Here is a 56,922-nt window from a genome sequence, read left to right as displayed (position 1 = left end):
GATGCTGATCGCCCTCCAGATTATCGTGCTGCGCATGGCGGCGCGCCGCCGCCAGGTGCGCGACCAGGCCATGACGCAGGCCTGGCGTCCGGTGCTCAATGCCGCCATGCTGGGCGAACTGCCCGCCAGCCTGCCGCGCCTTGCCGCGCGCGACATGATGTCCTTTCTCACCCTGTGGCTGCACCTGCAGCAGTCCGTGCGCGGCGCCGCCGGCCAGGAACTCAATACCATCGCCTACACACTGCATTGCGATGCGCTGTCGCGGCGGCTGCTCCAGCGCGGCAACCGCGCGGAGCGCGTGGTGGCCACGCTCGTGCTGGGACACATGCGGGACCGCAGCGCCTGGGACGCGCTGCTGCGCGAAGCGCGGCAGCTGGACAGCGCCGCCTCCATTCTCGCCCTGTGGGCGCTGGTGCAGATCGATGCCGCGCAGGCCGCCGAGACGCTGGCGCTGCCCCTGCTGCGGCGCACCGACTGGCCGCTGGCGCAACTGGCCACGATCCTGCAGGAGCAGCGCAGTACCTGGGAGCCTGCGCTGGCCCGGGCTTTAGGCACGGTGGAACCGGCCCGCCTGCCCGATGCGCTGCGCCTGCTGGCCGCCTTGCGGCTGGACCTGCCCCAGGCCGTGCTGCAGCAGATGCTGGCCCACGACGATCCCGATGTAGTGGCCGCCGCGCTGCGCCTGGCCACATCGCCGGAAGCGCTGCCCCAGGTGCGCGCCCACATCGCGCACGCCGACTGGCGCGTGCGCGTCCAGGCCGCACGCGCGCTCGGCCCGCTGGGCAACCGGGAAGACGTGCCACGCCTGCAGGAACTGCTGGCCGACCGCCAATGGTGGGTACGCTACCGGGCCGCGCAGGCACTGGCCAGCCTGCCCTTCCTGCGGCCGGCCGAACTGGAATCGCTGGCCGCGGGCGACCGCTTCGCGGCCGACATCATGCGCCAGGTGCTGGCTGAACAGGCGGCGGCATGAGCGGCATGGCGCTCTACCTGCTGATGGTGCACACGCTGACCCCGGTCATCGTGGTCTATTTCATCCTGCTCAACGGCGCCTACCTGGCGCTCAACGTGCTGTCGATCGTGGCCCTGCAGCGCCGCAGCCGCGAAGCCATCCTGGACAGCCTGCCGCAGGTGTATTCCGGCCTGGAGCCGCCTATCAGCCTGCTGGTGCCGGCATATAACGAGGAAGCCACCATCGCGGCCTCGGTGCGCTCGATGCTGCAGCTATCGTATGCGGAGCTGGAAATCATCGTCATCAACGACGGCTCGAAGGACGGCACGCTGGCCGTGCTGATCGAGGAATTCGGCCTGCGGCCCTTCCCGGAAGCCTACCGCGTGCAGATTGCGACCAAGCCTGTCAAAACGGTGTACCGCTCGCTGCGCTATCCTAACCTGCGCGTGATCGACAAGGACAACGGCGGCAAGGCGGACTCGCTGAACGCCGGCATCAATGCTTCGCGCTACCCGCTGTTCTGCGGCGTGGACGCGGATTCCATCCTGCAGCGCGACAGCCTGCAGAAACTGGTGCGCCCCTTCCTCACCGACGTCACCATGGTGGCCACCGGCGGCACGGTGCGCGTGGCCAATGGCTGCACGGTCTCCGGCGGCTTCCTTACCAGGGTGGGGCTGCCATCCAATCCCTGGGCGCTGTTCCAGGTGGTGGAATACCTGCGCGCCTTCCTGTTCGGCCGCCTGGGCTGGTCCGTGGTGAACGGCATGCTGATCATCTCCGGCGCCTTCGGCCTGTTCCGCAAGCAGACCGTGATCGATGTCGGCGGCTACCGGCCCAACACCATCGGCGAAGACATGGAACTGGTGGTCCGCATGCACCGTGTTCTGCGCCAGCGCGGACAGCGCTACCGCATCGAGTTCGTGCCCGATCCGGTTTGCTGGACCGAAGCGCCCGAGGACCGGGCCACGCTGCGCAACCAGCGCATCCGCTGGCAGCGCGGCCTGGCCGAAAGCCTGGCGTCGAACTGGGGCCTGATGTTCAGCCGGCGCGGCGGCGTCCCGGGCTGGCTGGCTTTCCCCTTCATGATGCTGTTCGAATGGCTGGGCCCCATTGTGGAACTGGGCGGCTACTTCTTCATGGCGTTTGCCTGGGTGCTGGGCGCCATTTCGTGGGAAGCCTTCGGCACCTTCCTGTTCCTTGCGGTGGGGCTGGGCATCCTGTTGTCCGCTTCCGGCCTGCTGCTGGAAGAAATGTCCTTCCACATCTACCCGCGCCGCCGCCAGCTGCTGATGCTGGGCCTCGTTGTCGTGGTCGAGAACTTCGGCTACCGCCAGCTGAACAGCTGGTGGCGCCTCGTCGGCCTGTGGCGCTGGCTGCGCCAGAAAGAATCGACCTGGGGCGCGATGACGCGCAAGGGCAACTGGCAGCGCAAGGTGTAGCCCATGCGGCCGGCACTGCTGTTCTTCCTGACGATACTGACCATGACCAGCAGCCCCGCGGCGACGCTGCATATTTGCCCCGGCGAGGGCGGGCCGCAGGTACGGCTGGCCGAAGGCGCGCCGAAGCCCGGATGCAGCGCGGCCACGCTGCCGGTGCCGCCGCAGGAGGTGTTGTCGGTGTATCCGCTGGCGGATGCAAGCGCCGCCAGCGCTGCCACCCTGCTGCTGTACGGCCGCGGCGCGGAAGGGCCATTCGGCATCAGCTCCGTTGAAGCGCATGGCGCGGACGGCGGCACGCCGGGCCGCAGCGTGTTTCCCGACGGCCGCGAACTGCTGCCCCAGCTCGCGGCGCGGCCCTTCGGCGTGGAAGGCCGGACCGAAGTGTCGCGCGACGGCGATGCACTGGTGCTGCGCTGCGCGCCCGGCAACCGTGCGGCGGGGGTGCTGCTCTCCGCACCGTGGTTCATGACGCGGGCGCAGGCCCGCCTGCAGTGGCAGGCGGCAGGCCAGGGTGTTTTTTCGCTGGCCCTCGCCGATGCGGCCCAGTCCCGGCGCGAAGCCAGCGTGGCGCTGGGCGATGTGGGCGCAGGCGAAGGCCAGTTCGCGCTGCCGCATGGCGCCTTCGATCCCGCTGCCTGGCGCCATTTCGTGCTGGCCTGCCCGCCGCAGGGCGGCGCATTGCGGCTCAACAGCCTGCAGCTGCTGATGGAGCCGGCTACGGCGCCGCCCCGTTCCACCTGGGTGTGGTCCTCCGCCGCGTGGCGCTCGGGCGCGCAGCAGGTCCTGCAGCATGCGCAGGCGCACGCCATCCGCACCCTGTTTATCTCGGTGCCCGTGCAGCGCGGCGCGGTGAAGGCGCCGCAGGAGCTGGCGTCCTTTATCCGGCGTGCGGGCGCGGCCGGCATTGCCGTCTGGGCGGTGGATGGCGATCCGCGCATGGTGCTGCCCGGCGAACAGCAGGAGGCGGCCGCCGCGCTGGTGAAGGCTTATGCAGCCTACAACAGCGCCATGCCGGCGGGCAGCCGGCTGGCCGGCGCCCAGTTCGATGTGGAGCACTACCTGCTGCCCGGCTACCGTGCGGCGGCCGCGCAGATGGACCGGCACTACGGCGAGCTGGCCGGTGCGCTGCGCGCAGCCGCGGGCACGCTGCCGCTGGATTTCGTGGTGCCGTTCTGGTGGGACGACAAGCTGCCCCTGCTGGAAGCGCTGGCGCGGTCGGCCACGTCGGTAACGGTGATGGACTACCGCACCGATCCCGAACAGATTGCCGGCTTCGCCCAGCCTTTCCTTGACTGGGGCGTCCGGCACGGCAAGCAGGTGCGGATTGCGCTGGAAGCGGGAACCATTGGCGCGGAACGCCAGCGGCGCTATACGCGCGCCGCCGAAGGCGAACTATGGCAGGTGGATGCCGGCGGCACGCCGGTGCTGGTGCTGCTGCGCTCCGCGCGGGCCAACCCGGCGGGTGCAGCCTACCGCCTGCAGTACGAGCGCCTGCTGGACGGCAGCGCCACCACCTTCCACGGCCGCGAGGCGGCGCTGCTGCAGCTGCTGCCCACGCTGGAACGCCGTTTCTCGGCATGGCCTTCCTTCGGCGGCATGGCGCTGCACGAGTTGCGCTAAGCCGCTTCCGGCGGCATCGGGAGCTCGACGAAGAACCGGGTGCCCGCGCCCGGCTGCGAGGTGAAGAAGATGGCGCCGCCATGCTGCTCCACAATGCCCTTGCAGATGCTCAGCCCCAGTCCCGTGCCCTCGCGGCTGCGCGAGTCCGAACTGTCGGCCTGGGCGAATTTCTGGAAGATGCGGTCATGGAAGGCCGGCGGAATACCGCTGCCCTGGTCGCATACGGCGATGGACACCCGCTGCGCCTTGCGCTCGACGCGCATCGTCACCACGCCTTCGGGCAGGGAGAACTTGATGGCATTCGACAGCAGGTTGATGAACACCTGGATGATGCGGTCATGGTCGGCCAGCACCAGCACATCCGGCGCCTGGTCGTCCAGCACGGTACGCACCCGGCGCGCCGCCGCGTTGCCGGCTACCGCATCCAGCGCCTGGCGCAGCAGGGGAGCCAGCGGCTGCGCACGCAGATCGTAATCCATCTTGCCGGACTCGATCTTCTCCATGTCGAGAATGTCGTTGACCAGGCGGACCATGCGTTCGCTGCTCTGGCTGGCGATATCGATCAGCATGCGCACATCCGGCGCCAGTTCCCCTGCCATGCCCTGCGACAGCATCGACAGCGATGCATTAATCGACGTCATCGGCGTGCGCAGTTCATGCGAGACCGTGGAAATGAACTCGGCCTTCATCCGCTCCACCCGCTTGCGCTCGGAGATGTCCTGCACGAAGGCGCCCAGGAAATTGCCGTCCACCGTTTCGGCCACGCCCACCGTCACTTCCACCGGGATCTCGGCGCCGCGCCGGTCCAGCACCTGCCATTCGAAGCGCCGGCGCGGCAGCGTGGCGGCATCGCCGTCCAGCGCGCGCAGCAGGCTGGCGTGCCCGTCCCGGAAGCGCGGCGGTATCAGCAGCTCCACATAATTGCGGCCCGCCACCTCTTCGTGGCGCCAGCCGAAGGTGCGCTGGGCCGCCGGATTCCAGTCGCGGATGCGGCCTTCGAGATCGACCGAGATGAATGCATCCGGCGCGCTGTCGATAATGGTCTGCACCCGCAGCTCGTCGGCATGGGCGCGCGCCATGACGCGCGCCAGCTCGCTGGAACGTTCGGCAACGCGCTGTTCCAGCGTCTGGTTCAGTTCATCGAGTTCACCAGTCCGCTGCAGCAAGCCGGACACCAGCCCATTCAGCGCCAGGGCCAGCGCCTGTACCTCGGCATAGGCGCGCTTCGGCAGCGGGATGGAGCGCGCCTCCGCATTGTTGATGCGCTGCGCCGACGCCGCCAGCTCGCGCAGCGGCTGCGCCAGGCGCCGCGCGAGGAAATAGCCCAGCAGGGAGGACAGCACGGCCGCGGCGATCCCGGCCAGCATCACACGCTGCTGGAGGCTGCGCACGCGTTCATACGCTTCCTGCACGTCCTGCCGCACCACGATGCTCCAGCCCAGTCCGGGATAATCGCCTCGGCCGCGGGTGCGCGCATAGCCGACGAGGAACCCACCGTCCGGCCCATCTTCGACAAGGTAGCCTCCGGCTTGCCGGCGCAGGGCCTGCACGGTGCCCGGCGCCAGCGCGGCGAGGCCCGGCGGCCCGAGCTTGATCTCGCCCTGCGCGTCGGCAATCATCGCGTGCAGGGAGCGGCTGCCGGCGGCCGGCTGGATGACCGAATCGCGCACCTCGCGCGCCCACTCCCACGACAGGTGCACGCCCAGCACCCCCGCTGCCTCGCCGTTTCCGCCTTTGTAGGGGAAAGCGATGTCCACGAAGCGCTTGGGCTCCCCGTTCACCGAAGGCAGCAGTTTCGCCAGCAGCTTGGCCTCGTGCACATCGCCCACGTGGACTCCGGCCAGCGCATTGCGGAACCAGGGGCGGCCCGAGACGTCGGCGCCTTCCAGCATGCCCTGGGTGGAGGCCACTACACGCCCGTCAAGCCCGGCCATGCCGATCCAGGCGTAATGGGGGAAAGTGGCCTGGCGCTCGTCCAGCACGGCGCGCCGTACCGCGCCGCTGCTGCCCGGCGCCGTCAGGTCAGGCCGGCGCGCCATCAGTTCTACCTCACGGTAGCGCTCCTGCATGCCGCGATCCAGGTTATCGGCCGTTTGCCGCGCCAGGTTGGCCAGCGCGCTGCCGATATCGTTCTTGGCCTGGGCGGCAGCCAGGTTCCCGATAATCACGGCAAGAATGATGCTCAGCGCCGTAGCCAGCCCGCAGAAGCCGAGGGCCAGATATGTGCCGATACCGGCCCTGTAGCGTAGACGACCCATGGTGCGGCACCTGTTGGAGTCAATGAAATTGAGTACTGCAGCGCTGAGAATTGTAGTGGGATACGCCAACAATGTCACACAATTGCCGACCCGGGAATTACGGTATCATGCCCGCATGCGCATCGTTCTCATCACAGGTATTTCAGGCTCCGGCAAGTCGGTAGCGCTGAACGTTCTCGAAGACACCGGCTACTATTGCGTCGACAACCTGCCGCCCGCCCTGCTGGCGAACCTGGTTGCCACGCTGGCCGAGCAAGGCACGGAAGCGCTGGCGGTGGCGGTCGATGCGCGCAGCGCAGCCTCGCTGGCAGGCCTGCCGGCCGATATCCTCAAGCTCAAGGAACTGGGGCATGACGTGAAGGTCATGTTCCTGACCGCGAACACGCACTCGCTGGTGGCGCGCTTTTCGGAAACGCGGCGCAGCCATCCGCTGTCGCACGAACTGCGTCCCGGCGCCAATCCCGCCGCGCGCCGCACCCTGATCGAGTGCATCCAGGAAGAGCGCGAGCGCCTGTCGGCCATCGAACAGCTGGGCCATGTGATCGATACTTCGGAGCTGAGCGCGAACAAGCTGCGCGGCTGGATCAAGGACCTGGTGCAGAGCGAGAACGCGCCGCTCACGCTGTTCTTCGAGTCCTTCGCCTTCAAGCTGGGCGTGCCGCTGGATGCGGACTTCGTGTTCGACGTGCGCGCGATCCCCAACCCCTATTACGACCTGGACCTGCGCCCCCTCACGGGCCGCGATGCGCCGGTGATCGCCTTCCTCGATGCGCAGCCGACGGCGGAAGAGATGTTCAGGGACATCAGAGGCTTCGTGGAGAAGTGGCTGCCTTCATTCAAAACCGATAACCGCAGCTACCTGACCGTAGCCATCGGCTGCACGGGCGGGCAGCACCGCTCGGTGTATATGGCCGAGCGCCTGGCGAAATACTTCCACGCCAATGAGCGCGTGGTGCTGCGCCACCGCGAGCAGTCCTAGCGCATCCAGTGCACGACCTCGATCACGTGCTGGTCGGGGTCCTTGATCATCGTTCCGAAATATTCGTCATTGATATCCGGCCGCAGGCCCGGCGCGCGCAACGTTGCGGCGCCGCGCTCAAGCGCCGCGCCATGGAAGGCGCGCGTCGCCTCCTGCGATGGCGAAGCAAAGGCCACGTGGGTACGGTGGCCGTTCAGGGGGTCATCGTTCTGCGAAGGGTAGATGGCGAAGCGCCATGCGCCGTCCGCGCCGAAAATCACCTGTCCCGCGTCCTGGTGCTGGACCGAGTAGCCGAGCGGTTCGAGGCAGGCTTTGTAGAATTCCAGCGCGCGCGGCAGGTCGCTGGTGCCTAGTGAGACGTGATCGATCATGATGCTCCTTTCAATGGGAGGACCATCTTAATCGGCGCGTCCGGAACGATTTCCCGAAATGCGGGAGCGGGGCGGGAAGTTTTATCAGAGCGTGAGCTTGGTCTCGAACTTGGAGCAGTTCATGGCGAACAGGCTCTTGACGTTGATGACGTTGTTATTCGAAGTGAATACGCGGCGCGTGAACTCGTGGTAGGCCTCCATCGACGGCGCCGTGACGATCAGCATGAAGTCGAATTCGCCCGCCACTTCGTAGCAGGACATCACCAGCGGCTCCTCCCGCATGCGCGCTTCGAACAGCTTGAGGATGGCGCTGTTCTGGTGCTCCAGTTCCACCGACACGAACACGGTCAGCGGCATGCCCGCCAGCACGCGGTCCACCAGCGCCACGTCCTTCAGCAGAACGCCGCCGGCGCGCAGCTGCGCGATGCGGCGCTGGCAGGTGGCCACCGAGGAATGCACCTTCTCGGCGATTTCGCGCAGGGGCGTGGCCGCGTCCTCCTGCAGGATGTTCAGGATTTCGCGGTCGATGCGGTCCAGCTCTTTCATGCCAGATGGCGCAGCGGATGCGCCCAGGCGGGCCATGCCGGTTCGAAGAAGCGTTCCACCATGGCGGGGCTGACCTCGGCCAGCGTGGGCGGGTTCCATTTCGGCTGGTTGTCCTTGTCGATCACCAGCGCGCGCACGCCTTCCAGCACCTCGCCGTGCTCGAAGTTGCGCCGCACGAGGTTGCGTTCCATGCGCAGGCACTCCGCAAGGTCCAGCGACGCGCCACGGCGCAGCATCTCCAGCGTGACGCACATCATGAGTGGCGAGCGCTGTTCCATCAGTTTCAGCGCCTGCTGCGCAAAAGGCGCATCGTCGCCGCGCAGCGAGTCCATGATGGCGCCGACCGTGGCGCCGGCGAAGTGGCGGTCGATCAGCGCGCGCTGCGCTTCCAGCTCGCTGGCGCCCGCGCCATTGCGCAGCGGCTTGCTGAAGGATGCGATCGCGGCGCGCAGTTCATGGCCCGGCGTGGCATCGACCAGCGAGGCCAGTGCGGGCAGCTCGGCTTCCGGCACGAAATGGTCGGCCAGCTGCAGGTAGAGCGCGTCCGCCGCGCCCACCGTCACGCCGGTGAGGCCAAGGTAGGCGCCCAGCCTGCCCGGTGCATGCGACAGGAAATGACTGCCGCCCACGTCCGGGAACAGGCCGATATTCACTTCCGGCATGGCCATCTTCGTGCGGCTGGTGACAATGCGCACGCCGGTCTGCGGGCCGCCCTGCGCAATGCCCATGCCGCCGCCCATCACCACGCCGTCCATCAGCGCGATATAGGGCTTGGGATAGAAGTGGATCAGGTGATTGAGCGCGTATTCCTCGGTGAAGAAATCTTCCAGCAGGGCGCTGCCGCCGCGCGGCGTGGCATGCCCTGCCTCGTGGAAGAAACGGATATCGCCGCCTGCGCACAGCGCCTTCCCGCTGCTGGAACGGATGACGACGGCCGCCACATTTGTGTCATCGCGCCACTGCTGCAATGCAGCAGTGAGCGCCCTCACCATGTCCAGCGACAGCGAGTTCAGGGCCTTGGGACGGTCCAGCAGGATAAAGCCGGTGCCGTTCGCTACATGGGTCTGGACGAATTCGCTCATTGCGCAATGCCGAAAAATTAAGATCGTCCATTGTAACGTTGCCGCGCCGTCTATGCGATGTGTGCGGCGAAGCCCGTCTGGCCCGGCGCTACCTCCGGATGCAGCTCCATCGACGGAATCAGGTAGTCGCCGAAATTCTGCTTGCGGAAGGCGATGGGCGTAGCGGTCGCCAGCGTGTCCAGGCGCTCGCCGAGGCGCCCGCTGACCTCCGCGAAGCGCGCCTCGTCCATGGCGCGCACCCGGTATTCCACGAAGGGCGGCAGGACATCGAAACCGGGGTAGTACAGCATGCCATGCTGGATCGGAAACAGCAGGTCGTTGATGGGGCCGTTGATGCCGCGCGGGCCGTAATGCTGCTCCCAGCCGCCGGTGGTCACGATCAGCATGGCGCGCTTGCCTGCCAGCTTGCCCTCGCCGTAGCGGTCGCCCCAGCGCCGGTCCGAGTGCTCGCCCACGCCGTAGGCGAAACCGTAGGCATACACGCGGTCGAACCAGCCTTTCATGATGGCCGGCATGGAGAACCACCACAGGGGAAACTGGAACAGCACCGCATCGGCCCACATCAGCTTTGCCTGCTCGGCCGCGATGTCCGGGCTTTGCAGGCCGTTCTCGAAAGCGTATTTCGATTCGGGCGAGATATGGAAGGGCGTGCCCGGCTCGTGGGCCAGGTTATCGCCCGAGTCCACCGTGGCTTTCCACTGCATGGCGTACAGGTCCGAGACCTGCACGCTGTGGCCGGCGGCCTGCAGGCGCTGCACGCTGAAGTCGCGCAGCGAAGCGTTCAGGGAAGTGGGTTCGGGATGGGCATAAACGATCAGGATATTCATGGCTGGCTTTCATTAGTGAGAAGAAGCCAGCTTATGGATTCCTGAGGTATATTGGAAATGAATTCCCAATATTGCAGGTATTAGCATGATTAATCTCCGGCAGATCGACCTCAATCTGCTGCTCACGCTGGACGTGCTGCTGAGCGAGCACAACGTAACGCGCGCGGCCCAGCGCCTGCACCTGTCCCAGCCCTCGGTCAGCGTGCACCTGGCCAAGCTGCGCGATATCTTCAGCGACCCGCTGCTGCTGCCGGGTCCGCGCGGCATGCAGCCCACGGCGCGGGCGGAAGAGCTGCGCGAGCCGCTGCGCCTGGCCCTGCAGGCGCTGGAACAGGCGCTGGGCCCGGCCGGCAGCTTCGATCCCGCCGGCGCAAGCAATACCTGGCGCATCGCGGCGGCCGATTATGGCGAGTCGGCCATCCTGCTGCCCGCCCTGCCCCGGCTGCGGGCGGCGGCGCCCGGCGCGCGGCTGGCCGTCGTGCCTGCCGTGCTCAGCCGTCTAGCGCGCCAGGCGGAACAAGGGGAGATCGATCTTGCATTGCAGACAAGCGCCGATGCGCCGCCCAGCCTGCGCCGCCGTGCCCTGTTCACCGAACGCTATGTGCTGGTGGCGCGCAAGGGGCATCCCAAACTGAAACGCCGCCCCACGCTGGAGCAGTTCTGCGCGCTGGAGCACGCGATTGTGTCGCCGGGCGGCGGCAGTTTTACCGGCGTCACGGACGAAGCGCTGGCGGCGGCGGGCGCCGCGCGCCGCGTGGTGCTGTCGGTGCCGCATTTCCTCTTCCTGCGCTCGGCGCTGGCCTCCACCGACCTGGTGGCCATGCTGCCTTCGCGCCTGCTGCGCGATGCGCCCGAACTGCAGCAGCTGGAGGCGCCGGTAGCCGTGCAGGGCTACGAAATGGCCATGCTGTGGCATGAACGCGTGCACCGCGATCCCGCGCACAAGTGGCTGCGGGACACGATTGCGGCGGCGGTGGCGGAATAGGGGCGCAAAAAAGGGCGCCGGATGCGCCCTTGTTTTGGTGAGGCCGCTCTTTTATGCGGCGCTGGCCGGAGATTCGAAGACCTCGGCGCGATGCTTGATTGCATCGTGGTTGTGGTTCTGGACTTTGTCTTTGTACTTCATGACCTGCCGGTCCAGTTTGTCGATCAGGGTGTCGATCGCGGCATACAGGTCTTGCGCGAGGCTTTCGACGTACACCGTCTTGCCCGACATGCGCAGGTTGATTTCAGCTTTTTGCCTTTTCTCTTTCTCGGTGAGGTTATCTACACTCAGGATGACAGCAATGTCGATCACTTGATCGAAATGGCGTCTCACGCGCTCCAGCTTGTTCTGGACGTATTCGCGAATCGCGGGGGTCACTTCGAGATGATGTCCACTGATGGTGAGATTCATACACACTCCTAAAAGATGATGTAACTCAACAGGCTCTTGACGCTCGGTAAAGCTCAGACGAGCCCATTCACTACAAGGACTTGCGGAGACTGACTGGAGGGATTTTGAGGGCTTCGCGATACTTGGCAACAGTACGTCGCGCAATCACCATGCCCTGTTCTCCCAGCATGTCCGCAATCTTACTGTCGGATAAAGGGTTTTTCGGGTCTTCTGCTCCTGTGAATTGCACAATCAGCGCACGGATCGCAGTCGAGGAAGCTTCACCCCCAGCTTCAGTCGCGACGTGGCTACCAAAGAAATATTTCAACTCAAACATCCCATGTGGGGTGAGCATGTATTTCTGAGTTGTTACGCGAGAAATAGTACTCTCGTGTAAACCCAGTGTATCAGCAATTTCGCGCAACACAAGGGGTCTCATGGCAACCGCGCCATGCGAGAAAAAATTCTTCTGCCGCTCAACGATCGCTTGTGCAACGCGCAAAATTGTGTCGAAACGTTGGCGCATATTTTTGATCAGCCACTTTGCTTCCTGCAGCTGCGCGTTCATCTGCGATTCGCCCTTGCCCTGCTTGAGCAGGCTGGCATACAGCGCGTTCACGCGCAGGCGCGGCATCACGTCGTTGTTCAGCGTAACGACCCAGCCGTTGCGGCCTTTTTTCACCACCACGTCGGGCACCACATAGTCGCTCGCATCGGCAGAGAAGGCAGCGCCCGGATGCGGGTTGCAGCGGCGGATCACGGCCTGCGCCTCGCGCAGGTCTTCGTCGTCGCAGTCCAGCGCTTTTTTCAGCTTGTTGAAGTCGCGCTGGGCGAACCAGGCCAGGTGCTTCTCCACGATGCACAGGGCCATGCGGCGAGTGACCAGAGGGACGCCGGGCATGCGCTTGATCTGCAGCGCCAGGCACTCCGATGCATTGCGTGCGCCCACGCCGACGGGGTCGAAGCTTTGCAGCAGCGTGAGCGAGGTTTGCAGCTCCTCGATTTCGATATCGAGTTCTTCCGGCAGGCGCGCGTGGATCTCTTCCAGGCTCTCTTCCAGGTAGCCGTTTTCGTCGAGCGCGTCGATGATCAATTCCATCAGCGCGCGGTCGCGCGGTTCCAGCACCGTCACCCGCATCTGTTCCATCAGGTGCTCGCGCAGGCTGTGGTGGCCGGCTTCCAGCTGGGGACGCGCATCTTCGTCGTCCGGCGCTTTCGACCGGCCCGCGTCGGACCAGTCGCCGTCGCTTTCCGCGATGCCCTCGCCTTCATACTGTTCCGGCTCGGAAGGCGCGGCATCGGCCGGCGGCGTGTTCTCGTTGGCCGGGCCTTCGGCAGCAGTGGCCGTGGGCGCCGCCTGGCCGATGGCGCCATCCGCCAGCAGGCGCACGGAGCGGTCCAGCGGATCGTCCAGCCGTTCCAGCAGCGGGTTCTCAGTCAGCAGCTGTTCGAGCTCCTGGTGCAGTTCCAGCGTCGACAGCTGCAGCAGCCGGATGGACTGCTGCAGCTGGGGTGTCAGCGCGAGGTGCTGCGAGGTTCGCAGTTGCAGGGACTGTTTCATGGCTTACATGCGGAAGTGCTCGCCGAGGTAGACGCGGCGCACCGATTCGTCGGCGATGATGTCGTCGGGACGGCCGGAGGCCAGCACGCTGCCCTGGTTGATGATGTAGGCGCGGTCGCAGATGCCCAGCGTTTCGCGCACATTGTGGTCGGTGATCAGCACGCCGATGCCGCGCTCCTTGAGGAAGCGCACGATGCGCTGGATCTCGATCACGGCAATCGGGTCCACGCCGGCAAAGGGCTCGTCCAGCAGCACGAAGCGCGGATTGGTGGCCAGCGCGCGCGCAATCTCCACGCGGCGGCGCTCGCCGCCGGACAGCGACAGCGCCTGGTTCTCGCGCAGCTTCTCGATCTGCAGGTCGGCCAGCAGGGTGTTCAGGCGCTCGTCGATCTCCGCCTTCGTCAGCGGCTTGCCGTTGACCTTCTGGATCTCCAGCACGGCGCGGATATTCTCCTCCACCGTCAGCTTGCGGAACACCGACGCCTCCTGTGGCAGGTAGGACAGGCCCATGGTGGCGCGCTTGTGGATAGGCAGGCTGGAGATATCGGTGCCGCTGATATCGATGGTGCCCGCATCGGACGGCACCAGGCCCACGATCATGTAGAAGGAAGTGGTCTTGCCGGCGCCGTTGGGGCCCAGCAGGCCGACCACTTCGCCGCATTCCACCTGCAGCGACACGTCATGCACCACCTGGCGCTTGCCGTAGCTCTTCTGCAGTCCGCGAACGATGAGGGTGCTGCCGCAGCTTTGTGCTTCCATGCTTATTTCCCCGCCGCTGGCTCGGTGCGTTTCGGCTGCAGCACCATGGTGCCGCGGCCGCCGCCGGTTTTGCTGTCGCCCGTACTCGTATTGCGCACGCTGAAGAACTCGCGGCGGCTGTCGTAGGAGATGAACTCGCCCTGCACTTCGTCGCTCGGCTTGCTGCCTTCCAGGCGGCGCACCTTGGCGCGCGAATACATCTTCACGAGTTCGGACTTCTCGTCGTATTCGATGCGGTCGGCCTCGCCCTCGATCCACTGGTCGCCGGGACCGTCGCGCTTCTGGCGGAAGCTCACGCGCTTGCCGCCGCCGGCGGTCAGCGTGGCCAGCTGGTAGCCGTCCGGCGTGTAGGTGACGACTGCCTTCTCGGCCTTCATCAGAAGCGTGCCGCGCGTCAGCGTCACGTCATCGGTAAAGGTGTAGATCTGGCGCACGTCGTCGGCGTCCAGCGTGCCGTACTTGATTTCAGTCGGCTTGTAGGAGTCTGCCTTTTCGGCGCTGGCGAATCCCAGGGCGCCCAGCATCAGGGCTGCAGCAAGAAGTGTTTTTTTCATGGTTTGTTCCATTCGTTTTGCTCAACGCGCCTTCGGCGGCAGCACCATGGTGCCGCGGCCGGACAGCTGCAGCTGGCTCGTGGCATTGTTGGCGCGCATGCCGTTGGCGGTCGCCGTTGCATTCCCCAGGCGGAACTGCACCGGCTTGTTCGTTTCCATCCGGTCTTCGTCCGGGAAGATGGTCAGCTCCGGCGTGCGCAGGCGGAATTCCTGCGAAGTGGCGGAGGCGGCGCGGTCTATCTGCACATCGCCGCTCAGGACCACGCGGCTGTTATCGTCGTCGATGCGCGCGCTCTTCGCGCGGATATCCATCGGCGGAGTCTCACCGGACAGGCTGCGCACCACCGGCTTCTCGATCTCCGAGGAATCATCGACCGGCCGGTGCGTGAGCCTGTCGCCCGAAATGATGTAGCTCGGCTTGCCTTCCTTCGTCATGCGCACCAGGCTGAAACGCTCGATGATCTGGTCCGGCTCATTCAGGCGCTGGTCCGCCTGCAGCTCTTCGCCGCTGCGGTTCATCACCTCCAGCAGCCAGAAGCTGCCGAGCGCGAACAGCAGCGCCAGCGCCATGGCAATAGAGACGCGGAAGCGGTGGGCTGTCCTCTGGTTACGCATCGCTCTTCCTCAGGCCATGAACTGGTTCAGGATCTTGTCATAGCTGTTTTGCGCGCGCATCACGAATTCGCAAACTTCGCGCACGGCGCCCTTGCCGCCGGCCGCCTCCGTGATGTGGTGCACGCGGCTGTGCACTTCCGGCCGGCCGTTCGGCACCGACACCGCAAAGCCCACGCGGCTCAGGATGGGCAGGTCCACCACGTCGTCGCCGATGAAGCCCACCTGCTCTTCCGCCAGGTTCAGCTGCGCCAGCAGGGCCTTGAAGGGCGTGAGCTTGTCATGGCCGCCCTGGTGCACGAATTCGATGCCCAGGTCCCTGGCGCGGGCCGTGACCTGCGGCGAGCGGCGCGCGCTGATGATGGCCGTCAGCACGCCCGATTCCTGCAGCAGCTTGATGCCCAGGCCATCCTGCACATTGAAGGTCTTCAGCGCCTCGCCTTCGGCGCCGTAATGCAGGCTGCCGTCGGTCAGCACGCCGTCCACGTCGAAGATCATCAGCTTGACCTTGGCGGCGCGCGCCACGTTGTCCAGGTTGAAGGCGGCGCTCATCAGATCACCTTGGCGCGGGTCAGGTCATGGATGTGCAGGGCGCCCACCAGCTTGCCCTCGCCGTCCACCACCAGCATCTGGTTGATGCGGTGCTGTTCCATCACGGCCACCGCGTCCACGGCCAGCTTGTCCGGGCCGATGCTGCGCGGGTTGGCGTGCATCACGTCGCGCATCACCACCTTGCTGAAATCCTGCACCTTGTCAATCAGGCGGCGCAGGTCGCCGTCGGTGAAGACGCCCAGCGGACGGCGTTCCGCGTCCACCACGGCGGTCATGCCCATGCCCTTCTGCGTAATCTCCAGCAGCGCGTCCGGCAGCGTGGTGTCCGGCGTAACGGCCGGCACGGCGTCGCCGCTGCGCATCACGTCGCGCACATGGGTCAGCAGGCGGCGGCCCAGGGCGCCGCCCGGATGCGACCGTGCAAAATCTTCTTCCTTGAAGCCGCGCAGGTCCAGCAGCGCGACGGCGATCGCGTCGCCCAGCGCCAGCGTAACCGTGGTGCTGGCGGTCGGCGCCAGGTTCATCGGGCAGGCTTCCTTGGCCACGGACACGTTCAGGTGCACGTCCGCCAGGCGCGCCAGGCTCGAATTGTCGTTGCCGGTCATGGAAATCACCAGGCCGCCCATGCGCTTGACCACCGGGAGGATGGCCATCAGCTCCGAACTCTCGCCGGAATAGGAAATCGCAATGAAGGCGTCTTCCGGCGTGACCATGCCCAGGTCGCCGTGCGCCGCTTCGGCCGGATGCACGAACAGGGCCGGCGTGCCGGTCGAAGCCAGCGTGGCGGCGATCTTGCGGCCGATATGGCCGGACTTGCCAATGCCGGACACCACGACGCGGCCCTTGCAATTGAGCAACAGCGTGACGGCCTTGCCGACGCTCTCGTCCGTGGCAAGGCGCGCGTGCAGCTCGGTCAGCGCGTCGGCCTCGATCTGCAGGGCCTCGCGCGCCAGTTGCAGGGCGCGTGTTGCGGTTGTGGCATCAAAATCTTTCAGCATTGTTTTTTCATGGGTTACACTCATGCCGAAAGTATAGCCGAATTGGTAAAGCAAAAAACTTGCCAGATGTTATAAACGACCTGAAACCAACTCGACTAGAGCCAGGGATAGACCCAGATCAATGTTTTCGCCACTTGAACTGACACTCCTTTTACTGGGTAGTGCCGTGCTGGGCGTTGTCGCCTTCCGCATGCTGCACCTGCCTCCGATGCTGGGCTACCTGGCGGTCGGCATCCTGATCGGCCCCCACGCCCTGGGCCTGGCCGAAGAAAGCCACGCCACCCACACCCTGGCCGAATTCGGCGTGGTGTTCCTGATGTTTTCCATCGGCCTTGAATTCTCGCTGCCCAAGCTGATGGCCATGCGCAGCATCGTGTTCGGGCTGGGCATGGCGCAGGTAGGCATGACGATTGCGTCCACCATGCTGTTCGGCTGGCTCATTGCCGCGGCGCTGCCGCCCTCCATCCACCTGAGCTGGCAGGCTTCCTTCGCGCTGGGCGGCGCGCTGGCCATGTCCTCCACCGCCATCGTGGTGAAGATGCTGACCGAGCGCCTGGAGCTGGAAAGCGACCATGGGCGCAAGATCATCGGCATCCTGCTGTTCCAGGACCTGGCCGTGGTGCCTCTGCTGATCCTGATTCCCGCGCTGGCGCGCAATCCTGACAACCTGGTGGAAACCCTGGCCTGGGCCGGCGGCAAGGCCGTGATCGTGCTGGTGCTGCTGCTCTTTATCGGCCAGAAGCTGATGCGCAGCTGGTTCACCATCGTCGTCAAGCGCCGCTCGCAGGAGCTGTTCATGCTCAACCTGCTGCTGGTGACGCTGGGCGCGGCCTGGATTACCGAGCGCGCCGGCCTGTCGCTGGCCCTGGGTGCCTTCGTGGCGGGCATGCTGATCTCCGAGACCGAATACAAGCACCAGGTGGAAGAAGACATCAAACCTTTCCGCGACGTGCTGCTCGGCCTGTTCTTCATCACCGTGGGCATGCTGCTGAATGTGCGGGTGGTGTTCGAAAACTGGTGGCTGGTGCTGATCCTGCTGGCCGGCCCGGTGCTGCTCAAGTTTGCGCTGATTGCCGGACTGGCCAAGCTGTTCGGCTCCTCGGACGGCACCTCGATGCGCACCGGCCTGGCGCTGGCGCAGGCGGGCGAATTCGGCTTCGTGCTGCTGAACGTGGTGGGCGGCGTGCAGCTGGTGGACCCGTTCGTGATCCAGGTGGTGCTGGCTTCGATGGTGCTGTCGATGCTGCTGGCGCCCTTCCTCATCGAGCATTCGGACAAGCTGGTGCTCAAGTTCTCCGCCAACGAATGGATGATGCAGTCGCTGACGCTGACCAAGATTGCAGCGCGCACCATGTCCACCAAGAAGCACGTGATCGTGGCAGGGTTCGGCCGCAGCGGGCAGAACCTCGCGCGCCTGCTGCAGGAAGAAGACATCGAATACCATGCGCTCGACCTCGATCCCACGCGGGTACAGGAGGCGCAGGCAGCGGGCGCCAACGTGTCCTATGGCGACGCGGCGCGGCGTGAAAGCCTGGTGGCGGCGGGTATCTACCGCGCCAGCGCCGTAGTCATCACCTATGCCAGCACGCCTTCCGCGCTGAAGGTGCTGCACCTGGTGCACGAACTGGCGCCGACCCTGCCGGTGATTGTGCGCAGCCACGACGACACGGACCTCGACCGGCTGAAGGAAGCCGGGGCCGCGGAAGTGGTGCCGGAACTGATGGAGGGCAGCCTGATGCTCGCCTCGCACGCGCTGGTGATGCTGGGCGTGCCGCTGCGGCGCGTGGTGCACCGTGTGCAGGCAGCGCGGGAAGAACGCTATGCCTCGCTGCGCGGCTTCTTCCACGGCGCCAGCGACAGCGGCGACGAGGCGGAGCTGGTCCGCCTGCACTCCGTCACGCTGGCCGGCGGCGCCTGGTGCGTGGGCCGGCCGCTTAGCGAAGTCGATCTCGAAAGCGCGGGCGCCGAAGTCACCACCATCCGGCGCGGCAAGGTGCGGCTGCCGGTGGACTCCTCCACCATCCTTGAATCGGGCGACGTCGTGGTGCTGCGTGGCAGCGCGCCCGCCGTGGCGCGCGCCGAACACCAGCTGCTGGCCTGAGTTACTTTTTTGCGTTCATCGAGCGCACCAGCGCCACATTGGCCTGCTGCGCCTTGGTGTAGCCGGCCAGCAGCTGGGCTGCCTTTTTCTTGTCCATCGACTGCTCGAACATCACATACATGCCGGCATGCATCAGGGCGAAGGTGGCGGACGCCATTTCGCGGCTGCTCACGCCGTGCTTCGCCAGCACGGCCTTTGCCACCTTGTCCTTCTCGAATTCGCGCGCCAGGTCGGCCACCGTTTCGGGATTCACCGCATCCTCATCGTCGTCTTCCTTGCCGCCCTTCTGTTTCTTGACCTCGGCATCGATGGCCTTCATCTTGTTCATCAGCGCGGGAGTGAGCAGGAAGTTGGAGGCATCGTCGGCAGCGTGGGCCGGGGTAGCGGCGACGCAGGCGGCAAGCAGCAAGGCGGAAAACAGGTGATGGAGCTTCATGGCGGTCCTCGGGATATTCGCAAGCTGGCGATTATCCCAAGGCGGCTGGAAAAAACTTCAGTAGATTTGTAAGCGGCTTACTGCGGAACGTAACGCACCACGCGGTTGCGGCCGCCCTCTTTCGCCTGGTACAGGGCCTCGTCCGCATGGGCGATCAGTTCCAGCGCGGTTTCCTCGGGGCTGGCGTCCACCGTGCAGGCCAGGCTGGCGACGCCGAGCGAAGCGGTGATCGACACCTTGAGGCCGTGCGAAAGTTCGATCAGGCTGGCCTCGATGCCGGCGCGGATGCGCTCCGCGACGAACATCGCCGCGTCGAGGTCGGCGTCGATCAGCAGCACCACGAATTCCTCGCCGCCGAAGCGCGCCAGCGCATCCGACAGGCGCAGTTCGGCCTTGATGCGGTTGGCGACTTCGCGCAGCACCTCGTCGCCGCCCTGGTGGCCCACTGTATCGTTGACGCGCTTGAAGTGGTCGATGTCGATGTACATGAAGGAGATCTGGTAGTTCTGGCGGCGTGCGCGCGAGATCTCTTCCAGCAGGCGGCGGTCGATGTAGCGGCGGTTATACACGCCGGTCAGCGAATCGGTCAGCCCGATGTACTTCAGCATTTCGTTGCTGATGACGTTCTCGAGGCAGATCGCAATGATCGATGCCATGTGTTCGACAAAGTCGGTGCCGAGGCTGGGTGTGAAGCGCGAGGGATCGCGGCTGCCCAGGTTCAGGCTGCCGATGATGCGCTTGTTGCGCAGCAGCGGCACCAGCGCAATGCTTTGCAGGCGCTGGGTGGAATCTGGAAACTGCGCTCCATGCCGCGCGGGGTCGTACATGCCCAGCACGGGCTTGGGCGGCGCCGAGCCAGCACTGCGCTCGCCAAGGTCGAAGCCCAGCTGCTCGACATCGGTGGCAAACAGCAGGCCGGGGAACTCGTTGAAATCCACGCCCAGCTTCTGCATGACGAAATGGATGTCGGCATCCTCGTCCATCAGGGACAGGGTTACGCTATCGAGTTCGGAGATGATGGGCAGGGTACGGAAGATGGTGCCGATCAGCTCAGGGAAGCTGGACGCGCCCACAATCTCCAGGTCGAAAGCCTGGTGGCGCATCATGATCGAATGATTGCGTTCGGCCTGTTCCAGCATATAGGCCATGCGTGCGCGCAGCGCCTGATTCTCCGCCACCAGCTCGGTGTGCGTGAGGTCCTTGCCCGTCATATTCTGCGTCATTGCCACCTGCCTGAATTCAGAATGCCAGTTCGACTTCCATTTCCTGCCCCACTTCCACCTGCACGCCGTCGCCTTCGAGCACGATGCTGTTCATGCCGAAGCAGACCGCACCATCCACTTCCGCCTTGGCGCGGTAGGTTTGCAGGATATCCATCGGGTCGGGACCGAATTCGCCGGTACTCTGGTCAATGGAGGGCATCGGGCAGCGCGGACATGGCTTCACTGGCTTGAGCAGCAGCTCGCCTGCACGATAGGTTTCGGCATAATCTTCTTCAAACGCCTCGATGCCGTCGATGACGATGTTGGGACGGAAGCGGTTCATGGGAATCGCTTCCCGGCCCTGTGCGCGCAGCTTGCCGTTCAGGTCTTCCAGGGAGCCGGTGCTGGCGACGAGAATGGGATAGCCATCCGAGAACAGGGTTGGCGCTTGCACGCCGCCGGTCCACTTTTCACTCGCCAGCCGCGTAACATCCGGATGGAAGCGCGCCAGGCGGCAGGGAATGCCAAGGTAGTTCGAGAACCAGGCGGCCGTGGTGGCGTCGCAGTCGTAAGCCTTGAACGTTTCTTCCCACAACGTCACCTGCAGCGTCGGCGCTTCCGAAGGGTCGGGCAGGCCAAGCGGAATCTCCAGGCGCAGCATGCCCGGCGCACTCAGCTCCAGCGTATCGAGCCGGATGCGCGGTTTGATCAGCGCCATGCGCGGATGTTCGCGCTGGGTGACGCACATGCCCTGCTGGTCCACCACCATCCATTCACGGTCGTATATCTGCTCGCTCATCACGCCGGCGCGGGTGATGGTCGCCCGCTCCAGCGAAATGCCGCCGCAGGATTTGATTGGATAGAGGTTGATTTCAGACAGGGTTGCCATGACTTGCCGACATTCGTTCTTTATGTCGGCAAGTATGGCAGTAAAGCGCCCGCCAGTAAATCGGCGGGTGCACAGATGGTTAAATGTCCCGGGTGGACTTAGCCTTCTGTCTTGGCTTTCGGTTTGCGCGGCAGCCTGCTGCGCGCCGGCGCGGAGTGCTTGCCGGGTTTCGGAACGCGTTTGGCCGGCGTTGCCGTTTCAGCCAATGCAGGAACATCGGCCACTGGCGCTGCATCGGCCGCTGCGGCATCCGACTTCGGCGCGGCGCGGCTGGCACGCGGCGCACGTGCCGGGCGGCGCGGCTTTGGCGCCTCGGCGCTGTCCGCCTCCGCTGCTGCGGCAGGCGCCTCGGCAACGGTCCCGGCTTCAGCCGGAACGGCTTTGCTGCGCGCCGTCTTGCGGGCCGGGGTCTTGCGCGCAGGACGCTTGGCCGGCACGGCTTCCACTTCCACGGCAGCTGCTTCGGGCTCCGCCCCCGCCTCAGTGGAGAACTCCACCACCTCCGACGGGAAGACCGCGACCGGCGCCTGTGCTTCTTCCGCAACGGCGGCCGGCGCCGCGTTGTCGCGCTCGGTACCCGGACGGCGATTGCGGCCGCCACGGTTGCCGCGGCCACGGCGCCCTTCCTGGCGGCCCTCGGCGTTATCCCCGGCCTCCACCTGCTCGGTGCTCGCTTGCTCGGCATCCGCCTGCACATCGGCGGCCGGCTGCTGCGCAGCGGCCAGCGGCACGCCGGCGCTGCGGTACACATAGGCGCCCGACTTCTCGTCGCGGCCGAATTCCAGCAGGCCGCGCGCCTTCATTTCTTCCAGCAGGTTGCCGAAGGTGCGGTAGCCATAGTAGGACTCGCTGAAGTCCGGCTTGCGGCGCTTGATTGCTTCCTTGAGCACGGACGCCCAGATCTTGCCGCTGTCGCCGCGTTCGGCCATCAGCGCATCGAAGGTCTCGTAGGCGATATCGACGGCCTGGCTGCGGCGTTTGTCCGTCTCGTCGCGCTTGCGCTTCTCTTCTTCCGGCGAGCGCTTGGCCTGCGGCGCATCGCGCTGGTCGCGCTTGGCGCCATGACGGCGGCTTTCGCGCACCAGGTCGTCGTAGAAGATGAATTCATCGCAGCCGGCCACCAGCAGGTCGGAGGTGGAATCCTTCACGCCAACGCCGATCACCTTCTTGTTGTTCTCGCGCAGCTTGGATACCAGCGGCGAAAAATCGGAATCGCCGGAGATGATGACGAAGGTGTTCACATGGGACTTGGTATAGCAGAGGTCCAGCGCATCCACCACCATGCGGATATCGGCCGAGTTCTTGCCCGACATGCGCACATGGGGAATCTCGATCAGCTCGAAGTTCGCCTCATGCATGGCGCCCTTGAAACCTTTGTAGCGGTCCCAGTCGCAGTAGGCCTTCTTGACCACAATGCTGCCCTTCAGCAGCAGGCGCTCCAGCACAGGACGGATATCGAATTTCTCGTAGTTCGCGTCCCGCACGCCCAGTGCGACGTTTTCAAAGTCGCAGAACAGCGCCATGCTGACATTTTCGTTGGAAGCCATGATTGAGATGAGTGTTGATTATGCAAGCCAGGGATTATACAGTCTGGTGTATTCTGCACCGTTCAACTTATCCGGAGAGCTGAAGATGAAGTTCCTGCTGGCCGTCCTCGCTGCATTTTCGCTGTTCACCGCGCCGGCCCACGCCGGCCCCTCGTACTTTGACAACACGGGCCGCAGCGACGTGCTGTCCGGCGGCGCACGCCTGATACCGATCCAGACGCCGAAAGGCGCTTTCAAGGTATGGACCAAGCGCGTGGGGAACAACCCCACCATCAAGGTCCTGCTGCTGCATGGCGGCCCCGGCGCCACCCACGAATACTTCGAGGCTTTCGACAGCTACTTCCCCGGCGCGGGCATCGAGTACTACTACTACGACCAGCTGGGCTCCGCGCGCAGCGACCAGCCGGACGATCCCTCGCTGCTGGATACCGCGCGCTTCGTGGAAGAAGTGGAACAGGTGCGCAAGGCGCTGGGCCTGGACAGCAGCAACTTCTACCTGCTGGGCCACTCCTGGGGCGGCATCCTGGCAATGGAGTACGCGCTGAAATACCAGCAGAACCTCAAGGGCCTGATCATCTCCAATATGATGGCCAGCATCCCTGCTTACAACGAGTATGCGAACAAGGTGCTGATGCCGAAGATGGACCAGAAGGTGCTGGCCGAGATCAAGCAGCTGGAGGCGGAGAAGAAGTACACCGATCCGCGCTACATGGAGCTGCTGCTGGCGAACCACTACGTCTATCACGTGCTGCGCATGCCGCCGGAGCAATGGCCCGAGCCCGTCAACCGCTCCTTCTCGCGCATGAACCAGAAAGTCTACGTGCCGATGCAGGGTCCGAGCGAGTTGGGCGCCAGCGGCATCCTGGAGAACTGGGACCGCGTGAAGGACCTGCCGAAAATCACCGTGCCCACGCTCGTGATCGGCGCCGAGCATGACACCATGGACCCGGCGCACATGAAGATGATGTCGCAGAAGGTCAAGCAGGGCACTTATCTCTACTGCCCGAAAGGCAGCCATATGGCCATGTATGACGATCAGCAGACTTACTTCAAGGGCCTGATCGCCTTCCTGCAGAAGACCGACAAGAAAGGCGCCAGATGAAACGCCTGTTTACCGCCGCCCTGCTGCTGCTCGCCGCCGCCAGCGCCTTCGCGCAGAACGATGCAGCTTTCCGCCAGCAGGTGAACGCCTTCGTCGACCGCTGGCACGACGATGCCGCCAACACCCGCCCCGAATACTTCGACAAGATCGCGCCCCAGGGCGTGTACATCGGCACCGACAAAACGGAAGTGTGGACGCGCGACCAGTTCAAGGCCTGGGCCAAGCCTTACTGGGACAAGAAGAAGGCCTGGGCCTTCACGGCGCAGAAACGCAATGTCTATTTTTCGCCGGACAAAAAATATGTGTGGTTCGACGAGCAGCTGAACACGCAGATGGGCACCTGCCAGGCCAGCGGCGTGCTGCGCAACACCGGCAAGGGCTTCCTGATCGAGCACTACCAGCTGTCGCTGGCCGTACCGAACGAGCTGCTGGATTCCTTCACTGCCATGATCGCAAAGCAGGAACAAAAGAAGTAAATGGCGCGTTTCCTCTTCATCCACCAGAACTTTCCGGGCCAGTTCCGCCATCTTGCGCCAGCCCTTGCGGCGGCGGGACATGAAGTTGTTGCGTTGGGTATGCGTTCGAACGTCGAAGCGCTGCCAGGCGTCCGCTACTTCGCGCACCAGGCACGGGTGCCCGCCGGCGCCGGCGAACAGCCGGCGCAACTGCGTGACCTGTTCAGTAAAGTACTGCGCGGCGAGTCCGCATCGGCCGCGCTGGCCCGCTTGAAGGAGCAGGGCTTCACGCCGGATACGGTGTTCGTGCATCCCGGCTGGGGCGAAGCGTTTTTCGTGCGCGACGTGTTCCCGCATGCGCGCGTTCTGGTGTATGCGGAATACTACTACGCCGCAGAGGGTGGCGATTCCTTCTTCGATCCGGAGTTCAGCAAGCAGCCAACGCTGGCCGAACTACAGCGCCTGCGCCTGCGCAATACGCACCTGATGCATGCGCTGTCCGACGCCGACGCCGCGCTCTCTCCGACGCATTTCCAGCGCGACCGCCATCCGGCCTGGTGCCGCGAGAAGATTTCGGTGATCCATGACGGCATTGATACGGACCGCTTCCGTCCCGACGCAGGGGCCAGTGTTTCGCTCGCCGCTGCTGGCGTTACGCTGCGGCCGGGCGATGAAGTCGTCACCTTCGTCTCACGCCAGCTTGAACCCTATCGGGGCTACCATATTTTCATGCGCGCGCTGCCCGAATTGCAGCGCTTGCGCCCGAATGCCCGCATTGTGATCGTCGGCGGCGATGGCGCGAGCTATGGCGCCGCGGCCCCGGCGGGAAAAACCTGGAAAGCCATCTTCCGCGACGAAGTTGCATCAGGGCTGGACATGCGCCGCGTACATTTCGTCGGCAAACTGCCGCATGAGCTGCTGACGCAGCTCATGCAGGTTTCGGCGGTCTACACCTACCTGACCTACCCCTTCGTGCTGTCCTGGTCCCTGCTGGAAGCGATGAGCACCGGCTGCCTGGTCGTCGGTTCGCGTACTGCGCCGCTGGAAGAAGTCATCGAACATGGCCGGAACGGCCTCCTGACGGATTTCTTCGATCCGCAGGCGCTGGCCCACACCGTCGCCGACGCGCTGGGCCGGCGCAGCAGCCTTGGCGCATTGCGCCAGGCGGCGCGCCAGACCGTCGTGGAGCACTACGACCTGCACCGGCAATGTTTGCCGGCCCAGATGCGCTTCGTGCTCGCTTAAGCTGTCAGCAGGAGGTCGGCCGCGGCAATGGCCGGTACACCGGTCAGCGTCGCAATCTGCGTCAGTTCGGCGGCACTCACCACCGCATCGGCCGCGCTGCTGCTGAACAGGTACAGTCCTGTCGACGTGCCGCTGTGGATCACGAACAGCGCCTTGTCGCCAAGCTGGTAGGCCGATGCGGCATTGCCGATTGCCTTGGCTACGTTCGCCGTCGCCAGGCTGGCGGCGTTCTGCGTGAACACCACCAGTTCCGCGTCGGCGGCAAAGCCGTTCGTGGCGCCATAGGTCAGCGCATGGTCGATCACGCTGTCTCCATTGCCGACCAGCGTACGCAGGACCTGGATGCAATCCGTACCCGTGACGAAGTCGCTGATGGTATCGAGGCCGCCTGACAGCACAAACACGTCGGCGCCCGTGCCGCCGGTGAGGGCGTCGTTGCCTGCGCCGCCTGCCAGCGTGTCGTTACCTGCCTCCCCGAACAGCTTGTCGGCGCCATTACCGCCAGTGATGGCGTTGTCCGATGCATTGCCTTTGCCGGTAAAGGCCGCCGTGCCGGTGTAGCGCAGCACCTCGACGTTAGCCGACAGGGTGTAGCTGGCTGCGGTGCTCAGCACCGTATCGCTGCCCTCGCCATCAAGCTCGATGGCCACATCGCTTGCAGCGTCCACGTAATAGAGGTCATCGCCGGTGCCGCCAGTCAGCGTATCGTTGCCCTTGCCGCCGTCCAGCGTGTCATCGCCCGCGTCGCCAGTCAGCTTGTTGGCGGCCGCATTACCGGTCAGGATGTTGTCGAGCGCATTGCCCACCAGGTGAGTGGCCACCGTGCCGGTGACCGTGGCGTGTTCAACATTCGCCGACAGCGAGAACGTCTGGTTGGCGGCCGTGTAAGCCACATTGACCTTGTCCGTGCCCTCGCCGCCTTCTTCGATAACCGTATCGCCTGTATTCTCGACCGTATAGGTATCGTCGCCTGCGCCCCCGCTCATCGTATCGGCGCCGGCCAGGCCGTTCATCGTGTCGTTGCCGCTGGTGCCCGTGAGGTTGTCGTTACCGAGCGAGGTGATATTGAAGTTCAGTTCCGCCAGCGTCTTCACGCCATCGCTGAACTGCACGTTCTCCACGTTGCGCAAGGTGATCTTCTGCGTGCCTTTCGTCAGCACCAGGTCGGTGGCGTTCGGCCGCGTGCGCGCGTAGTCGGTAAAGGCGCCACTGACCACGTAGGTGTCGCTGCCGGCGCCGCCATCAATGGAGTCATTGCCGTTGCCGCCGTCGATCACGTTGTCCAACGCGTTGCCGGTGCCCGCGAAGGCCGCCGTGCCGCTGTATTCCAGGTTCTCGACGTTGGCGGCCAACGTGTACTTCGCCAGTGCCGTGATAACTTTGTCGGTCCCGGCGCCGGCCGCTTCGGAAATCGCGTCGCCAGCGTTGTCCACGAAGTACCAGTCGTCGCCCAGGCCGCCCGTCAGTTTGTCGGCGCCAGCGCCGCCATCAAGCGTGTCATTGCCGGCCCCTCCGTCCAGCACATTCGCAGCGCTGTTCCCGGTCAGGCGGTTGTCGAGCGCATTGCCGGTCAGCCCGGCCGCACGGCTGCCTGTGACGATGGCGTTTTCGATGTTGCCACCCAATTGCCAGATGCCTGACGCGAGTGCCACTTCCACCGTGTCCGTCCCCTCGCCCGCTTCTTCGGCTACCAGATCGCCCTCCACATCGACCACGTAGCGGTCGTCGCCCTGCCCGCCGCTCATCGTGTCCACGCCCGCCAGGCCATCGATGGTATCGTTGCCTGCGGTGCCGGTCAGGATGTCGTTGCCGATCGAGGTGACGTTCAGAATCAGTTCGGCATACGTCTTCGTGGCATCACTGAATTGCACGTTCTCCACGTTGCGCAGGGTGATCTTCTGCGCGCCTTTGGTGAGCACCAGGTCGGTAGCATTGGGACGCGAGCGCGCATAGTCGGCAAAGGCTCCGCTCACGATATAGGTGTCGCTGCCCGCACCGCCATCGATGGTGTCGTTGCCGCTGCCGCCGTCGATCATATTGTCGAGCGCATTGCCGGTAGCAGCGAATGCCGCGCTACCTGTGTACTCGACGTTTTCGACATTCGCTGCAAGCGTGTATTTCGCCAGCGCCGTGATGACCTTGTCCGCGCCACTGCCAACAGCTTCCGTAATGGCGTCGCTCACGCTATCAACGTAATACACGTCGTCGCCGCCACCGCCCGCCATCTTGTCGGCGCCAGCACCACCGTCGAGCGTATCGTTGCCAAGGCCGCCGTCCAGCGTATTGGCGGCGCTGTTGCCGGTCAGTCTGTTTGCCAGCTCATTGCCGGTCAACGCAATGGCCGCCGTACCCTGAGCCGCGGCATCCTCCACATTCGCGGCCAGCGTGTAGACGCCAGCAGCCTTGAAGCCAACGCGCACTTCGTCCCGGCCCTCGTTCAACGCCTCGACAACCCGGTCGCCCGCGGCATCGATGATATACACATCGTTGCCTGCGCCACCGGTCAAGGTATCGTTTCCTGCCATGCCGTCGATCGTATCGCTGCCGCCGGTACCGGTCAGCATATCCGCGAAATCACTAGGGACGTTGCCGACCAGCTGCACCAGCGAGCGGCTGCCATCAGAGAATGCGACCGATTCCACGCCACGCAGCGTGATTGTCTTGCCGCTCACGCTGTGCGTAAGCCGCAGCTCCGTATCTCCGGTGCGGCTACGAACGAAGTCCGCCAATGCCGCATTCAGGAACAGCGTGTCAGTGCCCGCTCCCCCATCGGCCACACCGGAACCTGTACCAAGATAAAGCTGGTCGTTACCCTCACCGCCAAGCAGCGTGTCCGCACCCCCATTGCCTTGCAGCGTGTCGTCGCCTGCAAGGCCGGACAGCGAATCATTGCCCGAACCGCCAGTGATTTCGTTCGCCAACAGATTGCCGGTGCCGGCGAAATTTGCCGTACCGGTGTACAACATATGCTCGACGTTCGCTGCGAGCGTATAGCTGCCCGCGGTAACGCGAACCGTGTCGGCTCCTGCATTTTCCGCTTCCGTAATCACGTCACCGGATACGTCCACGAAATAGAGATCGGCGCCGGCGCCTCCGGCAAGCTTGTCCGCCCCTGCGCCACCATCGAGCGTGTCGTCACCCTGGCCGCCGGTCAGCGCATTGGCTGCGCCATTGCCAATCAGCCTGTTTGCCAGTTCGTTACCCGTCAGTCCCAGCGCTGCGCTGCCGCCTGCCGTTGCGTCTTCCACGTTTGCCGCCAGCGTGTATGTTCCTGCGGCCTTGAATACGACACGGACCTCGTCACGGCCTTCGTTCACCAGCTCGATTGTCTGGTCGGCCGCGTCGTCGACAAGATAGATATCGTCGCCGGCACCGCCCTGCATGGTGTCGGCCCCTGCCATGCCATCGATCAGGTCATTGCCGGCAGTCCCGCTCAGCGAATCAGCAAACTCGCTGGCGACGTTGGTGCCCAACTGCGCCAGGGTACGGCTGCCATCCGAAAACACCACGTTCTCCACACCGCGCAGTGTAAGCACCCTGCCGCTGGCACCATGGGTGAGGCGCAGGTCCGACACGCTGACACGTGCGCGGCTGAAGTCTGCAAAAGCGCCGTCCAGGTACACGGTATCGGTGCCTGCACCACCATCGGCCAGCCCGGCGCTGAGATAGAGCTGGTCGTCTCCCTCACCGCCAAGCAAGGTATCGATGCCTCCATTGCCGCGCAAGCTGTCGTTATCTCCGAATCCGGACAGCGAGTCGTTGCCTGCTCCGCCATGGAGCTGGTTCGCCAGCGCATTGCCGGTACCACTGAAACTTGCACTGCCGGTATAGCGCAAGTGTTCGACATTGGTGCTCAGCGTGAAGCTGGCCGCGCTGGCGTGGACCGTGTCGGTGCCTTCTGCGGCTGCTTCAGTCACGGTGTCGCCGGCATCATCGACGACATAGACATCATCGCCCAGCCCGCCAGCCAGCTTATCGCTCCCCGCGCCGCCATCGATGGTGTCATTGCCATCACCGCCGCTTAGCGTGTCGGCGCCCGTATTGCCGACCATATGGTTGGCAACGCCGTTGCCGACTGCTTTGACGGCCTGCCCGATATCCACAAACAGATCTTCGACGCCTTCGGCAAGGGTGAAATTATCGGCGCGGTAGTTCAGGCGCACGCTATCGAGCCCAGTGCCCCATTCATTGACGGTCACGCCGGCGCTATTGACGATATACACGTCATTGCCATTGTCACCGCGCAGAACGTCACCGGCGCCGCCAACCAGGGTGTCGTTACCCTCCCCGCCGAAAATTGAATCTGCCCCAGCGCGGCCATCGATATAGTCGTCACCACCCCGGCCCTCGAGGTTGTCTTCGCCCGTGGTGCCCAAAATCGTATCGTTGTATGGCCCGGCGAAAACATAGTGGTCGCTGCTTTCGATGAGCGACCCGGCCTTGGGTGAGCCATCGGGGGCTATTGCTGATGAGAAGTTGTCGATCGTCAACGTTGCCTTGTCGATGCCGACCAGGCGCAACAGCGTATATTGCGCGTAAGGGTAACTATTCTGGATAGGCGGCAGCACCAGCAGCGTGTCGCTGCCGTCCTGTACCAGGCGCAACTGCCCACTGGCAAAGGGGTTCCCGTTCAGATTGAAGGAGATTTTGGCGAGGGCCGCATCGACATCGATGACGTCGCCACCCGGCCCGGCTACGAAGTCAAGCACCCGCACATCGGCGCGCGGCTCGGAGCCCAGTACATAAGTATCACGCCCCGCCCCTCCCTCCAGCACAGCACTGACGCCCACCGGCAGCTCGCCAGTGAGCTTGAAGCGGTCAGCTCCTTCGCCGCCCACCGCTCGCACTACAGCCTTGGCGTCGGCCGCAAACTGACTCAGGTCCAGCAGGTCGTTTCCGGCGCCGCCGTCTAGCAGGTCCGCACCGTTGCCCGCGATCAGGGTGTCGTGGCCGTCGCCTCCGCGCAAGGTATCGTCGCCGCCGGCGCCATTCAGGCGGTCGTTGCCGCCACCGCCGCTGAGGCTGTCGTCGAACCAGTCGCCGAGCAAATCGTCATTGCCGTTGCTGCCGGTCAGCGTGCTGCCGCCGGCGTGGTCGCCGCCCGGTCCGACGCCGCCGCCAAAGTTCTGCAGTACCAGGTCGCTTACCTGTACATTCTTCAAGCGAACCAGACTGCTGTAGCCGGCACCGCTGTTGAGTTCCAGCTGGGTATCGGTTCCTGCCTGCACCAGCCGCAGTTTCCCCGCCACAAAGGGATCGCCGCCCTGGTAGCCCGGTAGGCCTTTGAGCAAGCCCCGCACGTCCAGCACGTCGCCGCCGGCGCCTGCCTGGAAATCATCGATGGTGGTGCCCGCAGTGACGGCTGCGTCACCCAGCACGAACGCATCGCGCCCGCTGCCGCCGTGCAGCAGAACACTGCGCTCGGCAACCGCGCCGAGGCGGATGAATTGGCTGCCGAGATAAAGGACATCGTTGCCGTCGCCGCCATCCGCCGCCATACGGCCATAGCCGTTGCTGACGTAAATAAGGTCGTCACCCGTGCCGCCGGCAAGGCTGTCGTCGCCGCGCCCGCCATCTCCGACCAGGGTGTCGTTGCCGGCGCCGCCATCCAGGCTGTCGTTGCCGCTGCGACCGGTGTTCGCGTTGCCGTCCGAGAACAGCAGGTCGTGCCCACCGCGGCCCTCCAGGGTATCGCTGCCCTCGCCGCCGACCAACGCTTCATCGGCATTGTCGCCAACCAGGGAATCATCGCCGCGGCCGCCGAAGATGGTGTCCTCGCCGCCGCCACCGAGCACGGTGTCGTTAAAGGAACTGCCGGTCAACTGCTCGCCCAGCCCGGTGCCATCGATGCGCAGGCCCGGGACCGGACTGCCGTCGGGACGCAGGCCCTCCACGAAATTGGCGGCGGTCACGCTCGCCACATTGACATTCTGCAGTATCAGCAGTGGCTTGAAGGTGCCGCCGGTAGAGTCAGCGTGGCTGTACTGCAGTTGGGTGTCGCCGCCGACCTGCACCAGGCGCAGCGTTTTTGCCGCGGCGCTGAAAGGGTTGTCGCCAGCGAAGCCATCCGGGTAGAGCGTTTCGTTCAGCAGGCCACGGAGGTCGATCTTGTCCTCTGCGCCAAAATCGGTAATGGTAAAGGTGCCGCGCACGCCGGCCGCAAACAGGTAAGTATCGCTGCCGGCGCCGCCACGCAAGATGAACCGGCTCGCCGCAGCCTCGCCCGGAGCCTTGTTGAATACAAATAAATCGTCGCCGTCGCCGCCATCCGCATCGACTGCGCCCATCGCCGCGGTGCCGGTTGCAATGCCCAGGCTGATTGTGTCATCCCCGGCGCCAGCGCGTATGGTGACCGAGCTCTTGTCCGCGAATGCGACATCGAAGAAGTCCTCGCCATCGCCGCCATCGAGCAGGTTATTGCCGTTGCGCGAAACCAGCAGATCATCGCCGCCCTCGCCATACAAGACGTTGTTGCCGATTTGTGTGGCAAACAGGACATCGTCACCTTCTCCACCGTGCAGCTCGTCGTCGCCGCGGCTGTCGTACAGCACGTCGTCGCCCGCCGCGCCGTCCAGCACATCGTTGCCGAAACGGCCGTCCAGCGTATCATTGCCAGCCCCGCCATACAGGGCATCATTGAACGGCGTGCCATTCAGCACATCGTGGCCGTCACCGCCCGCCTGCTCCCGCACCGGCAACGGCGAACCATCGGGCGCCAGTCCTGCCAGATTGTCGGCGGTGAGCTGGCTGCGCTGCACGTTCTTGAGCGTTACCAGTATCGCGGGCGTGAAATAGCTGAAGGCGCTGCCGTCCGGATCGACCACCACTTGCACATCCGCGCCCTTCTGAACCAGGCTCAACACCCCACTGGCGAAGGGATTGGTGTTCGCGCCGCCGCTGTTGTAGCCGTTGCTCTCAAGCATAGGCAGCAAATCGAGGCGGTCGCCGCCCTCTCCGGCCTTGAAATCGGTGATGATATAGCTGCCGCTGCTCCACGCCCCCCTGATCGTGAACAGGTCGCTGCCAGCGCCGCCAGTCAGCGTGCCCGTTACGCCCATTTCCAGCGCGATATCGAGAATGTCGTCGCCGGTTCCGCCGTCTGCCGAGACGCGGGGACCAAGGAGGCTGCCGCCGACAACGATCAAGTCGTCGCCGGCGCCGGCCATGAGGGTATCGTTGCCAGAGGTGGACCACAGCGTGTCGTTGCCATCGCCCCCTTCAAGCCGGTCATCGTCGGGGAACGGTGTATCCGGATTGGAACCACCGTCGAGCTCGTCGTCGCCCGCGCCACCCAGCAACGTATCGTGGCCGTCATGGCCAACCAGGTAATCGAGGCCATCGCCCCCTTCGAGCACATCGTTGCCGGCGCCGCCTGCCAGGCTGTCATCGCCCGCCGCACCGCGCAGCGTATCGTTCTGCATCCCACCGTACAACTCATCGTCCGCGCCACTGCCCTCCATCAGCCGTCCGCTCATCGCCGATCCATCCAGCTTGAAGCCGCCGATGAAGTTTGCCGATGTCAGCGTCCCGACCTTTGTGGACGAAAGTCGGAGCGCCGTCACGAACCCACTCGCTGTCCCCTTGCCATCCATATCCCATTGCAACAAAGTGTCGTTGCCGCTCTGCACGAGGCGGATATACTGATTCGCTGCAGCGAAGGGATTACCTGTACGAAATCCACTGTATTCAAGCAAGCTGCTGAGGTCGATAAGATCGCCATTTGCACCGCCCTGGAAGTCGCCGATGCGGATCGGCCCGGCGATATAGGATTGCTGCGGGCGGAAAATATCAGTGCCGGCTCCACCATTGGCCACCAATTCCGTGCTTGCCCATGAGTTGTAAAGCACCAGCAGGTCATCCCCGTCGCCGCCAGCCATTGACGCGGTGCCTGCGGCCGCCACCAGGAGGTCGTTGCCGGCGCCGCCGTCCAGCGTGTCGGCACCAGTTGCTGCAAGCAGCGTGTCGTTGCCATCGCCGCCTTCAATCGAATCGTCGGTGCTCTCGCCTACCAGACTATCATCGCCATTCGTGCCGTAGATGTTTTGCGTGCTCAAGGGAATCGTGTCTTATCATTTAAACCAGCCAGAGTAGCACATAGTTTCGGGCTGAAAACTCTCCGATTCCCACGAAAAACGTTGCGTCGAACAAAACCCCCACCAGCGGCAGCTGGGACAAATCAAAGAAACCCGGGCCTCTGCAAGGACGCGAGATCTGTTCAGGCCGTCAGTAGCAGGTCGGCCGCGGCAAGCTGCCTCAATTCGGCAGCACTCACCACCGCATGAGCCACCGGAAAAAAATCCCGCGCAAGGCGGGATTTCTCTCGTCAATACAACAGCTCAGACGTTGAACAGGAAGTTCAGCACATCACCATCCTTGACCACATATTCCTTGCCCTCGGCGCGCATCTTGCCCGCTTCCTTGGCGCCGGCCTCGCCCTTGTAGGCGATGAAGTCATCGAAGGCGATGGTCTGGGCACGGATGAAGCCGCGCTCGAAGTCGGTGTGGATCACGCCGGCCGCTTGCGGCGCGGTGTCGCCGATGTGGATGGTCCAGGCGCGCACTTCCTTCACGCCGGCGGTGAAGTAGGTCTGCAGGCCGAGCAGCTTGAAGCCGGCGCGGATCAGGCGGTCCAGGCCCGGCTCGTCCATGCCCATATCCTGCAGGAAGGCGGCCTTGTCCTCTTCTTCCAGGTCGGCGATTTCCGCTTCGATGGCGGCGCAGATGGCGACGATCGGCGCGTTCTGCGATTTCGCGTACTCGGTCAGCTGGTCCAGCAGCGGGTTGTTGGTGAAGCCGGTATCGGACACGTTCGCCACATACATGGCAGGCTTGGCGGTGATCAGGCACAGCGGCTTGATCAGGGCCATTTCTTCCTCGCTCAGGCCCAGCGCGCGCACCGGCTTGGCGTCGTTCAGTGCCGGCAGCACTTTCTCCAGCAGCGTCACCAGCTTCAGCGCTTCCTTGTCGCCGGAGCGCGCCTTCTTCTGCTCGCGGTGGATGGTTTTCTCGACGGTGCCCATGTCGGCCAGCGCCAGCTCGGTCTGGATCACGGCGATATCGTCCAGCGGGCTGACCTTGCCGGCCACGTGGATCACGTTCTCGTCCTCGAAGCAGCGCACCACGTTGACGATGGCATCGGTTTCGCGGATGTGGGCCAGGAACTGGTTGCCCAGGCCTTCGCCCTGCGAGGCGCCCGCCACCAGGCCGGCGATGTCCACGAACTCCACGATGGCATTGACGATGCGCTCAGGCTTCACGATCTCGGCCAGCTGCTTCAGGCGCGGATCCGGCACCTCGACGACACCGACGTTCGGTTCGATGGTGCAGAACGGATAGTTCTCAGCCGGAATGCCGGCCTTGGTCAGCGCATTGAAGAGAGTGGACTTGCCGACGTTCGGCAGGCCGACGATGCCGCATTTGAGACTCATGGAGAAAACCTTTGTTAGAAATAAAGTTGCCGCAAATTCGCAGCGAATAGACCGAGATTGTACCCCAGAACCACCCGTCCAGACGCTGACACCTTGGGGTCAGGCCCCCTCTGTCACTGACAGGTGGTGCCTGACCCCAGGGTGTCATGGTGTGTGGAGCTGCATGGTGGCGGCGGGGAATTTGCCTTCGACCACCAGGGGGATGATCTTCAGGCATTTTTCGATGGCTTCGTCGATCAGCAGCTGCTCTTCGCGGCGCGGACGGTGCAGCACGAAGTCGGCCACGTTCTGCGTGAGGTACAGCGTGCGCGGGTGGCCGATGCCCAGCCGCAGGCGCCAGTAGTCCTGCGTGCCCAGCGCCGCCGTGATGTCCTTCAGGCCGTTGTGGCCGCCCGAGGAGCCGCCCTTCTTCAGCTTGGCCGCGCCCGGCGGCAGGTCCAGCTCGTCGTGCACCACCAGCACTTCGTCGGGATTGATCTTGAAGAAGCGCGCCAGGCCGCCCACCGACTGGCCGGAACGGTTCATATAGGTCTGCGGCTCCAGCAGCCACACTTCCTTGCCGGCAATCGAGGCCTTGGCGGCCAGCGCGTTGAAGCGGCTTTCGCGCTGCAGGAAGCAGCCCGGCAGCCCGCGCGCGAGATTGTCCACCAGCCAGAAGCCTGCGTTGTGGCGGGTTTGTTCGTATTCGGGACCGGGATTGCCCAGGCCGACGATCAGGCGGATGGTCATGGCGCGCTGTCAGGTAAAAAACGTTGATTATAAAAAAACCCTGCCGTTGCGGGCAGGGTTTTTCGCGGTAGCGCCAGGAGGCGCCGCCGATTACTTCTTCTCTTCGGTCGCTGCAGCGTCAGCGGACACCTGGCCAGCCGGTACCGATGCGGTAGCGATGGTCACGTTGGTGCCGTGGGTTACAACGGTCACGCCTTCCGGCAGCTTCAGGTCGGAAGCGTGCAGGGAGGTGCCGACGTCCATCTTCGACAGGTCGACGGAGATGAATTCCGGCAGCTTGGCTGGCAGGCAGGAGATTTCGATCTCGTTGGCCACGTGGCTGATGGTGGCGCCGTGCAGTTTCACTGCTGGGGACACGTCAGCGTTTTCGAAGTGCAGCGCCACTTTCACGTGCACTGGCTGGTTTGCGTCAACGCGCTGGAAGTCAGCGTGCAGCACCAGTTGCTTGTATGCGTGCATCTGGAAGTCACGCAGCAGCACTTTCTGTGCTTTGCCGTCGATTTCCAGGTCCAGGATGGACGAGTGGAAGGCTTCTTTTTTCAGCGCGTGGAACAGTGCATTGTGGTCCAGTGCGATCGTCACAGGGGCTTCGGTGCCACCGTAGATGATGCCAGGGGTCTGGCCGGAATTACGCAGGCGGCGGCTCGCACCCGTGCCCTGCAGTTCACGTTTAAAGGCTACAACTTTCATTTGGAACTCCAAAATAAAGCAAGGCTTGAGAGCCCTGCAAAGTAAGAAGCCTTCCGCGACCAGAAGGCTCCGAAATCGGCAGCGGTCGCCCGCTGCCGGAATGCTTGTATCCGGGGAGATCAGTCCACGAACAGGGAGATCACGGAATCGCCCTTGATAATGCGTTTGAACGTTTCGGCCAGCAGCGGCGCGCAGGTCAGCTGGCGGATCTTGCCGCAAGCCTTGGCCGCGTCGGACAGCGGAATCGTGTCGGTCACTACCAGCTCGTCCAGCGAGGAACCGCTGATGCGCTCGATCGCCGGACCGGACAGCACGGCGTGCGTGCAATACGCGATCACTTTCTTGGCGCCGCGCTCTTTCAGTACTTCAGCTGCCTTTACCAGCGTGCCCGCCGTATCGACCATATCGTCCATGATCACGCAGTTACGGCCTTCAACGTCGCCGATAATGTTCATCACTTCGGAGACATTGGCCTTCGGGCGGCGCTTGTCGATAATGGCCAGGTCGCAGCCGAGGCGCTTGGCCAGCGCACGGGCGCGCACCACGCCGCCGACGTCGGGCGACACCACCAGCAGGTCCTGGTAGTCCTTCTTCTGCAGGTCGCCCAGCAGGATCGGGGATGCATAAATATTATCGACCGGAATGTCGAAGAAGCCCTGGATCTGGTCGGCGTGCAGATCCATGATCAGCACGCGTTCCACGCCGGCTTCTTCCAGCATGTTCGCGATCACCTTGGCCGAAATCGCCACGCGCGCCGAGCGCGGGCGGCGGTCCTGACGGGCGTAACCGAAATAAGGGATGGCAGCCGTGATACGGCCAGCGGACGCACGTTTCAGGGCATCGACCATCAGGATCAGTTCCATCAGGTTGTCATTGGTCGGCGCGCAGGTCGATTGCAGCACGAAGACGTCTTTGCCACGCACGTTTTCGTTGATTTCGACCATCACTTCGCCGTCCGAAAATTTCGAAACGACTGCTTTGCCGAGTGGGATGCCGAGATTCTTTGCGACCCCTTCTGCCAACGCAGGGTTAGCGTTGCCGGTAAAAACCATCAGGTTTTCGTAAGCCATTGGGAGTCCCAAGAAGGTAATTGATGATTCTTTTGAAAGGATGCCCCGGCGCGGCGGGAGCATCTTTGCTTTACTCTGGCTGGAGCAGCATCGCTCGACAGATCCAGAGAAAACGGGTGGCAGGGGAACAAGGATTCGAACCTTGGTATGCCGGAATCAAAATCCGGTGCCTTAACCAGCTTGGCGATTCCCCTACGCAACTGACATGCTTTTCGTCAATTGGCCAGTATTATACTGCCTAACTAACGCAAAGCCAAATCTTTTTACGCCTTACAACATGCCGGCCAGTGGATGCTTCGGCAGTGCTTTGGCCTTCCATGCGGTCCAGACCGGAGGCACTTTTTTCAGTACCGCTTCGGCCTGTTCTTCGCTGTCGAAGGCGCAGAACACGCAAGCACCAGAGCCAGTCATCCTGGCATCACCGTAAGCCCCCAGCCATTCTACCGCCTCGGCTACCGGCGGGAACAGGCGGGTGGCCACCTGCTGCAAGTCGTTTTTCCCGAAACCCTTTGCGTTGCCGAAGCTCTGCAGGTGTCTGGAAAAGTCCGACATTATGACGGCAGGGGTGTCTCTTGTCAAATGTTCGGAGGTAAAAATTTTTGCTGTCGGAACGGCAACGCCGGGCTCGATGACCACATACCAGCCCTCCGGCCCGGCGACCGGCTGCAGCGCCTCCCCCACCCCTTCGGCGAAGGCGGTTTCGCCGAAAATGAAGAAGGGAATGTCCGCCCCGAGCGGCAGGCCGAGGTCCATCAGTTCCTGCTTGTCCAGTCCGGCCTTCCACAGCCGGTTCAGCGCCATCAGCGTGGTGGCCGCGTCCGAGGAGCCGCCGCCCACCCCGCCGCCCATGGGCAGGATCTTGTCGATTTCGATATCCACGCCGGGCGGCAGCCGGCCCGTGCGGCGCTGCACCTCGGCCTGCAGCAGCTTCGCGGCACGGATGATCAGGTCCTGCTCTTCCGGCACGCCCGGCACCTCGTTCACGCGCCGCAGCCGGCTGTCTTCACGCAGGGTGAAATGCAGGGTGTCGCTGCGGTCGATCAGCTGGAAGGCGGTCTGCAGCAGGTGGTAGCCGTCGGCGCGGCGGCCGGTGACGTGCAGGAACAGATTGAGTTTGGCCGGGGCCGGGCAGTTCTTGAGGCTAGTCATTTGGCGGCATCGATGACGACGCGGATCGTGATGTCGGAGACGGGGCCGCTGGCGGCGCGCTCGGCGTCGATGCGGCGCGGGCGCGGCGGATTGCTGTCCGGCTGCCAGGACACGAAGCTCAGTTGCCAGCCATCCTGCGTGGTGACGGTGCTGTGGGCCGCGCTGGCCGTGAAGCGCTGGCCTTTGGCATCGATGGCATGGCCCTGCAGCCATTCGCGCAGGCCGGATACCGGCAGCGGCCAGCCCAGCGCCTGCGCACTCAGCTCGTCGATGCTGGCGGCGCGGCGCGGCGGCTTGTTGTCGCCTTCGCTCAGCACCGCTTCTTCCGGCGTGACGGCGATTTTCGCGACCGTGCTGCCGAGAGGGGTGGACAGTTCGATATCGGTGCGGCTGGCGGTCTGGCGCCACTCGAAGTTCACGGTGACGGAACCGGGCGTGCCGTCGCGCGTATAGGTGGCGGACATTTTGCCGCTCAGCGACAGGGCTTCGCTATAAGCTGCGACCGGCGCAGTGGAGACGGGACCGTTGCTGCTGCCGGTGGCGGCGCAGCCTGCCAGCAGCGCAGCAGTGAATGGAATGAGTGCGAGATGTCGTTTGATCATAAGCTGGTGTTGAGGCGCGCCAGCGTGCTGCGCAGCGCGTCATTTTTCGGGTCCTTTGCGCTCGCTTCGCGCCACAGTTTTTCGGCGCCGGCCTTGTCGCCCTTGTGCCAGAGCACTTCGCCCAGGTGCACCGCAATTTCGGGGTCGCTGCGCAGCGCGTAGGCCTGGCGCAGCATGGTTTCCGCTTCCTTCAGGCGGCCCAGGCGGAACTGTACCCAGCCCATGCTGTCCATGATGTAGGGATCGCCCGGCGCCATCTTGAGCGCCTTGTCGATCAGCTCATAGGCTTCGTTCAGGCGCACGCCCCGCTCCGCCAGCGAGTAGCCCAGGGCGTTGTAGGCGTGGTGGTTGTCCGGCACCACGGCCATCACCTTGCGCAGGGCCTGCTCCATTTCCTCGGTCTTGCCCATCTTTTCCGCCGCCAGCGCGAAGTCGTACAGCAGGTCGGGGCTTTCGGGGAAGCGGCCCACAGCATCGGACAGCAGCATGAAGGCTTCGCCGCTGCGGCCTGCATCGCGCAGCAGCTGGCCTTCGGTCTGCAGCAATTCCGCCTGTTCGGCAGGATCGGCCGCCGTGATGTCGTGCAGCTGCTTGATGGCGTCGTCCGTATTGCCCTTGCGCGCAATGAGATGGGCGCGCTTGACGCGGGCCGTGAACCAGAGCCGCGCATCATCGCTGTCGATGCGGTCGATCAGGGCCAGCGCGCCATCGAGGTCGCGCCTTTCTTCGGCAATCTGCGCCAGGAGCAGCAGCGCCTTGGAAGGATCGCGCTCGCCGTCCGGGCTCTTTTCGAGCACGGCCACATAGCGCTTGAAATAGTCTTCCGCGCGCGCCATGTCGCCGGACTGCATGGACATGATGCCCAGCGCGTACAGCGTGCCCGCGTTATCGGGCTGCTCCTTCAGCAGCGTTTCGAACTGCGTGCGCGCCTTGTCATACTGCTTCTGTTCCACCAGCATGCGCGCCCAGGCGGCGCGCACTTCCTTCGCATGCGGGTTCCGTTCCAGGAAGCCGGAAAACAGGCGGTTGGCCGCATCCACGTCCTGCAATACCTGCGCCATCGTCAGCACGGCCAGCTCGGATTCGGGACGCAGCTCCAGCGCGCGGCGCGCCTCGGCCACGGCGCGCTCGTTGTCGCCCGCCGCATAAGCGCCCTGCGCCAGCACCAGGTGCGCCTCCATCGTGCTGCCGTAGGGAGCCACCACGCGGTCCATCAGCGCGAAGGCGGCCGCCTTGTCGCGGGCGCGCAGCAGGAACTGCTGCATCTGGAACATCACCACGCCGCGCGCCACGGCCGGTGCGGCTTTCAGGCGTTCGGCAAACACGGCTTCCGATTCGGCCAGGTCGTCGCCCAGCACCGAGAAGCCGAGGAAGTATTGCGCTGCTTCGTCCGAGTCCGGCGCCAGTTCGCGCCACAAGCGAATGGCGGCCAGCGCCTCATTGCCCTGCTTCGCGGCCAGCGCCATCTCGGCCGAGCGGCGCGCCAGGCGCGGATCGCGCGTCTGCTGCGCCAGCACCATCATGCTGACGTAGGCGCTTTGCCACTGGCCGCGCTTGAAATCCAGTTCCGCCTTGGTCAGTTTGTAGAACAGGTCACTGGTCAGTTCGACCGGCGGCAGGGTTTCGCCCTGCGGATGCAGGGTGGCGGCGAGCGAATCTGCCGCATTCGTGCCGGCGGCCGGCGGCGTTTCGGCCGGAGGCGCTTCCGGCGCGTTCTGTTTTGGCGGCGCAACAGCGCACGCGGACAGCAGGGCCGACAGGGTTACAATGGCGAATGCGTTTTTCAAGGGCTTGATCCTGCAAAGTTCGGCTCAAGACCTGATTCTACGCCAAGCCGCCATTTGCGTCCCCACTGAGCCACACATGCCAGAATTACCAGAAGTTGAAGTCACCCGGCGCGGCGTTGCGCCCCATATCGAAGGCCGTTCCGTGCGCGAGCTGGTGCTGCGCCGCGACGGCCTGCGCTGGCCGTTTCCGGCGGGGCTGCCGGCGGCGCTGAAGGGTCGCACCATCGGCGCCACGGGACGGCGCGGCAAATACCTGCTGATTCATTTCGAACATGGCACGCTGATCGTCCACCTCGGCATGTCCGGCCACTTGCGCGTGCTGCCGCCGGGCATACCGGCCGAAAAGCATGACCACGTCGATCTTGTGGTCGAGGATGCAGGCGGGCTGCAGGTGCTGCGCATGACGGATCCGCGCCGCTTCGGCGCCGTGCTGTGGCACGCAAACGAAGATGGCGAACTGGAAGAACACGTGCTGCTGCGCGGCCTCGGGGTGGAACCGCTGGGCGCCGAATTCAGCGGCGAGCTGCTGTACCGCGAATCGCGCACGCGCAGCGCCGCCATCAAGCAGGTGCTGCTGGCAGGCGACATCGTGGTTGGGGTGGGCAATATCTACTGCTCGGAGAGCCTGTTCCGCGCCGGGATCAATCCGCGCACGCCGGCCAACCGCATCAGCCGCGCGCGCTACGACAAGCTGGCCGCCGCCATCCGTGAAGTGCTGGCGGAAGCCATCGTGCAGGGCGGCAGCACGCTGCGCGACTTCATCAGCGTGAACGGCCAGTCGGGCTACTTCCAGCAATCGTATTTCGTGTACGACCGCGCTGGTGTACCGTGCCGTGTCTGCGGCAATCCGGTACGCCAGGTGAAGCAGGGGCAGCGCTCCACCTTCTACTGCGTAAGCTGCCAGAAATAGGGGAACTACTGCATGATGGTCCGGGATCTCGAACACTACAGCGCATGGCGGCAAGGCGTGGTGGCCGCACTCCAGAATTACCGCAGCTGGGTGACGGCGGCCGAGCTGTCCGATGGCGCCACCGAGCAGCGCCTGGCGCGCACCCTGGCGCGGCTGGGCGACGACAAGCTGTCGGTGGCTTTCGTGGCGGAGTTCTCGCGCGGGAAGTCGGAACTGATCAACGCCATCTTCTTCGCCGGCTATGGCCAGCGCATCCTGCCCTCTTCCGCCGGCCGCACCACCATGTGCCCGACGGAGCTGCTGTATGACCCGGCCTGGCCGCCTTCGCTGCGCCTGCTGCCGATTGAAACGCGCGCCGAAAACCTCTCCACCAGCGACTACCGCGAGGACGATGCCGCATGGACCGTGTTCCCGCTGAACCTGGATTCGGCCGAGGCAATGCACGAGATATTCCGCCAGGTGAGCCTCACGCGCCATGTGAGCGTGGAAGAAGCCACGCGCTACGGCCTGTATGACGCGGACGATCCGGACCTGCCGGTAACGCTGGACGAACAGGGCCGCGTTGAAATCTCGCGCTGGCGCCACGCCATCATCAACTTCCCGCACCCGCTGCTCAAGCAGGGGCTGGTGATACTGGATACGCCGGGCCTGAACGCCATCGGCACCGAACCGGAACTGACGCTGAACCTGATTCCGCATGCGCATGCCGTGCTGTTCATCCTCGCGGCCGACACCGGCGTAACGAAGAGCGATATCGAAGTCTGGCGCACCCATATCGGGGCCGGCGCCGGGCGCCTGGTGGTGCTGAACAAGATCGACAGCATGTGGGACGAGTTGCGCAGCGATGCCGAAGTGGCGGGCGAGATCGCGCGCCAGCAGGAGCATGCGGCGCACCTGCTCGGCCTGGAATCGCGCCAGGTGTTTCCCGTGTCGGCGCAGAAGGCGCTGGTGGGCAAGATCACGGGCGACGCGGAACTGCTGGAACGCAGCCGCCTGCGGGCGCTGGAAGATGCGCTGTTCAACGAGCTGATTCCGGCCAAGAAGGACATTATCCGCAAGCGCCTGGCGGAAGACCTGCAGTCGCTGAACACGGCGCAGCAGGCCATGCTGGGTTCGCGCATGCGCGGCATCGTGGAGCAGCTGCACGAACTGAAAAGCCTGCGCGGCAAGAACCAGAACGTGATCGCGCACATGATGCGGCGCGTGGAAGCGGAGAAGAAGGAGTTCGACGCCAACCTGTTCAAGCTGCAGGCCACACGATCGGTGTTCACGCGGCTCTCCACCGACCTTTACACCAGCATGGGCATGGACCTGCTGCGCGACCATGTGCTGGGCGTGCGCGACACGATGGCGCGCAGCCGCTTCTCGACCGGCATGCGCGATGCCGTGCGCACCTTCTTCGACGGCATTCACGCCGACCTGGACCAGTCGGAACGCAAGATCGAGGAGATCCGCGGCATGATGGATGCGATGTACCGCAAGTTCTCGGCGGAGAACGGCATTGCGCTGGCCATGCCCATGCCCTTCTCGCTGCTCAAGTACCGCGAGGAGATCGAGGACGTGGAAGCGGTCTACCACAAGCAGTTCGGCACGGCGACCTTGCTGATGACGAGCCGCGTGGTGCTGATGGAACGCTTTTTCGATTCGATTGCCTCCGCCGTGAAGCGCTGCTACAAGGCCGCCAATGCGGATGCGGAAGCCTGGCTGAAAGTGATCATGGCGCCGCTGGAAGCGCAGATCCGCCAGCACAAGGACCAGCTGAAGCACCGCCAGGCTTCGATCCAGCGCATCCATGATGCAACGGACAGCCTGGAACAGAAAATCGAAGCCTTCGAGACCAGCCAGGCGGCGCTGGAACAGCAGAAGGCAAGGCTGGCCGAACTGGCCGGCGCCATCAGTATCGCGATCAACGCCGAATTCGTGGCGCTGGACGCGGCAGCATAGGGAACCGTTTTGTCGTACGAAGATTTTGCAGACCCCAGTTTTTCGGCCGACCTGATCGGCTGGCAGAAACAGCACGGCCGCCATGCGCTGCCGTGGCAGAACACCCGCGATGCCTACCGCATCTGGCTGTCCGAGATCATGCTGCAGCAAACGCAGGTGTCGGCCGTGCTGGGCTATTACGCGCGCTTCCTGGAACGCTTCCCCACGCTGCAGGATCTCGCTGCGGCGCCCGTAGAGGACGTGATGGCGCAATGGTCCGGGCTTGGCTACTACACCCGGGCGCGCAACCTGCACAAATGCGCCCAGCGCGTGGTGGCGGAATATGGCGGCGTGTTTCCCTCCGATCCCGCCTTGCTGGCGGAACTGCCGGGCATCGGCCGCTCGACTGCCGCGGCCATTGCCGCCTTCTCCGCAGGCGCGCGCGCGGCCATCATGGACGGCAATGTGAAGCGGGTGTTCGCACGCGTGTTCGGCATCGACACGTATCCCGGCGAACGCAAGACCGAGGAAGCGATGTGGCGGCGTGCCGAAGCCCTGCTGCCGCACGAGGGCATCGAATCGTATACGCAAGGCCTGATGGACATGGGCGCCACGCTGTGCACGCGCAGCAGCCCGGATTGCGAGCGCTGTCCGATGCAGCCGCGCTGCGTGGCCTTCGCGACGCAACGCACCTCGGTGCTGCCGGTGCGGAAGCCGAAAAAGACCACACCGGAGAAGCAGACACTGATGCTGCTGATCGCGCACGAGGGACAAGTGCTGCTGGAGCAGCGCCCAGCGTCCGGCATCTGGGGCGGCTTGCTGTCGCTGCCGGAAGTGGGCGGCCATGCACCGGCTGATGAGGATGAGCCGCTGGAGGTGGACGAGGTGGCGGTGGCGCAAGCCGTGCAGCAGTTCGGCATCATGGAGTCGCAGGAGCGCCTGCTGCCGGTGACGCACGTGTTCACGCACTACAAGCTGCACATCACGCCGCTGCTGATTGCCCTGTCGGGCCGCAGTGCACTGGCCGCCGATGCGCGCTACATGTGGCTGGACACGGCGCGCATCGCCGACGCCGCCCTGCCAGCGCCGGTGAAGAAACTGCTGCTCGAACTGCTCGGCAACCGCGCCGATGCGCAGGCCCGCATGTTCTAGCCCAGCATCCTCGCCACCGTCAGCGCGGCGCTGAAGCTGACCAGCGACATTGCCGCTGCTGTCGCGACGAACCATTTGACGAGACGCATCTCCAGCGCGCCGATGTCCTCTTTCGTCGCGTAATTGGAGCGAATCACGGCCACGTCGGTCTCAAGCGCGGCGATGCGGCGTTCCATGCTGCTGCGCCATTCTGCGGTGGTGTCGTCCATTGTTCACCCAAGGTAGCGTCCGGCGGCGAATGCAACCATGCTCAGGCCCATTGCTGTCGCGAAGAACCAGCGGATCAGGCGGCCTTCGACAGCGGCCATCTGCGTTTCCAGCCGCGCGAGATCCTCTTTTGTTGCGTAGTTGGAACGAATGACTGCCACATCGGTCTCGAGCGAGCCGAGGCGGCGTTCGACGCTGTTGCGCCATTCGGAAGTGGTGTCGTCCATGATGCTTCATCATTGTCCGCGCAAGCGCGGGCGTCAAGCGCCACGCTTGAGGCCTTGATGAGGCTCACAGCTCTTCGAGAGAGTAGATGCGGTGGTGTTCGCGGATCGCGTAGCGGTCCGTCATGCCGGCGATATAGTCGGCGATGCGGCGCGCCTGCGCGGTGGCGTCGTGCGGCGCCACGCGGTAGTCCGGCGGCAGCAGCGAGGGCTCCTCGGTGAAGGCCTGGTACAGCTCGCGCACCATGCGGCTCGCCTTGTGCCGCATGCGGTTCACCTTGTAATGGCGGTAGAGGTTCTCGTACAGGAAGCGCTTCAGTTCCGTCGCATCCTTGCGCATCTGGTCCGAGAAGCGGATCAGCGGCGGCGACCGGCGCACATCGTCGATGTCCTTCGGTGCGGCTTCCAGGATGCGCTGGCCCGAAGTGACGATCAGATCATCGGCCAGCGCCGTGATCAGGCGGCGCAGCGTTTCGTAGATGGCGCGGCGGCCCGACAGGCCGGGGAAAATCGCCTGCACCTCGCGCCACAGGCGCGCGAAGAAGTCCACCTGCTCCAGCTGCGCAATGGTAATCAGGCCCGAACGCAGGCCGTCATCGATATCGTGGCTGTTGTAGGCGATTTCGTCGGCGAGGTTGGTCAGCTGCGCTTCCAGCGAAGGCTGGGTGCGGTCGATGAAGCGCTGCGCCACGTCGCCCAGCAGGCGTGCGTTGTTCAGGGAGCAGTGCTTCAGGATGCCTTCGCGTGTTTCGAACATCAGGTTCAGGCCATCGAAGGCGCCGTACTGCTCCTCCAGATGGTCCACCACGCGCAGGCTTTGCAGGTTGTGTTCGAAGCCGCCGTGCTCCTTCATGCATTCGTTCAGCACGTCCTGTCCCACATGCCCGAAAGGCGTGTGGCCCAGGTCATGCGCCAGCGCGATGGCTTCCACCAGGTCTTCGTTCAGGCGCAGGTTGCGCGCCAGCGAGCGGCCGATCTGCGCCACTTCGAGGCTGTGCGTGAGGCGGGTGCGGAACAGGTCCCCCTCGTGATTGAGGAAGACCTGGGTTTTGTATTCGAGCCGGCGGAAAGCCGTGGAGTGGATGATGCGGTCGCGGTCGCGCTGGAACTGGCTGCGCGAGGCGTGCGGCGTTTCGGGATAGCGGCGGCCGCGCCCTTTGTCCGAATGTGCGGCGTAGGGGGCGAGCGCTTCTTCCATTGCTTACTCCACACAGGCGGCCAAGGTGGCCAGCAACAGGTCCTGCGGCGCGGTCGTCACCACGGCGGCGCCGGCCGGTTTGAGCAGGATGAACTTGATCGCCCCGCCCTCGTTTTTCTTGTCCACTTCCATCAGTTCCAGCCAGCGCGCGGCGCCAAGGTCGGGCGCCTTGACCGGCAGGCCGGCCGCGGCCACCAGCTTGCGGATGCGCTCCACCGCCGCGGCATCGATAAAGCCCATGCGCTGCGACAGGTCGGCCGCCATCACCATGCCGCAGCCCACCGCCTCGCCGTGCAGCCAGGCGCCGTAGCCCATGCCGGCCTCGATCGCGTGGCCGAAGGTATGGCCGAAGTTGAGGATGGCGCGCAGGCCGCCCTCGCGTTCGTCCTGGCGCACGATGTCGGCCTTGATCTCGCAGGAGCGCGCAATCGCATACGCCAGCGCGCCCTTCTCGCGCGCCACCAGCGCCGCCATATTGGCTTCGATCCAGCCGAGGAATTCCGCGTCGATGATGCAGCCGTGCTTGATCACTTCGGCCAGGCCGGCCGCCAGCTCGCGCTGCGGCAGGGTTTGCAGCACCGAGGTATCGGCCACTACCGCCTTCGGCTGGTAGAAAGCGCCGATCATGTTCTTGCCCAGCGGGTGGTTGATGCCGGTCTTGCCGCCCACCGAGGAATCCACCTGGGACAGCAGCGTGGTGGGCACCTGGATGAAGTCCACACCGCGCATATAGGACGCCGCCGCATAGCCGGTCAGGTCGCCGATCACGCCGCCGCCGAGGGCGATCAGGGTGGTCTTGCGGTCGCACTTATGGGCCAGCAGCGCATCGAAGATCTGCATCAGGCTGGCCCAGTTCTTGTACTCCTCGCCATCCGGCAGCACCACGGTGATCACGTCCTTGCCGGCCGCGGCGAGCGGCGCACGCAGGCGCTCCAGGTAGAGCGGCGCCACGGTTTCGTTGGATACGATGGCAACCTTGTTGCCGCTCACATGGCGCAGCAGCTGGGCCGGATCATCCAGCTGAGCAGGGCCGATGGCGATGGGGTAGCTGCGCTCGCCCAGCTCGACGTTGAGGAGGATATTGGTTTGTTCGGTCATCGATGGTTCTGCCCTGGTGCTGCAGTCCGGCGCGGCCTGGCAGGCCAGGCTGTCCAGCTGGTTCAAGATTATCTGAACCATCGATTGTACGTTAGGCCGGCCGGTATCGACCACGAGATGCGCCATCCCGAGGTACAGCGGCTCGCGCTGGGCCAGCAGTTCTTCCAGTTTTCTGCGGGGATCGGCGGTCTGCAGCAGCGGGCGGTTCTTGTCGTGGCTGGTGCGGTGCAGGATGCTGTTGATGGTGGCGCGCAGGTAAACGACGGTGCCGCGCGACTGCAGCAGCGCGCGGCTGTCGGGATTCAGGATGGCGCCGCCGCCGGTCGCCAGCACAATGCCGTCCTGGGCGCACAGGTCGCGGATAACATCCGCTTCCCGGCGGCGGAAACTGGCTTCACCCTCGATTTCGAAAATCCATGGAATCGAGGCGCCGGTGCGCGCCTCGATTTCGTGGTCCGAATCGACGAAGCGCAATCCCAGCTTGCGGGCGAGCATACGGCCTATCGTCGTCTTGCCCGCCCCCATCAGTCCTACAAGGTACACATTCTGCATTCAGTCAGCTTAGTTTGGATCCGTACAGGTGGCTGCGGTCCCGTAAGGGCTGATTGCGCCCGGAGGACTCACGTTCCTATTAGTATAATCCGCCGACAGGCCGATCAGCTGAACAAATCCCACATAACGCGCTTCCGTGCCCGCCGTCTGGCCGGTAATCGTGAGGTCGGCGTTGACCCAGTAAGCGCGGTCTTTCGGGTAGGTAAGCGACACAATGGCACGGCCGCCGGCGTCGGTAGTGCCGCTGGACGTCACCGTGACCGGAATCCCCGGATCGAGGCGGCCGTTGCCGTTGATGTCCTTCACCGCCGACACGATGCCGCTGCCGTCGGTATCCTCGTTGGCACACGCGGGTGCGCTGAACACCGGCGACCAGGGTCCATCCGGTTCGGCATAGGCCATGGTGCCCTTGAAGTAGAAGCGCGGACGGATCGACGCCGTCACGTTCACACCGGCTTTCGCATTGCCGGCGGCATCCGTTACCACCACCGTGTAGTCGCGGCGATAGGTCGTTGCGTCCGGCGTCAGTACCGTGTTGCCGGTACCGGCCGAAATGAACAGTGCTTTCTGGCCCACCGTCAGGCTGACAATTGCCGAAGCGTTGGAGCCGCCCTGGATCTGCGCGCGGACCTTCACGCCATCGGCGGCGCTGGACGAAGTGCCGGCGATGTAGGACACGGTGGCGGCACCGTCGCTGCCCGTCAGCACGACCGCAGGCTGGGTCAGCGTGCCGCCGGTCGGGTCGCTGACGATGGTGAAGGCCACGGGCGCATTTTTCACCAGGTTATTGGCCGCAGTACCGTCGCGCACCACGGCGCGAATCGCCGCCTGCTGGCTGGTGCTGCCTGGCGCATTGGCGCCCACTACGGAAGGATCGGCCTGTGCGATCACCGTGGCGGTGGCCAGCAGCGGGGCTACAAATTCCACGACTCCTTGCGCCGTCGCGTTGTTCGCGGTCGTGGTTGCGGTCAGGGTCGCCACGCCGGGGCTGGTGGCGCTGACATAGGCGGTCGCATTGCCCGATGCCAGCGGAATCGCCACCGTCAGCGGCGTCGAACAGGCTGCATTGCTGTACACGGTGCCGCGCGAGGAGCTCACGGTCACGCTGCCGCCGGTCGGGGTGCCGCCGGCATCGCTGTGGATCGCTACCGGGTGGCACTGGTTGATTGCAGCAGTCGCCTGCACGGCGCCGCTGCCATTGACTACCGCCACCGTGAAGTTGGTATTGCTGACATTGATACCTGCGGTGGACGTCTCGCCCATCGAGCTGACCGTGATGGTGTCGGCGCCGGCTGTGGCGGCCGAATAGCTCAGCGTGAGCTGGCCGGCGGAGTTGGTCACGGCAGCACCGCCGCCTTTTACGCTCAGCTGGTTGCGCGCTGCGCTGAAGGTAACAGCCTTGCCGACCAGGGCATTGCCTGCGGAATCCACCAGCTTGACGGTAACGTCCGTGCTGGTGCCCACGCTGACCGAGCTGCTGGCATTGACCTGCACCTGGGTACCCACCACGCTCACCTGCGCCGTCACCGGCTCCAGGCCCGCAATGGTTGCCGTCACCTTGATGACGCGCGAACGCGCGTCGTTGCCGGTGCTGAGCTTCTCGGTCACGCGGCCGGCGGCATCGGTAATGCGGGTGCCGGCGGTCAGGCTGCCGGAATCGGCCGCCAGGTCCACTTTCACGTTCGGCATCACGGTGTTGTTCGAATCCTTGACGAGGGCCGTTACCGTCACTTCCGAACCGGCGGCGCCGGACGACTGCAGTGTGCCGGAATCGGTGGTCAGCGTCAGCGTCTGGCTGGCCGCCACCACATTCACCTTCACTTCGTTCGAGTTCACGCCGCCCGCGCTGGCGCTGATGGTGATGGTGCGCGGTGCCGGATTGCCCTTGGTGTTGATCTTTTCGGTGACGATGCCGTTGGCATCGGTGGTGCGCGTGGTGTTGCTGATATTGCCCGAATCCGCCTTGAAGCTCACGGTCTGGTTTGGCAGCACATTGTTGCTGCCGTCCTTGACCACGGCGGTCAGGGTCACTTCGGTGCCGTCCAGGCCCGATGAAGGCATGGTGGCGGCGCTGGCCGTCAGCACCACGCTCGCGACCTTGGCCGCCGGCGTCACGCCGCCAGGACCGGTGCCCGGCGAACCGCCGCCGCCGCCGCAGGCTGCCAACAGGCCGGCGCAGGCGAAAGTGCCCAGCCAGCCGCCCAGTTTTCGGAACAAGTGCTTCTCGGTAGTCATCTCGTATTACCCTTATTGTTAGAGCTGAATTCTGCTTGTCTCAGCGCGCGCTGAGACGTTCGGCGACGATTTTCGGCGTGATGAAGACCAGCAGCTCGGTCTTGTCGTCAGTGCGCGCGGTATTGCGGAACAGGTAGCCCAGCACCGGCACGTCGCCCAGCAGCGGCACCTTGGTTTCCGTGCTGCGCTGCGTCTGCTGGTAGATACCGCCCAGCACCACGGTGCCGCCGTTTTCCACCATCACCTGCGTTTTCACGTGCTTGGTGTCGATCGCGAAACCGGCGCGGGTTTCCTGGCCCACGCTGTCCTTGTTCACGTCCACATCGATCACCACATTGCCGTCCGGCGTGATCTGCGGCGTCACTTCGAGGCGCAGGTTGGCCTTGCGGAACACGATGGAGGTGGCGCCGCTGCTGGTCGCCACCTGGTAAGGCAGTTCCAGTCCCTGCTCGATGGTGGCCACTGCCTTGTCGGCGGTCACCACGCGCGGGCTGGAGATGATCTTGCCCGTGCCATCCGCTTCCAGCGCGGACAGTTCCAGGTTAAGGAAGCGGTTCGCCGCAGCATTGAACAGGCTGACCGCCAGGTTGCCCGCCGCCGCGCCGTTGATGGGCGCTGCCGGCAGGTCGATCATGGTGGTGTTGGTGTAGCCGTCGCCGTTGTCGGGCGTCTGGCCCGTGACCTGGCCAATGCCGGTCAGGTTGCCGCCCAGGCCGATGCGGGTATTGCCGCCTCCGAGCGCCCAGCCGCTGTCGCCGCCGCGCAGGGTACGCAGGTCGGCGAAGCCCAGCTTCGCGCCCAGGTTGCGGGTAAAGCCGTCGTTCGCTTCCACGATGCGCGCCTCGATCAGCACCTGCTTGGTGGCCACGTCCGTTTTCTGGATCAGGCGGCGCACGTCCTCGATCTTGGAGGCGATGTCAGTCACGAACAGCTGGTTGGTGCGCGGCTCGATGATCGCGCTGCCGCGGCGCGACAGGATGCGGTTCTTGGAATCGGCGCCGCCTTCCAGGCCGAACACGGTCTTGAAGGATTCAGCCTTCTGGTAATTGAGCTGGAAGATTTCGGACTTGAGCGGCTCCAGGTCGGCGATCTGGGCGCGCTGCTCCAGCTCCAGCTTTTCCTTGGTCAGCAGCTCTTCCTTCGGCGCGATCCAGATCACGGAGCCGTTCTTGCGCATGTCCAGGCCCTTGGCCTGCAGCACCACGTCCAGCGCCTGGTCCCACGGCACTTCCTTCAGGCGCAGCGTCAGGTTGCCCGTCACGCTGTCGCTGGTGATGATGTTCAGGCCCGAGATATCGGCAATCGCCTGGAGCGCGGCCCGCACTTCCACGTTCTGGAAATTGAAGGACAGTTTCTCGCCGCGGTAGCCCTGCGTGCCCTGGGTCAGCTTGTTCGGGTCTTCCTTGATCGGCTTCACGTCCACCACCAGCTGGGTATCGCTCTGGTAAACGCTCTGCTCCCACAGGCCCTTCGCTTCGATATTCATGCGCACGTTGTCGCCCTGCGGCACGGTGGTGATCAGCGACACGGGAGTGCCGAAGTCGGTCACGTCGAGGCGGCGGCGCAGGGTTTCGGGCAGGCCGGTCTTCAGGAAATCGACAACCACGCCGGTCGCGGTCTGGCGCACGTCAACTGCCACCTGGCTGTTCGGCAGGTCCACCACGATGCGGCCTTCGCCATTGCTGCCGCGGCGGAAATCGAGATCGCGCAGCTGCTGCTTCGCGGGCGGGGCCACGGGGGCGGCGGCCTGCACCGGCAGGCCGCGCGCATCCACGGCGGTGGCCAGGCCGCCGGAACCGTCGATGGTGAGGATCACGGCATTGCCATCGATCGCGGTCGCGTAATTCAGGCTGCGTTTCAGGTTGAACACCAGGCGCGAACGTTCGCCGGCCTGCACCACGTTCACCGAGCGCAGCTCGCCCAGGTCCATCTCCTGCGTGGTCTTGCCGGTGCCGTTGCTGGTGGCGCCGAAGTCGAGCGCAATGCGCGGCGGATTGGTGATGGCAAAGCCGATCGGCAGTTTTTCCGGCGCATTCTTCAGCGCGATCTTCACGATCACATTCGACCCTTGCTGATTGGCCGTCACCGATTCGATCGTATTGCCTTGCTGCGCATGCGCCAGCAAGGCGGTGCCCGCCAGCGCCAGCGCGGCGCTCAGCTGGCGCAAGCCCCGCGTCAGGGTTCCGATGGCAATCATTGCGTACTCTCCTTGCTATCCTGCAGTTCCAACTTCGACATGCGCTCGACCCAGTCGCCGGCCGCATCTTGTACTACTTCCTTGACGTTCACCGCATCTTCGGTGATCGAGGTGATCTGGCCGAAGTTCTGGCCCAGGTACTGGCCGGCACGCACCTGGTACACCGAGCGGTCCACCTGCAGCAGGGCGAACATGGCGCCGCCTTTCTGCAGCGTGCCCACCATCTTCATGGTATCGAGCGGGAAGCCCTCGAGGAATTCCTTGCGGCGGCCCGTATCGGGCTGCAGGCCGCCGCCGGGGCGGGCCCTGGCCAGTTCGGCCAGCAGCTTGTTCGGGCTGAAGGGATCGGGCGCATCCGCCGAGGCATAGGCGAAAGGTACGAAGGTCTTCGGTTCCTGCAGCGGCTTGACGGAGGGGCGGGTCTGGCTGTCCACCTGCTTCATCCACTGCCGCACTTCCTGCACATCGCTGTCGCCGCATGCGCTCAGCAGCAGCACGCACAGCACGAGGGCGAGCTTCTTCATTTCTTCGCCCCTTTCTTCTTGTCGGCCGCGGCCTTGCGCTGCGCCAGCACTTCATCCTGGTCCAGGTAGCGGAAGGTCTTGGCCACGGCGTCCAGCGTCAGCGTGCCGTCCTTGCCGGCCACCAGCGCCATATTGTTCAGGGTGACGATGCGCGGCAGGTTCGCCATATCGCCCGCGAAGGCGCCGATGTCGTGGTAGTTGCCGGTCACCTTGATATCGATGGGCAGCTCGGCGTAGTAGTCCTTGACCACGACCTGCCCCGGCTTGAACAGCTCGAACTGCAGGCCGCGGCCCAGGCCCGCCTGGTTGATGTCGGACAGCAGCGCCGCCATCTCGGCCTTGCTCGGCAGCTGCTTCTCCAGCCGCACCACATACTGGTCCACCTGGGCCTTCTGTTTGATGAGGGCATCGAGGTTCGCCGCCTGCGCCGTCTTGATCTGGTATTCGTCGCGCAGCTGCTGCTCTTTTGCAGCACCCGCTTCCTGCTCCTCGAACTGGCCGCTCCAGTACAGGAGGTGGCCCAGCACCACCACGGCCACGGCCACGCCGATGCCGCACATGATGCGCGGCGCCAGCGGCCACTGGCCGGGGTGCACGCCGTTCAGGCCGCGGAACTGGGACGCGAAGTCTTCTGCCAGCTGTTTGATATCGATCGCCATATGCCTTCCTCAGCCCTGTGCCGCAGGCTTGGCGCCCGGTTTTGCGTCGTCCGGCGGCGCGTCCTTGTCGCGCGGACGCTTGATGCCGACGATGAGATTGAATTCAACGACCTTCTTCGCCGTCTTGCCCTGGCCAAGGTTGGAGGAACGCACCTCGATCAGGTCCGGCCGCTCCAGCCAGGGCGACGCGCTGGACAGGTTGCGCAGCAGTTCGGACACGCGCTCCTGCGACTGCGCGTAGCCGCCCACGGTGACGCGCTGGCCGTCCTGCTTGAATTGCTTGAGGTAGACGCCGGCGGGGGTCTGCTTGACCAGTTCATCGAGCAGGTAGACCGGCTGGTTGCGGTCGCCCTGCAGGTCTTCCACCGCCTGCTGGCGCGCCTTCAGCGCCTCGATTTCCTGTTTCAGCGTGGCGATCTGCGCGATCTTCACATCCAGCGCCTTGATGGACGACTGCAGCACTTCATTGCGCTCGTTCTGCACGGCGATGGCGCGCGCGTTATACAGCCCGACCAGCAGCACGATGCCGGCGCCGACCACGCCCGACAGCACCAGCAGCGCGATGAAGGCCGCCTTGCGCTGCTTGCGCTTCTCTTCGCGGTGCGGCAGGAGGTTAATGCGTATCATCAGCCGAACCTCCGCAGCGCCAGGCCGCAGGCCACGAGATAGGCCGGCGCGTCGGCGCGCAGCTGGCTCTCGCGCACCCCGGCGCCCAGCTGCATGCCCTTGAACGGCGAAATCACGGCGCTGGAAATGCGGGTGCGGTTGGCGATGATGTCGAGCAGGCCGGGCAAGGCAGCGCAGCCGCCCGCCAGGTAGATCTGGTCGATCTTCGTATACGGGGTTGAAGTGAAGAAGAACTGGATGGCTCGCGTGACTTCCAGCGCGGCGCTTTCCAGGAAAGGCTGCAGCAGTTCCAGCGCATAGTTTTCCGGCAGGTCGCTGGTCTTCTTGCGCGCTTCCGCTTCTTCAAAGGCCAGGCCATAGGCGCGCACGATATCCTGCGTCAGCGAGTTGCCGCCGAAAGGCTGCTCGCGCTCATACACGGTCATACCGTCCAGCATCACCGAGATATGCGTGACCTGTGCGCCCACCTGGAACAGGGCGATCACCTGCCCGGCGCCGCTCTCCGGCAGCTGGGCGATCACGCGGTCCAGCGCGGCGCGCGCGGCGTAGGACTCGATGTCCATCACGGATGCCTTCAGGCCGGAGGCTTCGGCCACGGCGACGCGGTCCTCCACCTTCTCGCGGCGGGCAGCGGCCAGCATCACTTCCACGTCATCGGCCGAATTGGCGACGGGGCCGATCACGTCGAAGTCCAGGCTCACTTCATCGAGGGCGAAGGGAATATACTGGCTCGCTTCGGATTCCACCTGCACTTCCAGCTGCTCTTCCGACAGGCCAGCTGGAAGCACGATCTTCTTTGTGATCACCGATGCCGGCGGCATGCCGAGGGCAACATGGCGCGCCCGCGTGCCGCTCTTCTTCAGCACGCGGCGTACGGCGTCCACTACCTGGTCGAGGTTCTCGATATTGCCATCGGCCACAGCGCCGCGCGGCAAGGCCTCGCTGGCGTAGCGTTCAAGGCGAATGCCGTCCTTGCCGGCATCGGCCAGCTCCACGAGCCGCACGCCCGACGAACTGATATCCAGTCCGACCAGCGGCGCCTTCCCGCCGCCGAGCAGGACTTTCAAATCAGGCATCATGACAAGAGAACCAAGTAGGTTGACATAGTAGAAATCGTTTTAAAACCTGTACTTAGGTCGCAAAAATGAGACAGTACATTAGATGCTAGCGCTATAGCCGAGTGCGTGTAAAGGTATTTCTGAAGGGCACTATTAGCGTCCTGTGCGGCTTTCGCCACACTATTTTTGACATCTCGTGTCCCGGAAAACAACTGTATTGTTACGTTATTCACGAACAATTTTTAACTTTCCCCCTGCTATCCGCTGCGCGCCGCGGCCAATTGCGCTCGCTTATAATGCCCAGCATCAAATCCCCGAAAGTGACGTCCCCGCATGACTGCTAATAACAACACGCCCGCCGGCAAGCACGCTCCCAAGAACATTCTGCTGATGGCCCTGGCCTCCCTGGTGGGCCTGGTGCTGGTGGGGCTGCTGCTCATCGTGTTCGGGCTGGCCCTCGCCTATCCCAACCTGCCTTCGCTGGACACCCTCACCGACTACCGGCCCAAGATGCCGCTGCGGATCTTCTCGGCCGACAATGTGCTGATCGGCGAGTTCGGCGAAGAGCGCCGCAACCTGGTCCACATCAAGGACATCCCGGACGTCATGAAGAAGGCTGTGCTGGCCATCGAGGACGACCGCTTCTACGAGCACGGCGGCCTGGATTACTGGGGCATCCTGCGCGCCATGGCGCACAATGCGACCGGCGGCGCACGCCAGGGCGCGTCCACCATCACGCAGCAGGTGGCGCGCAACTTCTTCCTGTCCAGCGAACAGACCTTCAAGCGCAAGGCCTACGAAGCGCTGCTGGCCTGGAAAATCGAACAGAACCTCACCAAGGACCAGATTCTTGAGGTTTACATGAACCAGATCTACCTGGGGCAGAGGGCTTACGGCTTCTCTTCGGCGGCACAGATCTATTTCGGCAAAAATCTGAAAGACATTAGCATCGCCGAAGCGGCCATGCTGGCCGGCCTGCCCAAGGCGCCTTCCGCCTACAACCCGGTGGTGAACCCGAAACGCGCGCGTACCCGCCAGCAGTACATCCTTCAGCGCATGGCGCAGCTGGGCTATATCACCCCGGCCCAATATGAAGCAGCCAAAAAAGAGGAGCTGAAGGTCAAGACCGACAGCAGCGAATTCGGCGTGCACGCGGAATATGTTGCAGAAATGGCACGCCAGCTGGTCTACGAGCAGTTCAAGGAAGACACCTATACGCGCGGCCTGAATGTATTCACCACCATCACCAAGGCCGACCAGGACGCCGCCTACCTGGCGCTGCGCAAGGGCGTGATGGACTACGAGCGCCGCCACCCCTACCGCGGTCCGGAAGCCTATGTGGACCTGCCGTCCAACAAGGCCGAGGTGGACGAAGTGATTGAAACCGAACTGGCCGAGCATCCGGACAGCGACGATATCGTGGCGGCGATGGTGCTGTCGG

47 protein-coding genes and 1 tRNA gene (2 of these 48 cut by a window edge) are annotated in these 56,922 nt (G+C 64.4%); 13 read left to right on the top strand and 35 right to left on the bottom strand.

The window, feature by feature from the left end; all coding sequences use genetic code 11:
* The 3 genes in view from ACJRPG_RS21150 to ACJRPG_RS21140 are tightly spaced (at most 3 nt apart) and all read left to right on the top strand, a layout consistent with a single transcriptional unit that may run on beyond the window.
* A protein-coding gene (locus ACJRPG_RS21150) for a HEAT repeat domain-containing protein (RefSeq protein ID WP_408002075.1) crosses the window boundary here: on the top strand, window positions 1-973 show its 3' portion. It extends 68 nt beyond the left edge of the window; only the last 973 of its 1,041 coding nucleotides appear in the window; the start codon falls outside the window, past its left edge; it ends in the stop codon at window positions 971-973.
* On the top strand, window positions 970-2,391 hold the full coding sequence (locus ACJRPG_RS21145; RefSeq protein WP_408002074.1) for a glycosyltransferase family 2 protein: 1,422 nt from the start codon (window positions 970-972) through the stop codon (window positions 2,389-2,391). Before ACJRPG_RS21150 ends, ACJRPG_RS21145 begins: the two co-directional genes overlap by 4 nt.
* Window positions 2,392-2,394: 3 nt before the next feature.
* Window positions 2,395-4,011, top strand: a complete 1,617-nt coding sequence (locus ACJRPG_RS21140; RefSeq protein WP_408002073.1) for a hypothetical protein — start codon at window positions 2,395-2,397, stop codon at window positions 4,009-4,011.
* On the opposite strand, the gene ACJRPG_RS21135 is transcribed toward ACJRPG_RS21140, so the two are convergent.
* On the bottom strand, window positions 4,008-6,269 hold the full coding sequence (locus ACJRPG_RS21135) for a sensor histidine kinase (RefSeq protein ID WP_408002072.1): 2,262 nt from the start codon (window positions 6,267-6,269) through the stop codon (window positions 4,008-4,010). The genes ACJRPG_RS21140 and ACJRPG_RS21135 overlap by 4 nt on opposite strands.
* Window positions 6,270-6,384: 115 nt before the next feature.
* Between ACJRPG_RS21135 and rapZ the strand changes: the two genes are divergently transcribed.
* On the top strand, window positions 6,385-7,248 hold the full coding sequence (gene rapZ / locus ACJRPG_RS21130) for an RNase adapter RapZ (RefSeq protein WP_408002071.1): 864 nt from the start codon (window positions 6,385-6,387) through the stop codon (window positions 7,246-7,248).
* Here rapZ and ACJRPG_RS21125 read toward each other — a convergent pair.
* The 4 genes from ACJRPG_RS21125 to ACJRPG_RS21110 form a co-directional block, all read right to left on the bottom strand.
* The gene (locus ACJRPG_RS21125; RefSeq protein ID WP_408002070.1) at window positions 7,245-7,619 is read right to left on the bottom strand and encodes a VOC family protein; all 375 of its coding nucleotides are present in this window, start codon (window positions 7,617-7,619) and stop codon (window positions 7,245-7,247) included. The genes rapZ and ACJRPG_RS21125 overlap by 4 nt on opposite strands.
* Window positions 7,620-7,703: 84 nt before the next feature.
* On the bottom strand, window positions 7,704-8,165 hold the full coding sequence (locus tag ACJRPG_RS21120) for an Lrp/AsnC family transcriptional regulator (RefSeq protein WP_408002069.1): 462 nt from the start codon (window positions 8,163-8,165) through the stop codon (window positions 7,704-7,706).
* Window positions 8,162-9,247 (bottom strand): enoyl-CoA hydratase/isomerase family protein, encoded by a 1,086-nt coding sequence (locus ACJRPG_RS21115; protein WP_408002068.1) that lies wholly within the window; start codon window positions 9,245-9,247, stop codon window positions 8,162-8,164. Before ACJRPG_RS21115 ends, ACJRPG_RS21120 begins: the two co-directional genes overlap by 4 nt.
* Window positions 9,248-9,297: 50 nt before the next feature.
* Complete coding sequence (locus ACJRPG_RS21110; RefSeq protein ID WP_408002067.1) at window positions 9,298-10,074, bottom strand: NAD(P)H-dependent oxidoreductase; 777 nt, start codon at window positions 10,072-10,074, stop codon at window positions 9,298-9,300.
* 85 nt (window positions 10,075-10,159) lie between these two features.
* On the opposite strand from ACJRPG_RS21110, the gene ACJRPG_RS21105 reads away from it, so the two are divergent.
* Window positions 10,160-11,059, top strand: a complete 900-nt coding sequence (locus ACJRPG_RS21105; RefSeq protein WP_408002066.1) for a LysR family transcriptional regulator — start codon at window positions 10,160-10,162, stop codon at window positions 11,057-11,059.
* Window positions 11,060-11,110: 51 nt separating this feature from the next.
* Here ACJRPG_RS21105 and hpf read toward each other — a convergent pair whose 3' ends face one another.
* The 7 genes from hpf to ACJRPG_RS21070 form a co-directional block, all read right to left on the bottom strand.
* Window positions 11,111-11,470 carry a ribosome hibernation-promoting factor, HPF/YfiA family gene (hpf, locus tag ACJRPG_RS21100; RefSeq protein ID WP_408002065.1) on the bottom strand — a complete coding sequence of 120 codons (360 nt, stop codon included), beginning with the start codon at window positions 11,468-11,470 and terminating at the stop codon, window positions 11,111-11,113.
* A gap of 70 nt (window positions 11,471-11,540) precedes the next feature.
* Window positions 11,541-13,010, bottom strand: a complete 1,470-nt coding sequence (locus tag ACJRPG_RS21095; protein WP_408002064.1) for an RNA polymerase factor sigma-54 — start codon at window positions 13,008-13,010, stop codon at window positions 11,541-11,543.
* Window positions 13,011-13,013: 3 nt separating this feature from the next.
* On the bottom strand, window positions 13,014-13,769 hold the full coding sequence (lptB, locus tag ACJRPG_RS21090; RefSeq protein WP_408002063.1) for an LPS export ABC transporter ATP-binding protein: 756 nt from the start codon (window positions 13,767-13,769) through the stop codon (window positions 13,014-13,016).
* Window positions 13,770-13,771: 2 nt separating this feature from the next.
* Window positions 13,772-14,323, bottom strand: a complete 552-nt coding sequence (gene lptA, locus ACJRPG_RS21085) for a lipopolysaccharide transport periplasmic protein LptA (protein WP_408002062.1) — start codon at window positions 14,321-14,323, stop codon at window positions 13,772-13,774.
* A gap of 21 nt (window positions 14,324-14,344) precedes the next feature.
* Entirely contained in the window at window positions 14,345-14,938 is a 594-nt protein-coding gene (lptC, locus tag ACJRPG_RS21080) for an LPS export ABC transporter periplasmic protein LptC (protein ID WP_408002061.1), read from the bottom strand.
* A gap of 9 nt (window positions 14,939-14,947) precedes the next feature.
* The gene (locus ACJRPG_RS21075) at window positions 14,948-15,487 is read right to left on the bottom strand and encodes a KdsC family phosphatase (protein WP_408002060.1); all 540 of its coding nucleotides are present in this window, start codon (window positions 15,485-15,487) and stop codon (window positions 14,948-14,950) included.
* A complete protein-coding gene (locus ACJRPG_RS21070; protein WP_408002059.1) occupies window positions 15,487-16,509 on the bottom strand; it encodes a KpsF/GutQ family sugar-phosphate isomerase in 1,023 nt (340 codons plus the stop codon). The genes ACJRPG_RS21075 and ACJRPG_RS21070 overlap by 1 nt, the downstream gene beginning before the upstream one ends.
* Before the next feature lie 97 nt (window positions 16,510-16,606).
* On the opposite strand from ACJRPG_RS21070, the gene ACJRPG_RS21065 reads away from it, so the two are divergent.
* A complete protein-coding gene (locus ACJRPG_RS21065) occupies window positions 16,607-18,586 on the top strand; it encodes a monovalent cation:proton antiporter family protein (protein WP_408002058.1) in 1,980 nt (659 codons plus the stop codon).
* Between the two features lies 1 nt (window position 18,587).
* Here the strand turns inward: ACJRPG_RS21065 and ACJRPG_RS21060 are convergent, their stop codons facing one another.
* The 4 genes from ACJRPG_RS21060 to ACJRPG_RS21045 form a co-directional block, all read right to left on the bottom strand.
* Complete coding sequence (locus ACJRPG_RS21060; protein WP_408002057.1) at window positions 18,588-19,022, bottom strand: hypothetical protein; 435 nt, start codon at window positions 19,020-19,022, stop codon at window positions 18,588-18,590.
* 77 nt (window positions 19,023-19,099) lie between these two features.
* A complete protein-coding gene (locus tag ACJRPG_RS21055) occupies window positions 19,100-20,245 on the bottom strand; it encodes a GGDEF domain-containing protein (RefSeq protein ID WP_408002056.1) in 1,146 nt (381 codons plus the stop codon).
* Between the two features lie 16 nt (window positions 20,246-20,261).
* Window positions 20,262-21,113, bottom strand: a complete 852-nt coding sequence (locus ACJRPG_RS21050; RefSeq protein ID WP_408002055.1) for an MOSC domain-containing protein — start codon at window positions 21,111-21,113, stop codon at window positions 20,262-20,264.
* A gap of 98 nt (window positions 21,114-21,211) precedes the next feature.
* On the bottom strand, window positions 21,212-22,660 hold the full coding sequence (locus ACJRPG_RS21045; protein WP_408002054.1) for an NYN domain-containing protein: 1,449 nt from the start codon (window positions 22,658-22,660) through the stop codon (window positions 21,212-21,214).
* Window positions 22,661-22,745: 85 nt separating this feature from the next.
* Here ACJRPG_RS21045 and ACJRPG_RS21040 point away from each other — a divergent pair, with 85 nt between their 5' ends.
* The 3 genes from ACJRPG_RS21040 to ACJRPG_RS21030 are packed head-to-tail and all read left to right on the top strand — an operon-like array spanning window position 22,746 to window position 25,462.
* A complete protein-coding gene (locus ACJRPG_RS21040; protein WP_408002053.1) occupies window positions 22,746-23,762 on the top strand; it encodes a proline iminopeptidase-family hydrolase in 1,017 nt (338 codons plus the stop codon).
* Window positions 23,759-24,238, top strand: a complete 480-nt coding sequence (locus tag ACJRPG_RS21035; protein WP_408002052.1) for a nuclear transport factor 2 family protein — start codon at window positions 23,759-23,761, stop codon at window positions 24,236-24,238. Before ACJRPG_RS21040 ends, ACJRPG_RS21035 begins: the two co-directional genes overlap by 4 nt.
* Window positions 24,239-25,462, top strand: a complete 1,224-nt coding sequence (locus ACJRPG_RS21030; RefSeq protein ID WP_408002051.1) for a glycosyltransferase — start codon at window positions 24,239-24,241, stop codon at window positions 25,460-25,462. It begins immediately after the preceding gene.
* On the opposite strand, the gene ACJRPG_RS21025 is transcribed toward ACJRPG_RS21030, so the two are convergent.
* From ACJRPG_RS21025 to ACJRPG_RS20985, 9 genes are all read right to left on the bottom strand, one after another.
* The gene (locus ACJRPG_RS21025; protein WP_408002050.1) at window positions 25,459-33,516 is read right to left on the bottom strand and encodes a beta strand repeat-containing protein; all 8,058 of its coding nucleotides are present in this window, start codon (window positions 33,514-33,516) and stop codon (window positions 25,459-25,461) included. The genes ACJRPG_RS21030 and ACJRPG_RS21025 overlap by 4 nt on opposite strands.
* A 282-nt stretch (window positions 33,517-33,798) precedes the next feature.
* Window positions 33,799-34,890, bottom strand: coding sequence for a redox-regulated ATPase YchF (gene ychF / locus ACJRPG_RS21020; protein ID WP_408002049.1), 1,092 nt, complete (start codon window positions 34,888-34,890; stop codon window positions 33,799-33,801).
* Between the two features lie 144 nt (window positions 34,891-35,034).
* Entirely contained in the window at window positions 35,035-35,619 is a 585-nt protein-coding gene (gene pth / locus ACJRPG_RS21015; protein WP_408002048.1) for an aminoacyl-tRNA hydrolase, read from the bottom strand.
* Between the two features lie 90 nt (window positions 35,620-35,709).
* On the bottom strand, window positions 35,710-36,309 hold the full coding sequence (locus ACJRPG_RS21010; RefSeq protein WP_408002047.1) for a 50S ribosomal protein L25/general stress protein Ctc: 600 nt from the start codon (window positions 36,307-36,309) through the stop codon (window positions 35,710-35,712).
* A gap of 119 nt (window positions 36,310-36,428) precedes the next feature.
* Window positions 36,429-37,379 (bottom strand): ribose-phosphate pyrophosphokinase, encoded by a 951-nt coding sequence (locus tag ACJRPG_RS21005; protein ID WP_408002046.1) that lies wholly within the window; start codon window positions 37,377-37,379, stop codon window positions 36,429-36,431.
* Window positions 37,380-37,496: 117 nt separating this feature from the next.
* Window positions 37,497-37,573, bottom strand: a tRNA-Gln gene (locus tag ACJRPG_RS21000).
* A 76-nt stretch (window positions 37,574-37,649) separates the two neighbouring features.
* Window positions 37,650-38,528, bottom strand: coding sequence for a 4-(cytidine 5'-diphospho)-2-C-methyl-D-erythritol kinase (gene ispE, locus ACJRPG_RS20995; RefSeq protein WP_408002045.1), 879 nt, complete (start codon window positions 38,526-38,528; stop codon window positions 37,650-37,652).
* A complete protein-coding gene (locus ACJRPG_RS20990) occupies window positions 38,525-39,130 on the bottom strand; it encodes an outer membrane lipoprotein LolB (RefSeq protein WP_408002044.1) in 606 nt (201 codons plus the stop codon). Before ACJRPG_RS20990 ends, ispE begins: the two co-directional genes overlap by 4 nt.
* Complete coding sequence (locus ACJRPG_RS20985) at window positions 39,127-40,917, bottom strand: tetratricopeptide repeat protein (protein ID WP_408002043.1); 1,791 nt, start codon at window positions 40,915-40,917, stop codon at window positions 39,127-39,129. Before ACJRPG_RS20985 ends, ACJRPG_RS20990 begins: the two co-directional genes overlap by 4 nt.
* A gap of 76 nt (window positions 40,918-40,993) precedes the next feature.
* Between ACJRPG_RS20985 and mutM the strand changes: the two genes are divergently transcribed.
* Genes mutM through mutY form a run of 3 tightly spaced genes read left to right on the top strand, consistent with a single transcriptional unit; the run spans window position 40,994 to window position 44,902 of the window.
* On the top strand, window positions 40,994-41,827 hold the full coding sequence (gene mutM / locus ACJRPG_RS20980) for a bifunctional DNA-formamidopyrimidine glycosylase/DNA-(apurinic or apyrimidinic site) lyase (RefSeq protein ID WP_408002042.1): 834 nt from the start codon (window positions 40,994-40,996) through the stop codon (window positions 41,825-41,827).
* A gap of 15 nt (window positions 41,828-41,842) precedes the next feature.
* Window positions 41,843-43,771 carry a dynamin family protein gene (locus ACJRPG_RS20975; RefSeq protein WP_408002138.1) on the top strand — a complete coding sequence of 643 codons (1,929 nt, stop codon included), beginning with the start codon at window positions 41,843-41,845 and terminating at the stop codon, window positions 43,769-43,771.
* A 9-nt stretch (window positions 43,772-43,780) separates the two neighbouring features.
* Window positions 43,781-44,902: an A/G-specific adenine glycosylase gene (gene mutY / locus ACJRPG_RS20970; RefSeq protein ID WP_408002041.1), complete on the top strand. Its 1,122-nt coding sequence runs from the start codon at window positions 43,781-43,783 to the stop codon at window positions 44,900-44,902.
* Here mutY and ACJRPG_RS20965 read toward each other — a convergent pair.
* From ACJRPG_RS20965 to ACJRPG_RS20920, 10 genes are all read right to left on the bottom strand, one after another.
* On the bottom strand, window positions 44,899-45,111 hold the full coding sequence (locus ACJRPG_RS20965) for a hypothetical protein (protein WP_408002040.1): 213 nt from the start codon (window positions 45,109-45,111) through the stop codon (window positions 44,899-44,901). The two genes, mutY and ACJRPG_RS20965, sit on opposite strands and share 4 nt — an antisense overlap.
* A gap of 3 nt (window positions 45,112-45,114) precedes the next feature.
* Window positions 45,115-45,336 (bottom strand): hypothetical protein, encoded by a 222-nt coding sequence (locus ACJRPG_RS20960; RefSeq protein WP_408002039.1) that lies wholly within the window; start codon window positions 45,334-45,336, stop codon window positions 45,115-45,117.
* Between the two features lie 64 nt (window positions 45,337-45,400).
* Window positions 45,401-46,531, bottom strand: coding sequence for a deoxyguanosinetriphosphate triphosphohydrolase (locus tag ACJRPG_RS20955; RefSeq protein WP_408002038.1), 1,131 nt, complete (start codon window positions 46,529-46,531; stop codon window positions 45,401-45,403).
* Window positions 46,532-46,534: 3 nt separating this feature from the next.
* A complete protein-coding gene (gene aroKB / locus ACJRPG_RS20950; protein ID WP_408002137.1) occupies window positions 46,535-48,154 on the bottom strand; it encodes a bifunctional shikimate kinase/3-dehydroquinate synthase AroKB in 1,620 nt (539 codons plus the stop codon).
* A 36-nt stretch (window positions 48,155-48,190) separates the two neighbouring features.
* Window positions 48,191-50,416, bottom strand: a complete 2,226-nt coding sequence (locus tag ACJRPG_RS20945) for an Ig-like domain-containing protein (protein WP_408002037.1) — start codon at window positions 50,414-50,416, stop codon at window positions 48,191-48,193.
* Between the two features lie 40 nt (window positions 50,417-50,456).
* Complete coding sequence (locus ACJRPG_RS20940) at window positions 50,457-52,613, bottom strand: type IV pilus secretin PilQ (RefSeq protein ID WP_408002036.1); 2,157 nt, start codon at window positions 52,611-52,613, stop codon at window positions 50,457-50,459.
* On the bottom strand, window positions 52,610-53,137 hold the full coding sequence (locus ACJRPG_RS20935) for a pilus assembly protein PilP (protein WP_408002035.1): 528 nt from the start codon (window positions 53,135-53,137) through the stop codon (window positions 52,610-52,612). The genes ACJRPG_RS20940 and ACJRPG_RS20935 overlap by 4 nt, the downstream gene beginning before the upstream one ends.
* Window positions 53,134-53,796 (bottom strand): type IV pilus inner membrane component PilO, encoded by a 663-nt coding sequence (locus ACJRPG_RS20930; RefSeq protein WP_408002034.1) that lies wholly within the window; start codon window positions 53,794-53,796, stop codon window positions 53,134-53,136. The genes ACJRPG_RS20935 and ACJRPG_RS20930 overlap by 4 nt, the downstream gene beginning before the upstream one ends.
* 9 nt (window positions 53,797-53,805) lie before the next feature.
* Entirely contained in the window at window positions 53,806-54,423 is a 618-nt protein-coding gene (locus ACJRPG_RS20925; protein WP_408002033.1) for a PilN domain-containing protein, read from the bottom strand.
* On the bottom strand, window positions 54,423-55,499 hold the full coding sequence (locus ACJRPG_RS20920; RefSeq protein ID WP_408002136.1) for a pilus assembly protein PilM: 1,077 nt from the start codon (window positions 55,497-55,499) through the stop codon (window positions 54,423-54,425). The genes ACJRPG_RS20925 and ACJRPG_RS20920 overlap by 1 nt, the downstream gene beginning before the upstream one ends.
* A 315-nt stretch (window positions 55,500-55,814) precedes the next feature.
* On the opposite strand from ACJRPG_RS20920, the gene ACJRPG_RS20915 reads away from it, so the two are divergent.
* Window positions 55,815-56,922, top strand: partial view of a penicillin-binding protein 1A gene (locus ACJRPG_RS20915; protein WP_445322691.1) — the beginning only. 1,217 nt of this gene lie beyond the right edge of the window; only the first 1,108 of its 2,325 coding nucleotides appear in the window; its start codon is at window positions 55,815-55,817; its stop codon lies off the right edge, out of view.

Origin of the sequence: Pseudoduganella rhizocola, assembly GCF_045984285.3 — a bacterium.
Taxonomy (GTDB): domain Bacteria; phylum Pseudomonadota; class Gammaproteobacteria; order Burkholderiales; family Burkholderiaceae_D; genus Rugamonas.
Note: the sequence above shows the minus strand (reverse complement) of the source record. Positions and strands in the feature narration are given on the sequence as shown.

Bases quoted from the DNA above. Each gene is read 5' to 3' on its own strand.
- ACJRPG_RS21145 (WP_408002074.1), top strand. From the start codon at position 970: ATGAGCGGCATGGCGCTCTACCTGCTGATGGTGCACACGCTGACCCCG.
- ACJRPG_RS21140 (WP_408002073.1), top strand. From the start codon at position 2,395: ATGCGGCCGGCACTGCTGTTCTTCCTGACGATACTGACCATGACCAGC.
- ACJRPG_RS21135 (WP_408002072.1), bottom strand. From the start codon at position 6,269: ATGGGTCGTCTACGCTACAGGGCCGGTATCGGCACATATCTGGCCCTC.
- rapZ (WP_408002071.1), top strand. From the start codon at position 6,385: ATGCGCATCGTTCTCATCACAGGTATTTCAGGCTCCGGCAAGTCGGTA.
- ACJRPG_RS21125 (WP_408002070.1), bottom strand. From the start codon at position 7,619: ATGATCGATCACGTCTCACTAGGCACCAGCGACCTGCCGCGCGCGCTG.
- ACJRPG_RS21120 (WP_408002069.1), bottom strand. From the start codon at position 8,165: ATGAAAGAGCTGGACCGCATCGACCGCGAAATCCTGAACATCCTGCAG.
- ACJRPG_RS21115 (WP_408002068.1), bottom strand. From the start codon at position 9,247: ATGAGCGAATTCGTCCAGACCCATGTAGCGAACGGCACCGGCTTTATC.
- ACJRPG_RS21110 (WP_408002067.1), bottom strand. From the start codon at position 10,074: ATGAATATCCTGATCGTTTATGCCCATCCCGAACCCACTTCCCTGAAC.
- ACJRPG_RS21105 (WP_408002066.1), top strand. From the start codon at position 10,160: ATGATTAATCTCCGGCAGATCGACCTCAATCTGCTGCTCACGCTGGAC.
- hpf (WP_408002065.1), bottom strand. From the start codon at position 11,470: ATGAATCTCACCATCAGTGGACATCATCTCGAAGTGACCCCCGCGATT.
- ACJRPG_RS21095 (WP_408002064.1), bottom strand. From the start codon at position 13,010: ATGAAACAGTCCCTGCAACTGCGAACCTCGCAGCACCTCGCGCTGACA.
- lptB (WP_408002063.1), bottom strand. From the start codon at position 13,769: ATGGAAGCACAAAGCTGCGGCAGCACCCTCATCGTTCGCGGACTGCAG.
- lptA (WP_408002062.1), bottom strand. From the start codon at position 14,323: ATGAAAAAAACACTTCTTGCTGCAGCCCTGATGCTGGGCGCCCTGGGA.
- lptC (WP_408002061.1), bottom strand. From the start codon at position 14,938: ATGCGTAACCAGAGGACAGCCCACCGCTTCCGCGTCTCTATTGCCATG.
- ACJRPG_RS21075 (WP_408002060.1), bottom strand. From the start codon at position 15,487: ATGAGCGCCGCCTTCAACCTGGACAACGTGGCGCGCGCCGCCAAGGTC.
- ACJRPG_RS21070 (WP_408002059.1), bottom strand. From the start codon at position 16,509: ATGAGTGTAACCCATGAAAAAACAATGCTGAAAGATTTTGATGCCACA.
- ACJRPG_RS21065 (WP_408002058.1), top strand. From the start codon at position 16,607: ATGTTTTCGCCACTTGAACTGACACTCCTTTTACTGGGTAGTGCCGTG.
- ACJRPG_RS21060 (WP_408002057.1), bottom strand. From the start codon at position 19,022: ATGAAGCTCCATCACCTGTTTTCCGCCTTGCTGCTTGCCGCCTGCGTC.
- ACJRPG_RS21055 (WP_408002056.1), bottom strand. From the start codon at position 20,245: ATGACGCAGAATATGACGGGCAAGGACCTCACGCACACCGAGCTGGTG.
- ACJRPG_RS21050 (WP_408002055.1), bottom strand. From the start codon at position 21,113: ATGGCAACCCTGTCTGAAATCAACCTCTATCCAATCAAATCCTGCGGC.
- ACJRPG_RS21045 (WP_408002054.1), bottom strand. From the start codon at position 22,660: ATGGCTTCCAACGAAAATGTCAGCATGGCGCTGTTCTGCGACTTTGAA.
- ACJRPG_RS21040 (WP_408002053.1), top strand. From the start codon at position 22,746: ATGAAGTTCCTGCTGGCCGTCCTCGCTGCATTTTCGCTGTTCACCGCG.
- ACJRPG_RS21035 (WP_408002052.1), top strand. From the start codon at position 23,759: ATGAAACGCCTGTTTACCGCCGCCCTGCTGCTGCTCGCCGCCGCCAGC.
- ACJRPG_RS21030 (WP_408002051.1), top strand. From the start codon at position 24,239: ATGGCGCGTTTCCTCTTCATCCACCAGAACTTTCCGGGCCAGTTCCGC.
- ychF (WP_408002049.1), bottom strand. From the start codon at position 34,890: ATGAGTCTCAAATGCGGCATCGTCGGCCTGCCGAACGTCGGCAAGTCC.
- pth (WP_408002048.1), bottom strand. From the start codon at position 35,619: ATGACCATCCGCCTGATCGTCGGCCTGGGCAATCCCGGTCCCGAATAC.
- ACJRPG_RS21010 (WP_408002047.1), bottom strand. From the start codon at position 36,309: ATGAAAGTTGTAGCCTTTAAACGTGAACTGCAGGGCACGGGTGCGAGC.
- ACJRPG_RS21005 (WP_408002046.1), bottom strand. From the start codon at position 37,379: ATGGCTTACGAAAACCTGATGGTTTTTACCGGCAACGCTAACCCTGCG.
- ispE (WP_408002045.1), bottom strand. From the start codon at position 38,528: ATGACTAGCCTCAAGAACTGCCCGGCCCCGGCCAAACTCAATCTGTTC.
- ACJRPG_RS20990 (WP_408002044.1), bottom strand. From the start codon at position 39,130: ATGATCAAACGACATCTCGCACTCATTCCATTCACTGCTGCGCTGCTG.
- mutM (WP_408002042.1), top strand. From the start codon at position 40,994: ATGCCAGAATTACCAGAAGTTGAAGTCACCCGGCGCGGCGTTGCGCCC.
- ACJRPG_RS20975 (WP_408002138.1), top strand. From the start codon at position 41,843: ATGGTCCGGGATCTCGAACACTACAGCGCATGGCGGCAAGGCGTGGTG.
- ACJRPG_RS20965 (WP_408002040.1), bottom strand. From the start codon at position 45,111: ATGGACGACACCACCGCAGAATGGCGCAGCAGCATGGAACGCCGCATC.
- ACJRPG_RS20960 (WP_408002039.1), bottom strand. From the start codon at position 45,336: ATGGACGACACCACTTCCGAATGGCGCAACAGCGTCGAACGCCGCCTC.
- ACJRPG_RS20955 (WP_408002038.1), bottom strand. From the start codon at position 46,531: ATGGAAGAAGCGCTCGCCCCCTACGCCGCACATTCGGACAAAGGGCGC.
- aroKB (WP_408002137.1), bottom strand. From the start codon at position 48,154: ATGGGGGCGGGCAAGACGACGATAGGCCGTATGCTCGCCCGCAAGCTG.
- ACJRPG_RS20945 (WP_408002037.1), bottom strand. From the start codon at position 50,416: ATGACTACCGAGAAGCACTTGTTCCGAAAACTGGGCGGCTGGCTGGGC.
- ACJRPG_RS20940 (WP_408002036.1), bottom strand. From the start codon at position 52,613: ATGATTGCCATCGGAACCCTGACGCGGGGCTTGCGCCAGCTGAGCGCC.
- ACJRPG_RS20935 (WP_408002035.1), bottom strand. From the start codon at position 53,137: ATGAAGAAGCTCGCCCTCGTGCTGTGCGTGCTGCTGCTGAGCGCATGC.
- ACJRPG_RS20930 (WP_408002034.1), bottom strand. From the start codon at position 53,796: ATGGCGATCGATATCAAACAGCTGGCAGAAGACTTCGCGTCCCAGTTC.
- ACJRPG_RS20925 (WP_408002033.1), bottom strand. From the start codon at position 54,423: ATGATACGCATTAACCTCCTGCCGCACCGCGAAGAGAAGCGCAAGCAG.
- ACJRPG_RS20920 (WP_408002136.1), bottom strand. From the start codon at position 55,499: ATGCCTGATTTGAAAGTCCTGCTCGGCGGCGGGAAGGCGCCGCTGGTC.